The following is a 57,671-nucleotide window of genomic DNA, read 5'->3' as shown; positions in this document are numbered from 1 at the left end:
ACACATTTATCTTTATTCAAACTACCTACAAGGGACTTAGAAAATTTCATAATGGAAAATGATATTATTTATGTTGGCGGAGGAAATACAAAAAGCTTATTAGCCCTTTGGAAGGATTGGGGTTTAGATAAGATTTTAAAAAAAGCTTGGGAGGAAGGCAAAGTATTGGCGGGTATAAGTGCTGGCTCAATATGCTGGTTTGAGGAAGGAATTACAGATTCATTCGGTGATACGTTAGAGCCTATTAGCTGCTTAGGGTTTCTGAAAGGTAGTAATTGCCCGCATTATGATGAAGAATTGGAACGAAGACCGGCTTATCATAAAATGGTGAAGTCGGGCATAATTTCTGCGGGAATTGCGGCTGACGATGGAGTTGGTGTCCATTATATAGATGACACAGTTAATAATATAGTTAGCTCAAGGAAAGGCGCCAAGGCTTACCATGTTTTCAAGTTGGAAAATCAATTGATAGAAGAAACTGTACAAGCTAGATATTTAGGTTCTTAAGAAGAGTATAAAAACGTTCATAACAGATTGATTAAATATGATTAAGGGTTCGACTAATTCTATATGCCGCTGTTAGAAAAATATAAGGATTATAATACTAATTCTGCAAACGAAATCTTATAGAATATTTTTACAAAAGTAAATATTTTGGCAGAATCCGTTGGAGCGTAAGGCACGAAGACTCCTGCGGGATATACCTCACCGCTCGCCCCGCGGAAAGCGAAGTGCCTAGAGCGAAAATCAACAGTCAGAACCCGCCAATAACCTCTTAATAAGATCGCTCTTTTTTAGTAGTAAAAATTCCCTCTTTTAATTTTTAGAGAAATGAGTTAAAATGGAACTGTCTGATAATGGTAAGACAAATGGATAAAAATGTTTATTAAGGAGTTGTCCTACGGAAGAAGAAAATCGAACTCAACAAAATGGTTCACACATATCAGAAGCCGTCCGCAGCATCTGCCAAAGGAATTAAAGATGAGGGAGTGGTTTTTTGAAACCTACAACGGACAGAATGCTTACCCGAATCAAAGATATTTATATTTTTATTAAAGACAACGGCACCGTTACCACTCGGGAGCTCGTAGACGAATTCGGAAGCACACCTCGCACCATTCAAAGGGATTTGAATGTGTTAGAATACAATGACCTAATCAGCAGTCCCCGTCGCGGGAAATGGACAACAACGAAGAAAAAAGTCAAACTAACATCATAAATTATATGTTCAAAAGAACATCCTTGTAAATATGAAAGAGAGCTATCAACGAAATGTGGTAGCTCTCTTTTCTTATTCCATTTAGTTACTTGACACCGGCTTGATTTTCCATATTTCTGATGCGTATTCTTGAATTGTTCGATCACTCGAGAATTTTCCAGAGTAGGCAATATTGGTGACACTCTTATTCAGCCATGTTAAGCGATCCCGATACGCTTGCTCGACCAGTTCATGCGTTTCTATATATGGCTCAAAATCCTTCAAAACAAAATAAGGATCATTATGATAAAGGATATTGTAATAAATATCTTTAAACTCAATTTCTTGCGAGCCAAATTCTCCTTGATTCAGTTGATCTAAAATTCTTCGCACTCGGTCATCCGTATTGTAAATATCGGTTGCATTATAGCCACCATAGCGGTAATAATCCAATACTTCATCAGCGGTTAATCCGAATATAAAAATATTGTTTTCCCCGACTGAATCTTTAATTTCGACGTTTGCTCCGTCCAATGTTCCAACGGTTATCGCACCGTTCATCATCATTTTCATATTGCCTGTTCCTGATGCTTCTTTACTCGCAGTTGAAATTTGCTCACTAATATCGGCGGCTGGAATAATTTTTTCCGCAAGGCTCACATTGTAATTTTCTAAGAAAATCACTTTCAGTTTACCACCGATATCCGGATCATAGTTGACGACGGACGCAACTTTATTAATGAGCTTAATCACTTCTTTTGCCAAATGATAGCTTGGCGCCGCCTTCGCCCCAAAAATAAATGTGCGCGGGGTCATATCCAAATGTGGGTTCGCTTTTAGCTCATTATATAAATAAATAATGTGAAAAACGTTCAAAAGCTGGCGTTTATATTCGTGTAGTCTTTTTATTTGCACATCAAAAATCGATTGATCATCGACTAATATGCCCGTTCGATCATGGATGAGCTCAGCTAGGAGCTGCTTATTTTTTCGTTTCACTTGATCGAACTTTTCTAAGAAGGCACTGTCCTTCGTATATTTTAATAAACTGATAAGCTGTTTCGGACGCTGAATCCATTGCGGTCCGATAATATCAGTGATTAATTTTGCTAATTCTGGATTCGCCTGTAACAACCAGCGGCGATGGGTAATTCCATTCGTCTTATTATTAAATCGTTCAGGAAACAACGTATAGAAGTTTTTCATTTCCTTTTTCTTTAAAATATCCGTATGAATGCGTGCGACCCCATTTACACTAAAGCTTCCGACAATTGCCAATCGCGCCATATGAACACGCTCATCAGCGATAATCGCCATTTCAGGAATTTTATCGCGCAACTCCTCATGATCATACCAGATCCCTTTGCAAAATCGTTCATTGATTTCATCAATAATCATATAAATGCGCGGAAGCAAATGTTGCAGCATTCCTTTTGGCCATGTTTCTAATGCTTCACTTAGCGTCGTATGATTCGTGTAGGCAATGACATTCGTCGTAATATTCCATGCATTGTCCCAGCTAAAATTTTCCTCATCCATTAAAATCCGCATCATTTCAGGGATCGCCAAGCTTGGATGTGTGTCGTTAATTTGGATCACAACATGCTTTGGCAAATGTTTCAATGATTTACGCTGGTTGCGCTTGAAATTTTTTATAATGCTTTGAATGCTTGAAGACACGAGAAAATACTGTTGCCTTAGACGCAGCTCTTTTCCTTCATAACTTGAATCATCCGGATATAAAAATCCGGAAATTTGTTCGATCGAATGTTGATGATCAAGATCATGATAATAATGGGCGTCTTCTTTTTCTCCGTCCCTTTCCTGATCAACTGGTTCAGCGCTCCATAGTCGAAGCGTATTAACGACTTCGTTTTTGTATCCAATTACCGGGATATCGTATGGAATCGCCACTACTTTATCGGTATTTTCATATTTCACTTCAAGATTGCCATCGTTCTTTTGGAACATATGTACATCCCCATGAAATTGAATACTAACAGCCTCATCTTCCTTTCTCGTTTCCCAAGCATAAGGATCTTTTAACCAATAATCAGGGAGCTCAACTTGGTTGCCATGAATGATTCGTTGCTCAAATAAGCCATAACGATAGCGAATCCCGAAACCATGACCCGGGTAGTGAAGCGAGGCTAACGAATCTAAGAAGCAAGCAGCTAACCTTCCTAATCCTCCATTTCCTAATCCTGCATCATGTTCCTGAGCGTAAACCTTTTCTGGATTTAATCCTAGTTCCTTTAACGCTTGATTCGATGTATGAAGCAATCCATAGTTAAGCAAATTACTTTCAAGCAGACTGCCAACTAAAAATTCCATCGATAAATAATAGACTTGTTTGCAGTTTTTCTCTTTATACTTTTTTTCTGTTTCCGCCCATAACGGCTTAATTTCTTCATTTACAATTGAAGCAATCGCATAATAAATATCTTTTTCCGAAACATCTACAATCTCTTTCTCGTTCTGCAATGTTAGTTTATCAACTAATTTTTGTTTTAATTGTTTTACAGTGATTTGAGGCAAGGGCCCCTCACCTCCTTACACATATTGGGGTTTCAGACTTTCATACAGTCCTGCATATTCATGAGCTGATTCCTTCCAACTAAACTGGCTACGATTCACATTTTTAATGAGACTCGTCCATTGTTCTGGTTGGTGATAAACCAACAAAGAATAACGTAACACTGTTAGCAAGTCGTGAGCATTGTAGTTTGTAAAGCTAAAGCCATTTCCTTCACCTGTCACTTCGTTAAAAGCCTGAACCGTATCTTTTAAACCGCCTGTCTCCCGAACGATCGGAACAGTTTTATATTGTAAAGCAATTAACTGAGCCAATCCGCACGGTTCAAATTTTGATGGCATCACGAAAAAGTCAGCACTTGCATATAATTGGCGGGCCAAGCCCTCATCAAATGTTAATAACGTAACTAATTTATCCGGATAACGGTAGGCAGCATCCGAAAAATACGATTCAAATTCATGATCGCCCGTTCCTAAAATGATAAATTGAACATCTTCTTGAAGAAATTCATCAAGTATATGTTGAACGAGATGCAAGCCTTTTTGTTCAACCAGCCGGGTAATGATAATATAAAGCGGTTTTTCTCCATCGACCGGCAATCCTAGTTTTTGTTGAATCGCTACTTTGTTTTCCGTCTTCCGTGCTCGCGCTGAACGATATTTAACCGGAAGTGCCGGGTCCGTTAATGGATTATATTCTTTTGTATCAATTCCATTCAGTACTCCAACTACATCTTGCGCTCTTTCTAAAAGAATCGGATGGAGTCCCTCACTATAATAAGAGTCTTTAATTTCTTCCGCATAAGACGGACTGACTGTCGTAATTTTATCTGCGTGGAATAATGCACTTTTCAAACAATTAATCATTCCATTCCATTCAAAACCGCCAATATGATCTGCTGGCAGTTGGAAGAAATCATCAAAAGTTTCAAGTGGCATAATCCCCTGATATTTTATATTATGAATTGTGAATACCGTTTTCAATTGATCAAGTGGTTGTAATATTTTTGCAAGGGCGACGGACATTGCTGCTTGCCAATCATGGGCGTGAAGGACATCTGGCTTGAAATCGAGATGGCTTAATGCCTCGATTACGGCACGGCTAAAAAATACAAAGCGCTCGCCATCGTCATAATATCCGTATACACCTTTTCGGGTAAAATAATACGTATTCTCAATAAAATAGTACGTAATCTGGTTATGCTTTAACATATACAAGCTCGCTTCTTGATTACGCCAGCCAAGAGGAACGTCAAAAGAAGCGCAATGCTCCATTTGGCTGCGCCATTCTGGCGAAATCTCATCATAAAGTGGGAGAATTACCCGTACTTCCATTTTCTCATGCTCTCTCAATGCTTGTGGTAGAGAACCGATTACATCTGCTAGTCCCCCAGTTTTAATGAATGGAGTACATTCTGATGCAACAAATAATACGTTTCTCATGAAAAATTCCCCTTTCTAACTACGGATCAAGCTCAATGTTTATATGTCCCAAAAACATTTGCTATATAAAAGCTAAAATGGGACTTAAGAGATCGGCTTTTTCACCGAATCTCTTATTCCCTTACAAATTACATTACTTTTCTTTTCGCCACGACGTACGGTTTATCCTTTGAACCGATCAATCGTTGATGCCCTGTAACATGGACATCTTTATCTAAAATGACATTTTCTAAGTAAACACCCGGCTCGATCGTGCAGCGCTGCATAATGATTGAATTTTTCACGACCGCACCTGCCTTCACGTTGACGCCGCGGAAAAGAATGCTTCCTTCTACATCACCATCAATGACACAGCCATTAGCAAGAATTGATTTTTTCACATGAGCACCTTCACGATAGGCTACTGGCGGTTGATTGCTTACTTTCGTGCGTACGAATGGCTGCTTATAAAATAACGCTCGATAATTCTCTTCTGTTAATAGATTCATATTATGACGATAATAGCTTTCAATCGAGTTAATGAAAGCACTATATCCATCATATTGAAAGTGCTGAATTTTCAAGTCTGGCAAATTATGTTTAATACCATGGATAAATAAATAATCTTGATGACGAGCAATACATTGATCGACTAATGACATTAATAATTCTTTATTAATAATGTATACCCCTGTAAAGATTTGCGAATTTGTTTTATCATTCGTTATATCATGCACCCAACCAAACTCATCTGCTTCAATTCGGAAGTAAGGGTCATGCTCAGAGCGTAATGATTCGACATTGGTGGATATTAACGTGATATCGGCATTACGTTCAAGATGATATTGAAATGCAGCTTTATAGTCCATATTCGCTATAAACTGGCTACCACTTATTAATACATAGGATGATTTCCCTCGGTCAAAATAGTCACGATTATTATGGAAAAATTGTAGGTCCCCTTTCGAAATATCAGATGGGTCGTTCCAATCAGGAGGTAAAATAAACAAACCACCGTTGCGACGATCCAATTCCCAGTTTTCTCCTGTACCAAGATGATCCATTAAGGAACGATATTTTGCTCTAGTGAAAATCGCAACTTCCTCAATATTGGAATTAATCATATTTGAAAGAGCAAAGTCAATTAAACGATAACGACCGGCAAAAGGCACGGAAGCTCCGTTGCGAAAATACGTTAATTCGTGAAAGAAATGATGCTCATGCTCCAAATTGATAAGACCCATCATTGTATTCATTTGGCTACTCCTCCTACTGTTCCCGATAAAAGATCGTTTAATTTTTCTTCATCAATGACTAACGGCTCTTTATTCATAACGCTGCTGATTTTTACACCTTTAGGTATAATTGTATTTTCCATCACAATAACCCGTTCTAAAACGACATCTTCACCGACAACAACCCCGGGGTGTAAAATTGATTGACGCACTGTACTTCCTTTTTTTACTTCAACGTTATCGAATAATACCGTATTTTCAACCGTACCACTTACCCAGCATCCCGAATTAATAAGAGAATGTGTAACGATTGCATCTTCTTCAATATATTGTGGCGGGAAGTCCGAATCATTTGAATACATTCTCCAATTTTTATTATTGAGCGAGCCGCTCCAGTCTTCATCAAGCAAGTCCATATTTGCTTCCCAATAACTTTGGACCGTACCGACATCTTTCCAATATCCATCGAATTGATATGCATAAAGGTTGCGCTGGTCTCCAAGCATTGCTGGAATAATGTCCTTGCCGAAGTCATGGCTTGAGTAACCATTTTTTGCATCTTCCAATAAATAAGCTTTCAATGTTGCCCATGTAAACATGTAAATTCCCATCGATGCTAAATTGCTCTTCGGCTCCTTTGGCTTCTCGTCAAATTCATAAATACGAAGATCATCCGTCGTATTCAAAATGCCAAACCGTGGTGCCTCTTCCCAAGGTACCTCGATCACAGAAATCGTTACGTCTGCCTCAGAACGTTTATGCTGTTCTAATAGTTGACGATAATCCATCTGGTAAATATGATCTCCAGAAATAACGAGCACATATTCCGGATTATGCTGATCAATAAAATGAATGTTTTGATAAATCGCATCAGCCGTTCCTGAATACCAGCTGCCACCATTTTGAGCGGTATAAGGTGAAAGGATCGTTACACCCCCATCTTGACGGTGTAAGTCCCACGGCTTACCGTTCCCAATATGTTTATTTAATTCAAGTGGAGAATATTGTGTCATCACACCTAAAGTATGAATCCCAGAATTTGTGCAATTACTTAACGTGAAATCGATAATTCGATATTTCCCTCCAAAGTGAACTGCTGGTTTCGCAACCTGCTTCGTTAATGCCCCCAACCGTTTTCCTTCTCCACCAGCTAATAGCATGCCTACACACTCTTTCATTTTTCGTCCTCCTCATCAACAGTAGTTGTATCTTTCCGTTTAAAAACAGTGATGCCTAAAGGCGGTACTTTGATTTTTATATGTTGTGGTAATGTATGCCACTTTTCTGGAAAACTAAAATGCAAATCATCGTTTAACTGACCTGATCCACCAAATTCAAGCGCATCCGAGTTAAAGATTTCCTCATACGTTCCAGGGACAGGTACACCGATTTTATAATCGTAAGATATATTAGGTGTAAAATTACATACAATGATTAATTCCTCATTGGGACTCTTGCTGCGTCTGCGAAAAGCAATAATACTTTGGTCGATATTATGTGGATCAATCCACTCAAACCCTCGAGGTTTGTGATCCAATTCGTATAATTCTGGATTTTCTAAATAGAAATGATTTAGCGCCTTTACATAGTTGTACATCGCCTTATGGAGCGGATAGTCAAGCAAATGCCAATCTACTTGCTCTTTATCCTTCCACTCTGCATATTGTCCAAGCTCACCTCCCATGAATAATAGCTTTTTGCCGGGATGCGCCATCATATATCCATAAAGCAAACGTAAATTTGCAAATTGCTGCCATTGATCACCGGGCATTTTATCTAATAATGACTTTTTGCCATGAACGACTTCATCATGTGAGAGCGGAAGCAAAAAGTTTTCCGTATGAGTGTACATAAAGGAAAAAGTGAGCAAATTATGATGCCATTTCCGATATACGGGATCCTTTTTCATATATGTAAGCATGTCATTCATCCAGCCCATATTCCATTTAAAATTAAAGCCAAGACCACCAGCATATGTAGGTGCCGTAACGAGCGGCAAATCAGAGCTGTCCTCTGCCATCATTAATGCTTGCGGCTTATAAGAAAAAATAACCTCATTTAATTTCCGAATAAACGCATACGCTTCTAAATTTTCTTCTCCACCATACGAGTTATAAATTTTTTCTTCGTCATCATGTTTATCGAAATTAAGATAGAGCATACTGGCGACAGCATCGACACGAATGCCATCAATATGGTATTCCTCCATCCAAAATAAAGCATTTGAAATTAAAAAACTTTGCACTTCAGGGCGCCCAAAATCGAAAGTTAACGTCCCCCAAGAACGTTTCTCCGCTTTGCGGAGATCTACATATTCATATAATGGTTCTCCATCGAATTGGCGTAGACCAAAGTCATCTTTACAAAAATGCCCCGGCACCCAATCCATAATGACACCAATGTGATGCTGATGGCATTGGTCAATAAAATATTTAAAGTCATTGGGAGACCCGTATCTAGACGTTACTGAAAAGTATCCAGTAATTTGATAGCCCCATGATAAATCAAAAGGATGCTCGGCTAGCGGGAGCAATTCTATATGGGTATAGCCTAACGATTTGACATATGGAATCAATTCATCAGCAAGCTCCCGATATGTATAAAATTCACCATCTTCTTTTGTTTTCCAAGACCCTAGATGAACCTCATAAATTGAAATAGGTGATTCATACGCATTAAATAATTCTTTCGTTTCTTGCCAATCTTGATCATTCCAATCATAAGTGGAAAGTTCGGGGGTTAAAGATGCTGTTGCCGGTCGAAGCTCTGATTGAAGAGCATAAGGATCAGCTTTCAACAACACTTGACCAGTTGAAGAAACAATTTCATATTTATAAGGTACACCCGCTTCTATGCTTGGGAAAAATCCAACCCAAAGCCCCTCGTACGTCATTCGCTCTAATGAATAATGATCTCCCACCCAATCATTAAAGTCGCCGACGACCCGAATACTTTTGGCGTTCGGCGCCCATACTGCAAACCGAAAGCCTTCTCTTCCTTTCCATTCAATTTTGTGACATCCTAACAATTGTTGACTATGATAATTTGTACCTTGATGAAACAAAAAGATATCTTGTTCCGAAATGTTGTAATACAATATGTTAACTCCTTTCCCGAACGAAAACGCATGATGCCTTCCCAAATAAATGGGAAAACATGATATCAAACACTATTATAGGAGAAAACGAATAGAGTTTACCGAAGATTCCTTCGACATTTTCCTAGAGACTTTAGAGGTTTATGTAGGCGTTTGTCGAATTCATTATTCAAATATAACTATGTAAGATTATTCACATTCATTTGAAATTTCCGATATGATAAATGCATTAATGAAGCTTGAATGACCTTTGCTTTTATGAAATGGCGCGCGAAGATAACTTGGAAACATATACTATAAATGGGTATATAGGATGATGGATAGATTACTTCATTTAACCGTGCCAACCTTGCGCTTAGAAGATAGAGATAAAGGAGTTGCTTTTGTGAATACAAATATTGCTTGGCATGATGATGTGCATTTACTTACAGTGAAAACGGATAACATTTCTTTATCACTTCACAGTAATGAATCAATCATCGTTTATTGGGAGGATAAAAATAAGTCTTTTCAAGCAAAAATAGAAAATTTAATCGATGATCATACTTGTACAATGAGCGTTTTTGATGAGCTACCAATAGGTGAAAACCTCTTTCTTATATGGAATGAAAGAAGGATGCCGATCTACCCACGAGGGATCGTACGGACGAGTTGGTTTGATGATCAATACTTTGCCCACGATGCTATATTAGGTGCCACATGCACGAAAAAATCAACAAAATTTTCGATTTGGGCCCCAACAGCTACTGAAATAAAGCTATATTTAAATAGTAAAAACTTTTTGTTAAAAAAACAGACACATGGTGTTTGGGAAGTTGTTCTGTATGGAGATTGGCATGGTTTTGCCTATGATTATGAAATAACCGTCAATGGAAAAAAGGAACGTGTAAATGACCCTTATGCGAAAGCAATGCTTGCAAATAGTGAAAAGAGCGTTGTTGTTGATTTTTCAAGAACGGAACAAATGCAACAAAAACGACCAATGGTTCAACATTTACAAGATGCCATCATTTATGAGCTCCATGTTCGCGATGCAACGATTCATCCGCAAAGCGGAGTTATAAACAAAGGAACATTTCTAGGATTGACGGAAAAAGAAACGAAGACAGAACAAGGTTTTTCAACTGCTCTTGCCTATGTAAAGGAGCTCGGCTGCACACATGTTCAGCTCCTGCCAATTAATGATTTCGCTCGTGTCAATGAGCTTCTTCCAATGGAAAGCTATAATTGGGGCTATGATCCATTATATTTTCAAGTACCCGAAGGAAGTTATTCTCTATCCCCAAATGATCCAATTGCAAGAATTAATGAATGTAAAAAGATGATTGATTCCTTCCATCAAGAAGGTTTATCTGTCATTTTAGACGTTGTTTATAATCATGTTTTTATAATGAAAGAATCACCTTTTGAAAAACTCGTACCGGGATATTATTTTCGCTATCATGACGATGGAACAGTTAGTAATGGAACAGGGGTCGGAAATGATATTGCAACGGAGCGGAAAATGGTAAGAAAATTTATTTTGGATACGATCAATTTTTGGCTTGGCGAATATAAGGTAGATGGGTTTCGGTTTGATTTAATGGGAGTGATCGATGTTGAAACGATGAAATCGATTTATAATCGCTCTGTTCAAGAAGATGTGCCAATCATGCTTTTAGGTGAAGGGTGGGAGCTATCAACGGCCCTCGCAAGCGAGAAGAAAGCGACCTCTTCACAATCACATCAATTACCAGGAATCCGCTTTTTCAATGATCTTTTCCGCGATTCATTGAAAGGAAATCTATTTCATAACGATGATTTAGGCTTTGTGAATGGCAACGGTCGCTTTATAGAAAGGTTGCCGCATCTTGTTACCGGCTCTGCATTAGAGGAGTTCGGCATTCCATTTGCGGCAGACGTTGACCAAACAATAAATTATGTTGAGTGTCATGATAATCATACGCTTTGGGACCGCCTCCTTATTACGAATCGTCATGCAACGGAACGAGAACGAAAAAAAATGCATCAACTTGCGTCAGGACTTACATTGCTCAGCCAAGGAGTCCCGTTTATCCACGCGGGGCAGGAATGGTTTAGAACGAAGCAAGGAGATGAAAATAGCTATATTTCCAGCGATGAAATTAATCAATTAGATTGGGAGAAAAGAGAATTAGAAGATGAGTATATCAAATTCATAAAAACGTTAATTGCCATTCGCAAAAAACACTGGGTATTTCGTTTACGTTCAAAGCAAGAAATTAGGAGACGATTCCATCTGCTAGAAACACCATTCCCTGTATTTGCCTTTGCTCTTTTTGGTAATTTAGAAGATATATCTGTTTACGCTAACCCTTCAAACGATCATTATGATGTACGCCTGCCATCGTCAGCAACATGGCAAGTGATGGCAACAAATGATCGAGATCGAAATGTAATGCATGATATAAAGGGCGAGTTCACGTCGATTGGACCATATGAGTTCATCGTGTTGAAAAAAAGCCGGGAAAACAACTAAAGGTGCCATTGTTTGGCACCTTTACACTTTGTACGATTTTAATAACTCGACTTCCTCTTCCGTTAATTCACGATATTCTCCGAGCTCAAGGGTTGGATCCAATTCAAGCGGCCCCATCGAAATGCGCTTTAAATAGATAACTTTTTTTCCAACTGCTTCAAACATCCTTTTCACTTGGTGGAACTTCCCTTCCGTGATCGTTAATTCGATATCTGAATGCAAGCCCGTTTTAATAATCTTTAACTCCCCCGGCTTTGTATGATAGCCATCATCAAGTGTTACCCCTTGACGAAATGCCTCAACATCTTCCTCCGTTACTTCTTGGTTAATGACCGCAAAATATGTTTTCGGTACATTTTTTTTCGGAGATAATAGTTGATGTGAAAGCTGCCCATCATTCGTTAAAAGCAGAAAGCCCTCCGTATCTTTATCAAGACGGCCAACGGGAAAAGGAGCGTAAACACCATCCTCATATTCAAGTAAATCAACGACAGTTTCCTTGCGGCCATCTTCCGTTGCAGAAATAACACCAGATGGTTTATTCATCATTAAGTAAATAAATTCTTTATAATGTACTTCTTCTCCTAAAATGACGACGGAATCCTCATTCGGGTCAATATGTACTTTGCCATCTTTGACTGGATTTCCATTAACCGTTACACTGCCATTCCGCAACATTTTCTTCACTTCTTTTCTGCTGCCATACCCTAGGTTTGCTAGCAGCTTGTCAATCCTCATAAAATTTCACCTCTTTTCTTTTTTTAGGCATGTGCCCATACCATTTCTACAAAGCATCATAGGCTAATGATGCAGGACTTCAACGAAACGGAGTGAAAACATGATGAATTATCAATATTACCAACAACAAGTACCGACTACGAGTATGCATCCACAGCCTTCTGATCGACAAATGCCACCTCCACAGCAGCAATTTGGTGGGTTTCCTGGCATCCCAGGGTTTCCAGATTTCTCTCAAATGAACAGAAGAATCGAGCGGCTTGAAAGACAAGTGGAGCGACTAGACCGTCGAGTTGACAGGATTGAAAGGCGTTTAGGCATGACTGGTCGCCCAGAACACTTTACCCATCAAACCGATTACACTGATGGATATTATTAATTACATTGAAAAAGAGATGCGCGATTGTATCTCTTTTTCTTTCTATCACGACAGGCGCAAACGCTTTTTAAGCTTCTGAAGTCGAGCGCCGAACAAACGATCAGCAAGACCTGATCTAAGACCGAGATAGGCGTAAACAATTCCGCCAACGCCGGCACAAACGATAATGAGTACAAGCGATTGGAGTCGTGTTTCCGGTGTTAGAACAAGAAGCAAAGCTTTATATACAAAATAAACCGGAACTGCCATCATCACATTAAAAATAACAATTAAAAGCGTTCTTCGATAAACGAGTTTGAACGGATAGTAAGCGAATTTCTTGATGACGATTAAATTAATAATGATTGAAACAGTATAACCGAGTGCCGTTGCATATATCGCTCCTTCTACTTCAAACGCTTTGATAAGCGGAATATTACTGCTTAGCTTTACAAGCAAGCCGCATAGTAAGCTTAAGATCGTGTAGCGCTGTTCATCAATTCCTTGTAACACGGCCGCTGTAACTGCATATAGTGCAAAAAGGATCGCAACTGGCGCATACGTCTGAAGCACTTGTGCTCCATATTCATGATATCCAAAAAAAGCAGTATACATCGGTTCAGCAAGCAAAGCCAACCCGAGTGCAGCTGGCATTGTAATAAATAAAAGCACCTGAAAAGTCTGATCAAGCTGGCGAAACATCACACGTCGATCCCCTTTTGCATATGATTCTGTCACAAGTGGGACGAGTGTTAAAGCGAATGCCGTAGCAAGCGAAACTGGAATGATCACTAATTTATGGGTTGTAAAGTTTAAAAGACCAAGCCCACCCATAGCTTCTGCTGATCTCCCAGCCGCTGCCATCGCCCGGCTAAACGTATTTTGATCGATATATTGATAAAGCGGATTTGCAATTCCAACTAATATGAATGGAAAAGCGTAAACGATAATTTCCTTATACATGCTCATCATCGACACATTAAGCATTCCTTTATCATGCTGTAAAAGCTCATTCAGCCCTCGTTTACGTCTACTCCAATATAAAAGCAATACGATTAGGCTAGCAAGCCCACCGACGAAAGCGGCAAATGTTGCGACACTAGCAGCAGCAACGATATCTTTTTTCAATACATGAAGAACGACAAATGCCCCGCCCAATAGGAAGACGATGCGGACAAGCTGTTCAACAACCGTCGATACGGCAGATGGCCCCATCGATTGATGCCCTTGAAAAAAGCCTCTTATTAAGCTCATCACAGGGATAATGATTAAGGCAAAGCTAACGGCTCTCATAACACTTGTAACTTCGGCAACGGTAAATGCGGTTTCTTCATCCACACCTTCGATTGCCATTTGCGCAAGCCACGGTGCAAGCCCGTACATCGCAAGAAAGGCAATGATCCCTGTCCCAAGCATGACATAAATGCCCGAATGAAAAAGCTTGCGCCCAACAGCATACTCGCCAAGCGCATTATATTTTGCAATATATTTTGAAACAGCGAGCGGTACCCCCGCTGTGGCAATACTAATAAAAATCGTATATGGGACATAGCTCAATGAATATAGGGCTACTTGCTCCTCCCCGCCCATAATTGCATAAAAAGGAATAACATAAATGAGCCCTAGAACTTTCGATAAAATCGTTCCTAACGTTAAAATAAATGTGCCACGAATTAATTTAGAAGACATACACTCTCTAACTCTCCAATTCGTTATTGATATTTTACATCATTAATTTTTTCACACTACTTGATAGTTTACAGGTATCGACGTGATTTGACAATGAACAGTTATGTGTCCTTGCTTTTCCACACAAGGAAATTTACAATAAGAACATTATATAACAAGGTGATGAACGGAAAATGTATGATGTAATTGTCATAGGCGGTGGACCTTCAGGGTTGATGGCTTCCATTGCTGCGGCTGAAAAGAATGCAAAAGTACTATTGATTGATAAAGGGAATAAACTCGGGCGGAAGCTTGCTATTTCAGGGGGCGGACGCTGTAACGTGACGAATCGGCTCCCGATCGATGAAATCATTCGCCATATCCCTGGGAATGGACGGTTTCTCTATGGGGCATTCTCTGTCTTTAATAATGAAGACATTATTCGCTTTTTTGAAAACCTCGGCATTGAGCTAAAAGAAGAAGATCATGGGCGGATGTTTCCCGTTTCAGATCGCGCTCAATCTGTCGTTGATGCATTATTATCATTGATGAAGGAGCTAGATGTGGAAGTGCGAGTAAATACGCCAGTAAAAGATGTACTCTACACTGGCAGTAAAACTTCCGGTGTTCTGTTAGAGACAGGCGAAAAAATTTCAAGTTCTGCCGTCGTCATTGCGACTGGCGGGAAATCAGTGCCACATACTGGCTCAACCGGCGATGGCTTCCCATGGGCAGAAGCGGCAGGTCACACAATTGCCGAGCTTTTTCCAACAGAAGTTCCAGTCACATCTTCTGAACCTTTTATAAAAGAAAAAACATTGCAAGGTTTATCTTTGCGTGACATTGCACTAACTGTATTAAATCCGAAAGGAAAACCGCTCATTACTCATCGAATGGACATGATCTTTACTCATTTTGGCATATCTGGTCCTGCTGTATTGCGGTGCAGTCAATTTGTGGTGAAAGCGAAAAAAAGGTGGAAAATAAACGAAGTTGTCATGTCGATCGATGCTTTACCGGACATACACAAAGAAGAACTCTTTCAAACACTTTCAAAACAAATGAAGGACGAACCAAAGAAGACAATCAAAAATGTTTTAAAGGGACTCGTACCTGAACGCTATCTTTTATTTTTATTGGAGCGAGCAGAAATTGACCCAAGTACAGTATGTGCATCCATCTCAATGGAGAAGCTACGGAATTTTGCAGATGTATGTAAGCAATTTCGTTTCCATGTGAACGGGACATTGCCGCTTGAGAAAGCTTTTGTAACAGGGGGTGGCGTCTCTGTCAAAGAAATCGAACCTAAAACGATGGCATCAAAAATCATGCCGGGTCTCTTTTTCTGTGGAGAGGTATTGGATATTTACGGTTATACTGGCGGATACAACATCACATCCGCATTAGTAACTGGAAGATTAGCAGGTGTAAATGCAGCCAAATATAGTTTGATTTAAATAAGTAAAAGGTTGTCAAATGGGACAACCTTTTTTCCATTTGTTTGAAATGATTTCTTCATTTCAATGGTAAGTTGTTGAATTTTTTTGAACATCGGACTTCACAACTTGAAGTTTTGTCCTCATTTCATTTTGTCTTTGATGAGGCGTATCCAATTTTTGCAGAATATAGTTTAAAGCTTTTTCCATTAACAATTACCTCCCTTAAACTTATCTCGTACCACGAAAAGGCAGGCTGCATATACTTTTATTTTACATACAAAACCATTGCACTAAAACAGTAAATTTGTTCCGAGGCTGTTCCCTGAATGGCTGCTACATTGTATTTCACATCAACGATGTCTCTTTCTTCAATTTCACTGAGAAATGCATTCATTTCTTCCTCAAGATCTTGCTCATGCTCACAATCAAATAATTTCACTTGTACCATAGCAGTCCCCTCTCCCTTTATTAAGATTTTATCCAGCTTAAACTATATTCATACAATTCTGATTTTCACTAGTCATTTATTATTCACTTAGACTAATATGTATACTAGAGAACGTGGGAAATATGAATCAAATTGAGAGAAAGGTTACTAATATGTAGAGTAGACGAATAAGGCTTCACACTATATATTGAAACGATAAATACAGATTTGATGAATTCCTCCTATTATTCAGTAATGTACAGAAAATAATATAAGCCATTCTCACAGGAGAATGGCTTATTAGTTATTTACGCCTCCGCATAATTGCAGTCAGATTTTTTCGAGTTCGTACCCGTAGGAGGCGGCGAATTTGAGCTGCCGTCCCAAGCTCCTCTAAAAATCTGTCACTTCCATCGCAGGCTTGAATCTGCAAATCTTTTTGTACCGAAAGCGAAGCGTCAGGTACAGGTAGTTTGGAACTCCACTTATTTAAAGGGACATCCCGCTTTCATCAGGAAAGAAAACAGCTGCGAATCATCACAATTTCGGCTTCTGTTCTCCTGTCCATTCAAGCATGCCGCCTACCATATTTGTTACATTGTAGCCATACTCCATTAAGAATTCACATACACGGCCACTGCGTCCACCAGATCGGCAGACAAGAATATATTCCTTGTCTTTATCCAATTGATCCAAATGATCAGGAATCTCCCCCATTTTGATATGTACTGCTTGAGGGATCATTCCTTCAGCTACTTCATCATCTTCACGCACATCAATTAAATGAATGTTATTCCCTTCAATCAATTGATTTCTTACTTCTTCTGGTGTAATCGTTTTTATTTCTGACATATGCCACACCTTCCTGTTTAAAATTCACATCTCATTATAACAAAGTGCAACGCTGAATACACCGAGTCCGTATGATTACTTATACTTTAAATACATGAATTTCCTCAAGCAGTTTTTGTGAAATATCTTCTAATTCTTTGGAGTCAAGTGAAGCCTGATCAATAGAGGTTAATTGTTTTCCAACATCCTCCTGAATCTTAACAGCCATTTGATTACTATAATTTGTATGCTCATTCATGACATGAACCGTTGCTGATAGCTCCTCAGAATTGGCCGATATTTCATGAATAATCATATTCACATCTTTAATTTGCTCGGAAATATCTTGAATGGAAGTCATAATCGTTTGAAATTGAGTTCCCGCATCTTCAATCGCTTTACTGCTTTTTATAACTTCATCCTTCCCGTTCGTCACCTTAATTACTGTTGATTTTGTTGACTGTTGAATCTCAGATATTAGGGCACCTATTTCATTCGTGGCGTTTTGAGATTGCTGCGCCAACTTTCTTACTTCTTCCGCAACAACTGTAAAACCTAATCCATGCTCCCCTGCCCTAGCAGCTTCGATGGATGCATTAAGTGAAAGCAGATTTGTTTGTTCTGCAATGGAGCTAATAATTCCCGTGATTTGTGCGATTTGATTCGAACGTTCATCTAATTCTTTAATTAATTGGACAGATTCACTTACTGTTCGATTGACATTACCCATTTCATTAACAGCATGCGAAATAAATGTTTGACCTTTTTTCGCTTCTTCTGTCATAGCTGTTGAATTCGTTGATACTTTCGAGGATGCCTCAGCAATTTTTTGTATATCTGTGGCAATCGCTTCGAAAGCAACCGCACTTTCTTCCGTACTTGCCGCTGTTTCAAGTGATAAACGCGCGACATGTTGGATACTCTCATTCGTTTGATTCGCTAAATTTCGATTATACATCGCATTTTCAGAAAGTCGGATCGAAGCACTCGACATCATTTCTGCTGTATGTGAAGTATTTACAATCATTTTTCTAATTCCTTCAACCATGTTTTTAAGAGAGTGTGTGAGTTGCCCAATCTCATCCTGGCGATCAGGATGTTTCATATGTATTTGATCTGCAATTTGCAAATTACCAACTTCAATCTCATTCATCATATTCGTTACATTCCTAATCGGACTTGTCATCCTTTTTGCGATGAATAATGCAACAACCAGGGACAATAAGAAGGTAATCACACTTACAATGATTGTCACCTTTGCAATTTCTCGTGTTTCCGTCGTTAATTCAGCAATCGGAACACTTGAAAATAACAACCAATCCGTTCTGCCAATTTTTTTCGCTGTAACTAGATCTTTATTAGCTGAAACAAACGTTACCGCTGATTCATCTTCTATTTCTTTATTTTCGATTTCCTTTATAATTTGACTGCTATTATTTCCAGCTTCTTCATTACTTTGTGAGATGACTTCCCCTTGTTGATTAATAAGTGTAAAATAGCCCGATTCTCCTAAGCGTATCTCTTCAATACTTTTATTAAATACTTCATCATCTACCTCTATTAAAAGGATTGCATTTTGATTTAGGACCTCTCTACCTACAAATGTATGATGTTTTTGTTCATTTTCCTCACTTGGGATCGAATACCAAACAGAAGTACCATTTGCTTGATGAATCTGCTCTAATATTTCTTTCATTCCCGGTGCTTCGATATTAATATTTGTTCGGATTGCATCACCAATTAATTCATCATCATGTATGAGTAGAATCCCTTTCATATTATTGCTCGTATTCGTTTGATGAGATAAATAGTCTTCAATTCCACGCATTTGCAATACGTATTCAAATGAATCCTTATCCATGCCAGTCGTTTTCAAACCATTTTTCACATTTGAGGATGTTGAAATATTTAAAGAGGTTCGATCGACCTCAACAAGTCTTTGTTCATAATTTGTTACGACCTGTGTAATCAATTCTTCTGTCACATCACTTACTTTATCTCGAATAAGCGATGAGGCCATTTCATATGAGAAGTAACCTATGAAACTAACTGGAATCATTGAAAATAGGATTAAAATAACGAGTAACCGCTTACCAATTGATGGGCGTCTTAACGCATTTTGCATCTTTCTAAACAACTTTTTCATACAAACGTTCCTTCCATATATATTGTTCACCTACCAATGATAACGAATTAAAAACGTTATCATTTTCCTCCGTTTACCTTCCTTAAAATTCTGATACTTCCTTCAATCAAGAATTGTTCACCGAATTCTATTTTACTTGTCAGTTACAAAATTAACAAGGACTATTCTCATATTTATTCTTGTAAGCATAGGTCCAATGAATCATTTAAAGAATAGAGTGACTTTGAATAGTATATTAAATGAAAATTTATACGGTTGTTTATGCAAATTTCTAGAGATGCATTTTTAACATAGTGAATCCTTTTTGAAAAAGGGGAATAACGATTCCTTAATATTAAAAGAAACGCTTGGATGAATTAAATCCAAGCGTTTCCGGCATTTTCGGGTAATCAAAGCGAAGCTAGTATTTAATTTGCTACGATATTGACTAACTTCCCTGGTACAGCAATCACTTTACGAATCGTTTTTCCTTCAATTAACCCTTTAATTTTTTCGTCATTTTCAACAAGCTCTGCTAGTTGTTCACGTGTTGTATCACGAGCGACCATCATTTTGGCACGAACTTTTCCGTTAATTTGAACGACAACTTCCACTTCATCATCAACAAGCTTTGTTTCGTCGTAAACAGGCCATTGTTCATATGTTAATGATTGTGTATGACCCAATTTCTCCCAAAGCTCTTCTGCGATATGTGGGCATATCGGCGCCAACATTTTGACGAACCCTTCAATGTATTCTTTCGGAAGGACATCCGATTTATATCCTTCATTGATGAATACCATCAGCTGTGAAATTGCTGTGTTAAATCCTAATGTTTCATAGTCAGCTGTCACTTTTTTCACAGTCTGGTGATATACCTTCTCTAGCTCTGGGCCCGCACCTTCGCGAATTTTATCCGTTAAACTTCCATCTTCATTGACAAGTAAACGCCAAATCCGATCTAAGAAACGACGTGAACCATCAAGACCTGTCGTTGACCATGCAATCGATGCTTCCAATGGTCCCATAAACATTTCGTATAGGCGGAGTGTATCTGCACCGTGACTTTCGACAATATCATCCGGATTGACAACATTCCCTTTTGATTTACTCATCTTTTCATTATTTTCGCCAAGGATCATCCCTTGGTTAAATAATTTTTGGAACGGCTCTTTCGTTGGTACAACACCAATATCATATAAAAATTTATGCCAGAAGCGTGCATACAATAAGTGAAGAACAGCATGCTCTGCTCCACCAACATAAATATCAACTGGCAGCCATTTTTTTAATAACTCTGGGTCTGCTAGTGCTTCATCATTATGTGCATCGATGTAGCGTAAGTAATACCAGCAGCTTCCCGCCCATTGTGGCATCGTATTCGTTTCGCGACGACCTTTCTTCCCCGTTTCAGGGTCGACAACATTAAGCCAGTCTTCAATATTCGCAAGCGGTGACTCGCCTGTGCCTGACGGTTTAATTTCATCTGTGACAGGAAGTAAAACCGGAAGCTGATCTTCAGGAACACCTGTCATCGTACCATCTTCCCAATGAATGATCGGAATTGGTTCGCCCCAATAACGCTGGCGGCTAAATAACCAGTCACGAAGACGATACGTTACTTTCTTCGTACCTTTTCCTTCTTTTTCAAGCCAATTAATCATTGCAGAAATCGCGTCTTCTTTATTCTTCCCATCAAGGAAACCAGAATTTACATGTGCGCCATCGCCAGTATAGGCTGATTCCTCAACATTTCCGCCCGCAACGACTTCTACGATGTCCAAACCGAATTTCTTTGCGAACTCATAATCGCGCTCATCATGCGCCGGAACTGCCATGATTGCACCTGTTCCGTATGACATCAGCACATAATCAGCAATCCAAATCGGTATTTTTTTGCCATTTACAGGGTTTACTGCGTATGCGCCTGTAAATACTCCTGTTTTATCTTTCGCAAGATCCGTTCTTTCAAGATCACTTTTCGAAATCACATCAGCAAGATACGCTTCGACAGCTTCCTTCTGTTCAGACGTCGTAATTTCATCAACAAATGGATGTTCTGGAGCAAGCACCGCATATGTTGCACCAAATAATGTATCAGGGCGTGTCGTGAAAACAGTAAATGTTTCATCGTGTCCATCAATGCCAAATGTTACCTCTGCCCCTTCTGAACGGCCAATCCAATTGCGTTGCATATCTTTAATGCTTTCTGGCCAATCAAGCTCCTCTAAATCTTCAAGCAGACGGTCAGCATATTTCGTAATTCTTAAAATCCACTGTCTCATTGGACGGCGCTCAACTGGATGGCCACCGCGTTCACTTTTGCCGTCAATGACTTCTTCATTAGCAAGTACAGTTCCCAATGCAGGGCACCAGTTTACTGGTACTTCATCTACATAAGCAAGCCCTTTTTCATATAGCTTTAAAAAAATCCATTGTGTCCATTTATAATAATTTGGATCAGTTGTATTAATTTCCCGATCCCAATCATAAGAAAAGCCTAATGATTTGATCTGGCGCTTAAATGTTTCAATATTATGCTGGGTAAATTCAGCCGGATCATTCCCCGTATCAAGCGCATATTGCTCAGCTGGAAGACCGAAAGCATCCCAGCCCATCGGGTGGAGAACGTTATAGCCTTGCATCCGCTTCATGCGTGAAAGAATATCCGTTGCCGTATATCCTTCAGGATGGCCAACGTGAAGACCTGCACCAGATGGATATGGAAACATATCGAGTGCGTAAAACTTTTCGCCTTCACCATGTGCATCCGTTTTATACGTTTTATTTTCATCCCAATACTTTTGCCATTTTTGTTCAATTTCCTTATGCTTGAAACTCATGTACTTTCCTCCTAATCTTCATAAAAAAACAGAAAAACCCCTCATCCCGGAAAATTCCTGGGACGAGAGGTTTGGATTCTCCCGCGGTACCACCCATATTAGTGCATTTTGCACTCACTCATTTATCCTTAACGCGGAACACGGCACGAATTACAAGGATTTACTAAAAGTAAAAAATCCGTTCACACGCGCAACTCAAAAGGTGAGTTCATGATCTTCCAGATTGGCTTGCACCTTCCGCCAACTCTCTAAAACAGGAGCGAATCACTACTATTCCATTTTTTAACGTTTCATATATATCTAATATGTATATCCTATTGTAGTTAATTTTATACATATATTCAAGCCTCATTTCCAATCGGCGAACGAACGAATAAGTATAATATTCATTTTTCTCGGAAACATATACGTAGAGGTGATAATTGTGGGAAGAGACCGACAAGAGAAAAAATTAAAGAACATGAGGAAAGTGGAGTCTGATCGCGACCAAGCTTTGCATTATGGCGGTGCAACGAGGTATGAGAAACCCGGAGAAAAAGGAAAAAGCATAAACGAATCATAACAAAGCAATGGCCTAGCCATTGCTTTGTTTATATTTTAATGGCCAATCATAAAAATACGTAACGATTAATGCGATAATAAGCAAGACCATCAAAAAGCCAAATAGTATCGTCATTCCATACAGATCAACGAGCATCCCGCCAATGACGGGACCAATCATTCTTCCACCTGTCGCTGTACTGTTTACGATGCCTTGATAAAATCCTTTTCGATCTTTTGGTGCGAGCCGGTCAGCAACTGTTGGAACAATTGGCCAAACGAGCATTTCCCCAACGGTCAAAATGAGCATCGCGGCAAGGAATCCTTTGAAACTACCAGACATCCCCGCTACCCCAAATGAAAGAATAAAGATTAGAAATCCGGCAAACATCTGCCCTTTCATTTGCTCATTATATTTTTTCAGCATCCATTGTAAAAGTGGCTGTGCCAACACAATTAATGCACCATTTATCGTCCATAAGAAACTATATTGCTTTAATGAAATATGAATCTCTTGTGTATAAGCTGCGATCGTTGATAGCCATTGCACATAGGCAACCCAGCCAAGAAAATAGGCCACACATAAAATCATTAGTGCGTATAATTTATGCTTGTTGCGAATTGGCTTTTGTTGCTGGTTCGAATGAGCTTGGCCAATCCGCTCGCCTGTAATATTTTTATAGCCAAAGGCAATAAATAAAAAGATAACGTACATGAGTAAGTTGGCCATGAATATATAATTGAAAGAATATGAAGCAACAAATCCACCTAATGCGGAGCCAAGTGCTACACCAGCATTTTGTGCAACGTAAACCGCATTAAATGCTTTTCTTCCACCTTCTTTCCAAACATACCCTGCCATCGCATACATAGAAGGCATGATAATCCCGCTTCCAAAGCCAACAATGATCAAAAAAATGACATAATGAGGCCAACCATGCCAAATTGATAAACCTGTCAATGCTACAATCGATATAAAAATTCCAAGTAAAATCGAACGATATCCTCCAAGTTTATCGTATACGACTCCGCCTAATAAATTCCCGATCACACTTGCGCCTGAATTTAACATAAGAACGAAACCAGCAATTGATAATGATTTTCCTAAATGTTCATGAATATAAATGGCATTTAACGGCCATAAAAATGACGTTCCCGTTACATTTACAAGCATTCCAATCACTAATAGCCATAATGCTTTCGGCATGTGATTCACTACCCTTTCCACACTAACATTTCGATACCCTAAGCAATTCTAGTCTTTTTTCTATGGAAGGGCAAGATAATTATAACTGGAAAGAAGATTTTTTATCACGGCACTTTGGAAACCAAAGTGCCGTGATTCATTTACATACGTAGCATGTGCCAACGTATATCAATTACACCTCGGCGCAATGCACCACATTTTTTTCGAACTCATGCCCACAGGACACGACGAACTTAGGTTACTTCCTCAGCTCCTCGAAAAAATCTGTGATATCGCCGAAGGTTTCACTTGAATCAGCAAAGCTTTTTATACCGTAAGCGAAGCGTTAGGTATGGGGAGTCTGAACTCCCTCGGATTCAAGTTAAAGCGGATGATCATGATCTGTAAGAATCATTTTGTTTTGCAGTTGCTGAAGTTGTAGTCGCTTGCGGTAAAGCTGTTCTCTTTGCTGTGCATTCGAGCAATCGGAAAGCTTCTCCAACTCGATGACCGTATTTTCCAGTTCCTGCTGGGCTTCGCTGAATTCCACATCATAATAATGTTCTTGCCGATTTGCCGATTTATATTGCTCCTCGGCCGCAAGAATGGCTGATTCACAACGATTCAAAAAATGATCGATCGATTGACGTGTTGCCATGGATATCCACCTCACATCCGCATTTAAACATACTCATTAAAAAGTATGTTCCCCATTAGTTTGTTCTCAAAAGGTCATTGCTATGTTACAATTTTTCAAGTGAAAATAATAAGGAGAGTGCTGAATATGGCTTCGGCAAACCCGTTTTTATCTATAAATAACAATAAACGTTACCATACATGGAATACTCATTTAAGAAATCATTTTGGTCATAAAGTATTTAAAATCGCTTTAGATGGTGGATTCGACTGTCCCAATCGTGATGGGACCGTTGCATATGGAGGATGTACTTTTTGCAGCGCGGCAGGATCTGGAGATTTCGCTGGTGATCGTGCAGATGATCTCATCACCCAGTTTGACACGATTAAAGCGAAGATGCATCAAAAATGGAAAGACGGTAAATACATCGCTTATTTTCAAGCATATACAAACACGCATGCTCCAGTGGAAGAACTAAGAGAAAAATATGAAACCGTCTTACAACAAGAGGGTGTTGTCGGTCTTTCAATTGCGACTCGCCCAGATTGCCTGCCAGACGATGTCGTCGACTATTTGGCTGAATTGAATGAACGGACATACTTATGGGTCGAGCTTGGTCTACAAACCGTTCATGAACGAACAGCTTTGCTCATTAATCGTGCCCATGATTTCCCTTCCTACGTGGAAGGTGTCAATAAGTTACGAAAACACGGCATTCGCGTGTGTACACACATTATTAACGGACTCCCGCTTGAAACAAATCAAATGATGATGGAAACAGCAAGAGAAGTCGCCAAACTTGATGTGCAAGGAATAAAAATTCACCTTCTTCATCTTTTAAAAGGAACACCTATGGTAAAGCAATATGAAAAAGGTATGCTTGAATTTCTTTCGCTCGATGAATATGTCCAGCTTGTCTGCGATCAATTGGAAGTTCTTCCACAAGAGATGATAATCCACCGCATTACTGGGGATGGACCGATCGATTTAATGGTTGGACCGATGTGGAGCGTTAATAAATGGCAAGTAATGAACGCGATTGACGCCGAAATGAAGCGCCGAGATAGTTGGCAAGGAAAATTTGCCCATGCCGAAGAAAAGGAAGGATTTGTATGAACTTACAGCGCGTACTTGAATTTGCCAGAACCATTTTAAAAAACGCCGTAAAACCTGGTGACATTGCTGTTGATGCAACGACCGGAAACGGCAATGATACATTATTTTTAACTTCAATCGTAGGTCCAAGTGGTCATGTATACGGATTTGATATCCAAGAAGCCGCCATTTATAAAACGCAGCAGAAGCTTGATGGGGAAAATGTCTCTGATCGCGTCACTCTTTTTCAAACTGGACATGAGCATCTCCTTGAGGTCATTCCCACTCGTGATCATCCCAATATTACCGGAGCGATCTTTAATCTCGGCTATTTACCGCGAGGAGATAAATCGATCGTTACGAAGTCTGACACAACGATTGCCGCTGTTGATCAACTATTAAAGGTGATGCCTAGAGGAGGAACAATCGTCCTTGTCGTCTATCACGGACATCCCGAAGGTGAAATCGAACGTGATGGCTTGCTTAAATATGCCAAAGATTTGAATCAAGAACAAGCCCATGTTCTTCAATATGGATTTATCAATCAAAAAAACAATCCGCCATTTATTATTGCAATTGAAAAAAAGTAAACACGGCTTCATGAAAATGTAGAAATAAAGTGTCTTTCAAATGATGATCGACACTTTTTTCATTGGAATAAATTATCGGCGTTTCGTTATGGGACGGAATGTTTCTCACCCTCAAGCCGTAATTTTACTGTTGCAAGTGAAGTAAGTCCACCATCAAGATAAAGAAAACCGTTCTCGCGTTTTTTCTTGTATAAATCGTATAAAAGCGGATTGTCAGTTATCATATATAAAGTTACGACATCCATGCTTTCTTCCAACGAGTGCAAGCCAATGATCAATTCACTTTTTACCTTCTCCAAGGATCGTTTAATATGATTTGGAAGTGTAGTCGGCACTGCAATCCTTTGTAAATTAAGAGCGCTTTGTACGTATTCATCTCTCGCCGTTAGAAAATACATATATATATATTCCTCATTCAATGGAAGATCAGACTTGTCAAATCGCTCCATGCTTGAAGCAACTAAAGTATGGATATCTTTTTCAAAATTTAAAAATGCTTGCCTTTGCATATCCTCATTACTTTGCGCGTGACTAGCTGAAGGAAATAAATGAATAAAACAGCTTATTAGCAATATGGCCTTCCACATTCCGAGTACACGAATGATCATGATCTAAGTCCATCCTTCATAAGATGTATTTTTCTTATACCTTTAAATCATAGTATCGTCCTCATCACGGAAGATATGTACTTAGGCAAGCCTTCGATTCATAAACATGCTTTTTATCCAACGATATCCGCGGCCATTCCAATAAAAAAAATAACTAGTAACGCCGCCATGCTTCATTACTTTCCTAGCCAATATGCGAACCGACTTTTGTTTATTTACTTTTTGATCAGAAAAATACACACCGAGTAAACCACGATTAATTAATTGGTGAAATTTTTTATCTGGCAACTTACTCGTATGCCGATCTGCTTCTTGGAAAAAATGAACCAAGCGTGAAAATAATTCATCCTCGTTTTTATAGTAAAAACAGAAGTTCAAATCCCCGCCTTCGCGGTCCTCTTCTTGATCAATAAAGTAATCGAGCAAAATGTGCAAACCTTGGATATATGGAAAATAACCTGACAATATCGTTTGCGCATGCCGTTTCTCAAAATCATTGCGAAAGGCATAAGAAACGAGACAAAAAATCCCCAATGTCGAACCAGAACAGGCAGAAAATTCATACCAATCCATTTCTGGCAACATCTTTTTATTTTCACAAAACCAATTTTGCAATCGTTCTTCACGCTCTTCCACTGCTACATGCTTATGTATTTGCAAATCACAATAATAGCGACAAAGCTCAAGCAAATATGGCTTAATCTCCTCGTAATTTTTCACTTTTGCCAAAACCGATTGACATGTTTGCATCAATTCACTTAAATATCCCCCATCATTTTGATCGTCTCGATAGCGATAATAAGACCTTGGCAACTCACCTACTGATAATGCATCGATCATTGACTCATGCAATGCTGCAAAATCGTTCGGATCAAGTGATGTACTTCGGTCACATAAATTATCTAAATAATCGCTTATCGTCTGGTAGGCGACGATAAATTTAATCGCTTCTTCTCGATGCTCCAAAGCCGTTAAGGCCATAATTGATCCACCTTCACAGTGGAACGTCTTATGCTCAATACTTGCTAATGCCTGATTTCTCAATTCTTTATTCGGAATTTCTTCAGCCCGTTTTTTCCAATAATTTAGTTCTTCATGAACGACAGGCATAATTCTTCGATACACTTGATTCATTAATGTTAACGGTTGTGAAGGCAATGCCATTTGAAAAACACCTCATTTTCTCTTCGATACATACCCCATTACGCGTAGTCTCATTTCAACAAAACTTTTCGCGTATTCCAAAATCAAATCCCTCTCTGGCTCATTAAAAACTTCGTGATAGCATAATTCCCATTCTTTATACAGCTTTTCGCGAATATTAAGTTGATTAAACCATTTCTTAACGTCTTCCTTATTTACAATCTTATCATCCCCGCCTTGCATAACCAAAAGAGGGACATCGGAAAAGTTTGAAATATTTGTGAAGGCTGCTTTCATTGCCTTTAATAATTCACGATACCAGCGAACAGATACTTTCGTTACATATAAACTATCATTCAACGCACGTTCTTTCACATCTTCATTCCTTGTCGTTAAATCAATGGTTAAATTACTGCTCACTCTTAATTCAGGTACAATCCAATTCAATCCGACAGATATAGCATTGAGGGGCATCGACGGATATTCAACAAGCCCAAGACATGGAGATGATAATATGACACCGGCAATGTTTATCTCTTCGCTTTGCAATAGGCGAATAACCGTTAACCCCCCCATACTATGACCTAGCATGAACACAGGTAAAGCATAGCTATTTGCCTCCTCAACCCAGCTTTTCACTTCTTCAACATATTGGGCAAATGAGTCAACATGCCCCCGATGAGACCGTGTTGTTAAGCCCTGACCAGGCAAATCACCAGCAACGACATGAAAGCCGGCCAGTAACCACATATCAATTAACCAGCGATAACGCCCTTGATGTTCCATAGCTCCGTGCACAATGACAATCACCGCTTTTGCTCTTCCATTTGCTTCCCATTTTCTCATTGCACAGCGCCTTCTTTCCATTCATTTAATTTTATTCTACCCAGTTTTCAGCGCTTGAAAGACAAACCTCGCTTTTTTCGCTAAAATAAATATAACAACAAATAGGAGGTACAATTGGCAATGGCTATTTATCCTTACAATGGAAAAACACCGGATATTCATCCTTCTGTCTTTATTGCGGATTATGCAACCATTACCGGCGATGTCAAAATTGGCAAGCAATCAAGTGTCTGGTTTAACAGTGTGATTCGCGGTGACGTAGCAGCGACAATCATTGGAGAAAAAGTAAATATTCAAGATAACTCAGTATTACATCAAAGCCCGAATAATCCGTTGATTATTGAAGATGAGGTAACCGTTGGGCATAGCGTCATATTACATAGTGGCATCATTCGAAAAAGAGCTTTAATTGGAATGGGGTCAATTATTTTAGATGGAGCCGAGATTGGAGAAGGAGCATTTATTGGAGCAGGCAGCCTCGTTCCTCAAGGGAAAAAAATTCCGCCAAATACATTAGCTTTCGGGCGGCCTGCAAAAGTGATTCGTGAGTTGAATGAAGAAGATATAAAAGATATGGAAAGAATTGCATCTGAATATGCCGAAAAGGCAGAATATTATCAATCACTTCAAAAATGATCGATGTAAGCCGATATGAAAGATAAGAACTTATTATCTTTTAAGTAAGGTGATCGTATATGAACGCATTGCTTGTCGTCCTAATCGCGAGCGTCCTCGGCTTACTCATTCTTTGTTTCATAAAACATAAACGGCAGCCACTCCTTTCTACCATTTTATCTTTGATTGTTATGATTGCATTTTGCCTATTCGTCATATATATCGGGGAAGGTCATGGGGAAGCGAGCGAAGCAGAAGCTGTTAAGGCTACTCCTATTCAACTAGAGAAAGCGACGTTGATTAAAATAGAAGAATCTGTATTGATCGATGCTCCACATATTCAGCAATTGCCTGAATTACCGCGTGGCTGTGAAGTCACTTCACTCGCTATGTTACTTAGAAGTGCCGGGGTACAGGCAGATAAAATGACACTTGCTAAAGAAGTGAAAAAAGATCCGACAGACCGAACGATCGTCAATGGACAAATTCATTTTGGAAATCCGCATAAAGGGTTTGTTGGAAACATGTATACATTTAATGAACCTGGATTTGGTGTCTATCATAAACCAATTATGGAACTGGCAGAATCATATTTACCAGGACGAATCGTCAACTTATCAAACCAGTCATTCGAAGAATTAAAAATTCCTCTTTCTGATGGACGTCCTGTTTGGGTCATCATTAATTCACATTATAAAAAGTTGGACGATTCCTTCTTTGAAACATGGCACACAGCTGATGGCGAGATTCAGATAACGATGAAGGAACATTCTGTACTAATTACGGGCTATGACGAGCATTTTGTTTATTTTAATGACCCACTCAACTTACAAACAAAAGCTCCGATCGAAGATTTCAAACAATCTTGGGTACAAATGGGCAGCCATGCACTTACCTATTCTTATGAGGATTGATCAAGGCTTAGGTAATCGAGCTTTAGTAGTTCAGTCTTCATGGAAATAATCAAAAACAACAGTATAAACATCGTGCTAAATTACATTCGGCTAGCACGATGTTTTTTGTTGAGATTTAAACAATATGCATTTTAGCTGAAATCCACACTAAAATCACATTATTAGTGTTAAATACGATGGTATAAGAATAAAATCTGTTAGGTAAAAAAACAACGTGTAAAAAGGAGATGTACATATGAAAACCAATGGAAACTGAAAAAATGAGAAAATATTTAATCGAACGATAAAATCGAAGCAAATACATGATTGCGTTCTATTTATTGAAAACACGAATGGAGATTTTTCATACAACAATGAGTATGGGGACATGAATTTAGACTCACCCCTACTTATGGCAAGCATCACAAAGTTATTTACAACTACTTGTATTTTGATTTTACGGGAGCAAGGCCAGCTGTCACTAGATGATAAGGTAACAAGTTTTTTCGACAACAACACGCTGAGTGGGATTCATAAATATAAGGGGAAAGAGCATTCTTCAAAATTGACAATCTCTAGTTTATTGTTTCAAACAAGCGGACTGCCGGATGCTTTTACAGAAAGTAAAAATAGCCTTAAAAAACGTGTTCTCTGTGAAGATATTCATATCAATTTTGATGAAGTAATATCACTGACCAAACAAATGAAACCACACTTTGCACCTAACACAATGAAAAGAGCTCATTATGCAGATGTCAATTTTGATATCCTCGGAGAAATAATCGAAGCGATTACTAATTCCTCATTAGAAGATGTATATAAGTCTTTGATTTATGAACCTTTGGGACTTGTGAAAACATATTTACCTAAAAGCGAACATGATTTTGTTCCCGATATTTTTTATAAAGGAAACGTCATTTCCCGTCCAAACTTCATCAAAAGCTGTCGTGCTAGTGGTGGAGGTATTAGCACAGCACGTGAATTGATGATATTTATTAAAGCTTTCTTTGGTGGGAATTTATTTAAAAAAGACGTTTTTCATCAACTAGAAAAGTATAACAAGTTACAAACTTCCATGTATCCAATTCAATATGGTGGTGGCTACATGCGAATACCATTAAATGGTCTTTCATCTCTTTACATGGGTAAAGGAGAATTAATTGGGCATTCGGGCTCAACGGGTTCGTTTGCTTTTTATTTTCCTGATAGTGATTTGTTTTTAGTTGGTGATCTAAATCAGTTGGCAAATCCCGCATTGCCAATTCGATTGGCGATGCAGCTTGCTATATCAAATCAATTATCATAGCTTAATTACGCCCCATTTTTCGAGGACGCGGCGAACTTAGGTTGCCTTCTTAGTCTCCTCTAAAAATCTATAACATTTGCAGAAGCTCTTCATTTGAATCAGAGCATTGAAAGCGAAGCGTCAGGTACAGTAAGTTTGAGCTGCCCTGATTCGAGTTCAATAGAAATATTTTAAAACGCTTGGAAAATTTATCCAAGCGTTTTGTGTGTTAATAATATTGTTTTTGATAGGAAATTATAAGGATGATATTTAATATTTTCTCCATGTTATCTGAAGTACTTATACATGAAGCCTCTTACCCATTTTTCCTTTTCATTCAGTTTGTCGCAATCGCTTTTTCATGTTGAAAGTCGTATTGCTCTTCCAAATAAACAGCATGCCACACCATAAAGACAAGCGCCGTCCAGATTTTACGGCTATGATCTAATTTCCCTTGGCAATGGTCCTCAAGCAATTGTAAAATATAGCGCTTATTAAGAAGATGATCGGTTGCGCTGTTTTTAATAATATCTTTCGCCCAATCGTGCATTTCATCTTTTAACCAATGGCGAATCGGCACAGGGAAGCCAAGCTTTTTACGATTTAATACGTGATCAGGAACGATTCCTTCCGCCGCTTTCCGTAAAATATATTTGGTAGTTCCCTCAGCCGTTTTCAAGCTCGTCGGGATATTAGCCGCAATGTTGAATACTTCCTTATCAAGGAATGGAACACGCACTTCAAGCGAGTGTGCCATCGTCATCCGATCGGCTTTTAATAAAATATCACCGCGCATCCACGTATGAATGTCAATATATTGCATCCGTTCTACCGGGTCATAGCCGATGGTCTCTTCATAAAGCGGCTTCGTAATTTGGCGATAATCAATGCGATTATCATAACGGACGAGCAATTTCTGCTTCTCTTCTTCTGAGAACATTTTTGCATTACCGATATAACGATCTTCCATTGGTGTTACTCCGCGTTCAATAAAGCTTTTTCCTTTTACTCCTTCAGGAAGTGCAGCTGCAAGACCCCGCAACAATGATTTACCGATTTCAGGAATTTTATTAAAAACCTCCAATGATTGTGGCTCACGGTAAATATTATAACCGCCGAATAATTCATCCGCCCCTTCACCTGATAAAGCAACCGTTACATGCTTGCGCGCTTCACGAGCAACGAAATAAAGCGGAACACATGCAGGATCTGCAAGCGGATCATCCAAATACCACATAATTTTCGGCAATTCCTTCATATATTCTTCGGGAGTGATCACATAGCTAATATTTTCTAAACCTAATTTATCCGCTGTTTCCTTTGCTACATCAATTTCACTAAAGCCATTTCGCTCAAATCCGACGGAAAAAGTTTGGATGTTCGGATGGAATTGTTTCGCAATCGATGCAATAATCGATGAGTCGATTCCGCCAGATAAGAAAGAGCCGACAGGTACATCACTGCGCATATGCAGCTGTACAGAATCAATTAATACATCCCTAATTTTTTTCACATATACGTCTTCAGATTTTTGAATCGGCTGGAAATGCGCTTTCCAGTAGCGGGTAATTTCCATTTTTCCACCAAGCTGCTTAGTAAAATAATGGCCTGGTTCGAGCTTTTTAATGCCAGTAGTCATCGTATCTGGTTCTGGAACGAATTGATAGGTCATATATTGCTGCAACGCTTCAGCATGAATCGTTTGACCTTCGCTTGCAAGTACGATGCTCTTTTTCTCTGATGCGAATAATGTTCGCCCTGCTTCTTCTTTATAAAAGAAAGGCTTAATGCCAAATTGATCACGGCAACCGAATAATTGCTTTTCCTCTTTATCCCAAATGACAAAAGCAAACATGCCGCGCAGCTTGTCTACAACCTTCTCTTTCACTTTACTATACAAAGCAATAATCACTTCTGTGTCAGATGCCGTTTGAAATGCAACACCTTCCTGCTCAAGCTCTTCTCGTAACTCCACAAAATTATAAATTTCACCGTTGAAAATAATCCAATAACGTTCATTTTCATAAGCTAACGGTTGGTGACCACTTTCAATATCAATAATACTAAGTCGGCGAAAGCCGAATTGGACATACTCATCCTCAAAATACCCTTCGTCGTCTGGTCCACGATGGGTAATCAAATCATTCATTTGCTTAAAAACTTGTAGATCGGGCTTTTTCTGCTCCAATGCCTGATCATTAATACAACCGATAAAACCGCACATTTATGCCACCTACTCTATTAAGATTCGAGCGCAATCATTTCATTATCTATGCGTCACATACTTGATAATACTATCACTAATTTTCGTTGTTGAAAATTAAAAATTGGTAACTTCTTTGTTAAATATATGAGTAACAGTAAACATTCGTGTTTCAAAATGACATGGCAAACGATGTCGCTGCTCCGCCTTATAAAAGTCTGCACTTTAATCAATTACCCATCAGCGTTTTTTTTGAGCTCACTCTAAAAATCATCCGTCAGATTCATCCGGCCACTTATAGAATTGAAGGGATTTCGCTGATTAAAATAGACAAGCGATTACGCTTATATATATTTTACATGATTTTGAGTAAAAAAGAAAAACGAAGCTACATCTTTCCATGTAACTTCGTTTTTGATTAACGACTTTGTGCGAATTGTTGAATCGCTTCTGCCTTATCTGTTCTTTCCCAAGGTAAATCAATATCCGTACGACCAAAATGACCGTAAGCAGCAGTTTGTTTATAAATAGGGCGACGAAGGTCAAGCATACGAATAATGCCTGCTGGACGTAGATCAAAGTTTTCTCTGATCGCTTCTACTAATACTTCCTCCGCTACTTTTCCTGTTCCAAAAGTATCAACAGCAATCGATACAGGTTGGGCAACACCAATTGCGTAGGCCAATTGCACCTCACATTTAGCTGCTAAACCTGAAGCAACGATGTTTTTAGCAACATAGCGAGCAGCATAAGCAGCTGAGCGGTCCACTTTTGTTGGATCTTTCCCGGAAAATGCTCCGCCACCATGACGTGCATAACCGCCATACGTGTCAACAATGATCTTACGACCGGTTAATCCGGCATCCCCTTGAGGACCACCGATGACAAAGCGACCTGTTGGGTTAATGAAGTATTTCGTTTTTTCATCAAGCAGTTCAGCAGGTACAACTGGTTCAATCACATGTTTCTTTATATCTGCTTGAATTTGCTCAAGTGAGATTTCTGGATGATGTTGCGTAGAAAGGACGATTGTATCAATTCTAATTGGGTTATCATCCTGATCATACTCAACCGTTACTTGTGTTTTTCCATCCGGGCGCAAATAGGCCAATATTTCCTCTTTACGCACTTGGGAGAGTCGATATGAGAGCTTATGCGCAAGTGAAATTGGAAGCGGCATAAGCTCTTCTGTTTCATTACAAGCATAACCAAACATCAACCCTTGGTCTCCAGCTCCAATTGCTTCAATTTCTTCCTCAGACATAACTCCTTCTCGTGCTTCAAGCGCTTGATCAACCCCAGCTGCAATATCTGGTGATTGTTCATCAATCGATGTTAAAACAGCGCATGTTTCTGCGTCAAACCCGTATTTCGCACGATTATAACCAATTTCTTTGATGGTTTCGCGAACGATTTTTGGAATATCAACATATGTGCTCGTTGTAATTTCACCGGCGACTAAGACAAGTCCCGTCGTAACGGATGTTTCGCAAGCAACGCGCGCATTTGCATCCTCTTCTAAAATAGAGTCCAGTATTGCATCCGAAATTTGGTCACAAATTTTATCGGGATGTCCTTCTGTAACAGATTCTGACGTAAATAAGCGGCGATTTTGTGTCAACGGTGTTCCTCCTTTATATTTCTAGTTTCCTATTTTAACGGTACTCATTCCTTATTTATGCAAGCTGTTTAGAAAAGGCATTGGATTTTTGTATGTAAATGCAAAAACCTTTCCACTATGATGATGAGGAAAGGTTTTGATCATTTTTCCGAGCCTTTCACTCTTATCGTTCAAGGCTTCATTGCCTTGCAACAGGTTAAGCACCTTGCTTCCGAAAATAGGCAAGTAGGTTGCTGGGTTTCATCGGGCCTGTCCCCTTCACCGTCTCAGGATAAGAGTATCCGTTCAATTATGAATCATAACGCACATGATAAAACGATGTCAACTGAAATATTTTCCATGATAACATCGAATCCATTTTAATTGATGGAGTGTAATGATATCAATTGATACGTAAGGAGTGTTTTTTCATTTGCCCACTCAACCTTTTTAATGACGGCGTTTGCACGTTTTTCACTTTTTAAAGAATGGCGGACTTCAACTGGAATATCAATTGGGTATAAGCGATAACCCGATTTCTCGAGTGTAAAAAGATTTTCTTCTTGTCTTTTTTCGTTTCCTTTTGTCACGATTAACGTGTTCAACTCAAAAGGCATGCCCATATGAATTCCCCCTTTTCTTCAGCTATGTATTACACTGTTGTCTCTATTATACATGATTTTACTGGTCTTTCATCCATGCGCATACATCCTGAACAAGTTTTCTGTTACATTGAGGCGGAAAAAAATGGGTAAATGAGTCGAAATACCATGTATCAACTTTCTTCTTAAGGCTCTTCAAGTGTTTTTCCACTATCCTCGCATGCTCGATCGACACATGTTGATCTTGCTCTCCATGAATAATAAGAACAGGTATGTTAAGCTCTGCTAATAATCGTAAAGGTGTACGATATTCATACGCAGCACGATTTGTTTCAGGTGAGCCACCGATAACCCGCTTCATCATCCTCCTCATATCTTTCCTTTCCATATATGTAAGTGCAACATCGGACACTCCTGACCATGTAACAAGCGATGTCGCCTCTCGAAAATGAAGACCTGTGTGCAATGCCATAACGCCACCACGTGAAAACCCGAAAATATGTATACGATCCTTCTGAACGAATGGATGTGCTTTTAATAATTCAAATGCAGAAAATGCGTCATAACGATCAGCACCAGCAAAATCTTCATTCCCCTCACCACCCCGATTCCCTCGATAAAATGGGGCAAAAACAATGAAGCCTTCACAAGCAAATTGGGCAATTCGAGCTGGTCTCACCATTCCAACATTTTTGATTCCTCCACGTAAATATAAAAATCCATCATACACTCCTGCTTTCACAGGCTCCGCTAATAATCCCTTCACCTTTAATTTCCCCGAATAATACGTAATTAAATATAAGCGCACTAAAGGGTTGGGTGATGGAAATCGTTGTTTATCAATAACTAGCTGCTTCATATTTCTCCACCCTTTCTTTCGTTCTAGGCTATCACACATTTTTCCGCCCATCATAGACTAATGTATTCAACGTTCAATCAAATGAATGATGCTTTCAATAAAGGAGGATTTTTCAATGAAAAAATGGCTAAAAGCCAGTGCTTTACTAATGATTACTGTTTTTATCGTCGTTGCCACTGCCGCTTGTTCAACAAATGGCGGTACAACAAAAGTGAAAGTGGCCGAGGTAACCCGCTCAATTTTCTATGCTCCCCAGTACGTCGCAATTGAAAAGGGATTTTTTAAAGATGAAGGTCTCGATGTTGAACTGACAACAACTTGGGGCGGTGACAAGACGATGACAGCTCTTCTATCAGATGGCGCTGATATCGCCCTTGTTGGATCGGAAACCTCGATTTACGTGTATGCCCAAGGTGCAGCAGATAAAGTAATTAACTTTGCACAATTAACACAAACGGACGGCACCTTCCTCGTCGCCCGTGAAAATATCGAATCGTTCTCTTGGGATCAATTAAAAGACTCTACCTTCCTTGGTCAGCGTAAAGGCGGAATGCCGCAAATGGTCGGTGAATTCGTCTTAAAGAAAAATGGCATCGACCCACACTCAGACTTAAATTTAATCCAAAATATCGACTTTGCCAACATCCCGAATGCGTTTGCATCAGGGACAGGTGATTTTGTTCAATTATTTGAACCAACCGCTTCAATTTTTGAAAAAGAAGGAGTCGGTCATATCGTCGCTTCTTTTGGTGAAGAATCTGGTGAAGTACCATATACAACTTTCATGGCAAAAGAAAGCTATATGCAGAAAAATGAACAAACCGTTGAGAAGTTCGTACGCGCCCTCTACAAAGCCCAAAATTGGGTTGATGAGAATAGTCCCGAGGATGTGGCAAAGCTCGTCCAACCATATTTTGAAGACACAGATGCCGATACATTGGCGACCGTTGTTGAACGATATAAAAACCAAGGTTCCTTCGCTAAAGGAATGAAATTAACAGAAGCGGGCTGGGACCAACTTCAAGCGATTATGGATGAAGCAGGTGAACTTCCTGAAAAAGTCGATTATCAAACATTAGTCAATACGGAAATCGTAGATAAAGTACTTAACGAATAAAAAGGGAGGCCGAAACACATGAATTTTTTAGAAGTAGACGATGTCGGCCATCATTATTTTGCCCCTACTTCCATCACAACAGCTTTAGAAAATATTTCATTTACAATCAAAAAAGGCGAGTTCATTTCCTTGCTTGGACCAAGTGGTTGCGGAAAAACGACAATGCTCTCGATTTTATCCGGGTTAATTATGCCAACGACCGGGCGTGTCACTATTGAGGGAATTCCTCCTGATGCGAATCAAGCGTCAATCGGATATATGCTTCAGCAAGACTATTTATTTCCGTGGAAAACGATCGAAGAGAATGTTTTACTCGGTTTAAAATTGAATGGTCGATTAAATGAAACGACTCATAAGGAAGCACTCACTTTTTTGAAGCAAATCGGTTTATCTGGCGTGGAATCTCAATTTCCGCGCCAACTTTCCGGTGGAATGCGGCAACGGGCAGCACTTGCTAGAACGATGGCAGTCAATCCAAAATTATTACTCCTTGATGAACCGTTTTCTGCTCTCGATTATCAAACGAAATTAAAATTAGAAGATCTCGTATTCGAAACGTTAAGAGTTTACGAAAAGACAGCCGTACTCGTCACACATGATATTGGTGAAGCAATCTCGATGAGCGACCGAATATTATTATTTTCAGCGAAACCGGGACGCCTCTATCGGATCTTCGATGTTCCAGAAGAATTAAGAATCTTAAAACCTTTTGATGTTCGCAGCAAGCAAGCATACCACGATTTATTCCAAATTATTTGGAAGGAGCTGGAGTCTCTTGAATAATGAACAACATCCCAGCACCCTTCATAAACAATATAAGCAAAGATTAGCAACGGAAAATAAATGGGTGCTCTTTTATCAAATTCTCATTTTCATCGTGCTATTTTCCTTTTGGGAAATTGCCAGCCGCTCTAAATGGATCGACCCTTTAATTTTTAGCTATCCTTCAAAAGTAGCACATTTATTTATTGAAAAAATAACCGATGGATCATTGCTTACACATTTAAGTGTAACTGTGTTTGAAACAGTTTTAGGATTCGTTCTTGGCACTGCGCTTGGAACGCTCCTTGCCGCCATCCTTTGGTGGTCACCGTTTATTTCCAAAATTTTGGATCCATATCTCGTTATTCTAAATGCGATGCCGAAAATCGCTTTAGGTCCAATCTTAATCGTTGGCCTTGGTCCCGGATTTACTTCAATTATCGCAATGGGGGCAATTATTTCCATCATCATCACAACAATTGTCGTCTATACGTCATTTCGTAGCGTAGATGAAAATTATTTAAAGGTGTTAAGTACGTTCGGCTCTACACGACGACAAAAGTTTCAAGAAGCGATCTTGCCCGCTTCATTTCCAACGATTATTTCAACACTCAAAGTCAATGTCGGTTTATCGTGGGTAGGCGTCATCGTTGGAGAATTTCTCGTTTCCGCTAAAGGACTTGGCTATATGATTATTTATGGCTTCCAAGTGTTTAACTTCACCCTTGTTATGCTTTCGCTTCTCTTAATTGCGATCTTTGCCACCTTGATGTATCAAGCCGTAGAATGGTTAGAACGCAAGCTTATTAAGGATATTGATTGAAATTGAGGCTGGGACAAATGTTTATTATCAATCAAAATACGAACGCTAGCAACTGCAAATGACTCGCTCCGCAAATATAAATGTTCACCTTCGGAATTAATCACATTAGTTATGTCCCAGCCTATTTTGCTTAATGCCCGTATCATATGATCTCATCGATTTTGGCAAGTGCCATCGGAACAACCTCATCCTTCATGATAAAGCTAAATTCCTGATTTTTCAGTATCGAAACGAGATCACCCTCAATTAAAACAGGGCCCTTCGTTTCCATATAATCTCCCTTTGGCCTTATTTTTTCGATATCCGCAAAATAGATCTGTTTCACAAAAGGATTCACACGATCGTCGACAAAATATTCGCCAATAAAAATAAGCCGCCTTATCTTTCCTCCCGTTTCTTCATCGACTTCCCTTATTGCCGCTTCTTCTGCACTTTCGCCGTTTTCAATTTTACCTCCAGGAAATTCCCAGCCTCGTTGCGAATGATTCGTTAGCAGCCATTGATTTTCGAGACGGCAAATGATTAATACATGCTTCGCCTCTATTGGAAAAGTTGATTTCGTAAAGGCGAGTGTCACCATATTTCCCTTTTCATCCAAAAACTTTTTATGCATAATAATCTCCCTCTATACAATCATCCTATTTATTATAGCGGATGAGGGAAAATAAGACGTAAGTTTACTCCGATCGAAAATGGTTCAATATTCCCATGCTTTCTACATGTTGCTTCGCTTCTTGATCGCCGAGTGAGTAAATCATTCCATAAATCCGTAGTAAATTGTCATCATGGCGATCATTCGTTGGATCATGATGATATTCTAAAAACGGAATATGTGCCCGCAAAAAATCATCGATGCTATTATCGGCATTCGAATCAAATACCTTCCGAAGCATTTTGATTTCATCATCTGTCGCCTCGATTTTAAATTCCCAAGGCGAATCTGTCGCTGTACTCATAATTTGACCTGGTCCAACCGATATATAAAATGGCTTTTTTTCATTATCCAATATTTGCACCTACTTTTTTATTATCTAGCTCAAGGCGCTATCGGCTCGAGTTCACAAATCACAGGGAAATGAATATACTCCTGTTATCAGGAAGCTTTTGTTCACCTTGTTCTTTTCACCGATAAGTGGGCACCTTGCTCTTTTCTTAATTTCTTATGCATATTTTGCGATCAACTCACTTATTTTATTCTTAACAAGTATTTTTGAAATAGGGATTGTCCAGCTTTTAGTACGGGTATAGATAACAAATAAGTTGATTGCTGTTTGGAGTTATGGCATGATCATTTTATAGTAAAAGAGGTGAAAGATAATGAGGCTGGTTGATGAGCTATTCGCGATGTATCGTGATCGACTAACTGGTGATGAAGAAGATTTAGATATGATTACGTTTGCGGTGTTAGAACATTATAACCGCGACGAATTAATGGGTATCGTAAAAGATATGCAAGAGGATGAACTGCAATACTTTATTCGTTTATATTTATTGGAGACGTTAAAAGGTAAAATTGCCCAGCATGAAGGAAAAACTGGATATCCTCAATCATCGACTCATTTACATTAATACATATTGTAGAAATTATTCGCCCTTCTGTACGTAAGAAAGGTTTCCTAAAAACATTAGGAAACCTTTCTCTTGTTTTATTGACCTAGATAGGCTTTAAACATCCAGTTATGCTTTTCTAAGCTTTGATGAACAGCGAGCAGCATGTCCCCTGTCGTGTCATCGCCCATTTCTGTTGCGAGGTCCATGCTTGCTTTTAACTCTTCGATCATAATCGTAAAATCATCAACGATCGCACTTACCATCTGATCAGCACTCTCTCCACCTTTTGCCTCTTGTACACTTGCCATTTCAAGTGACTCCCTTAAGGTCGCGACTGGTTTGCCTTCTAATGCTAAAAGTCTTTCCGCCAGCTCATCAATATGAACACCTGCCTCCGTATACAACTGTTCAAACTTTTCGTGAAGCACAAAGAAATGGTGACCTGTTACATACCAATGAAAATTATGTAATTTTGTAAATAGTACTGTCCAGTTTGCCACCTGCTTATTGACGGCATCTACCAATTGTTTTTGCTCATTTTCTGTCATTTTAACCATCCTCCTCATTTGTATCATACCCTTTATCCTCAAGATCAAAACAAACTTTTGTCACTTTGCTCACTATGTTACAATGAATAGAACAATTAATTTCCCGAAAGAAGCGATCGGTATGCTTGCAAACATCTTTTTAAAAATCATTCGTTTTTATCAAATCATTATTTCACCATTAAAGCCTCCCACTTGTCGATTTTATCCAACCTGCTCTCAATATGGGCTTGAATCAATTCAGAGATTCGGAGCGATTCGCGGCGGATGGCTTACATGTAAACGAATTTTAAAATGTCACCCATTCCACCCAGGTGGATTCGACCCTGTACCAGAAAAGAAGCATTCCATAAAATAGATTTTTTTTCCACTTATTTTGATTCGTTCTTTTGACAAAACTAAATGTGTATCCATTAAGAAGGGGTGATACACATGGCTAAAGATGTATTATGTGAAGTACAAAACTGCCATTATTGGAAAAAGGGAAACCAATGTTCAGCTGATCAAATTTATGTTGTCAGCCATTCAGGATCCAAAGCAAAAAATGAACAAGAAACGGACTGCCAAACCTTTAAACATGAGTGAAGATCGTTTCTAAATGTGTGTCGAATCTCCAAAAAGACGATTACAATTATTTGCTGTAATCGTCTTTCTCATGCGCTTATTACTGATCTTCCTTAATGTATTGTAAAAGCTGCCTACGAACGATTTTATTTGCACCATTTCTCGGCAATGCTTCGATTTGATAGATCCGTTTTGGCATTTTGTATGAAGCTAATTTTCCCCGACAAAATTCAATGATATTTTGCTCTGATAACGGATTGCTTAAAACAACAAAGGCATATGGAACCTTGCCCCAAACAGCATCATTAACTCCTGTAACACCGGCTTCCATCACTTCAGGAATTTCCATCAATACCTCTTCAATTTCTGCTGGATAGATGTTTTCTCCGCCAGAAATGATTAAGTCTGACCTTCTGTCTAAAATATATAAAAATCCTTCCTCATCCAAATAACCGAGGTCTCCCGTTCGAAACCAGCCATTTTGAAAAGCTTCCTTATTGGCATCCTCTCTTTGTAAATAACCGCTTGTAACATTAGGTCCTTTTACAATAATTTCCCCGACTTCCCCATGCTCAGCCTGTTTTCCATTTTCAGTGACAATTTGTAGCTGAGCTGGAAACAGAGGCTTACCTGCCGAGCCAAGCTTTTCCAAGCTATCCTCGGGAGATAGTGTAACGATTTGCGAGGCTGTTTCCGTCATTCCATATGTTTGGATTACCGGGATCCCTTTTCGCTTGCACCATTCAAGCTGATGGCGCTGAGCTGCTCCACCACCAAGCAGCATGCAACGAAAACGTTCGTCGTATTTTTCGTCACCAAGCGCGAGCAGCATGCGATCAAGCATCGCCGAAACGACCGACATAATCGTAACTTTTCCAGATTTTAGTAATGTATTTGCATCATATTCATTGAACTGTTCCTGTAAATAAACGGGCATTCCATAAATCACACTACGCATTAAGATTGACATCCCACTAATATGGAACAATGGGACGGCGCAAAGCCATGCATCATCCTCACGTAGTCCTAGGTTTAAAGAAGAACCGATTGCACTCCACCAATGGTTGCCATACGTTTGTAAAACTCCTTTAGGCTTGCCAGTTGTTCCTGATGTATACATGATTGAACAGATATCATTTAAATGAAACTCAAGCTTTTCTTCAAAGCATTTCACCGGTCGACTTGCCAGTCTTTGCAAAGATAAGATGTATATATCTTTATTATTTTTTGCAATATCACTGGCAATGACGTTCATGCTATCATCAAAAATAAGTTTTTTTGCTTTGCTATCGATTAATTGAAACAATAATTCTGCACTTGTTAAACGATTATTAAGAAAAACAATTTCAGCTCCGCATTGTTGCAGTGCATGAATGAGCCAAACCGTAGTTGGATTATTTTTCACTAGCACAGCTACGCGCTCACCGCGCTGTACATGTAAACGGTTGGCAATCTTTCTTACTTCTTCCACCATTTCTGAAAACGTCCAAATTTGATTACCAAAAACAAGTGCCGTTCTATTCGGTGTCAAATAGGCACGCTGTAACAGCCAATTTGGAATCGCATTTTCCATACAAAAAACCCCTTACGAATTAATCAACAAAAAAGCTTGAACGGAACGCTCCATCAAGCTTTTTTTACCAATCTAATGATCTTCTAGCAGTCGAATTACATTACGGGAATCTTGGGAATTGATCAAAATTCGGTTTACGTTTTTCTTTAAAAGCGTCTCTTCCTTCTTTTGCCTCGTCAGATGTGTAATAAAGAAGCGTAGCATCTCCAGCAAGTTGCTGAATACCTGCTAGTCCATCTGTATCTGCATTGAATGCCGCTTTTAAGAAACGAAGGGCTGTTGGGCTCTTCTCCAACATTTCCTCACACCATTGTACTGTTTCATCTTCCAATTGCTCCAACGGTACAACTGTATTCACAAGCCCCATATCAAGTGCTTCCTGTGCATTGTATTGACGGCAAAGGAACCAAATTTCTTTTGCTTTTTTATGACCAACAATACGCGCTAAATAGCCCGAACCATATCCAGCATCAAAGCTGCCGACAACTGGACCTGTTTGTCCAAATTTCGCATTGTCTGCGGCAATCGTTAAATCGCATACGACATGAAGAACATGTCCTCCTCCAATTGCATAGCCAGCGACCATTGCTACGACCGGTTTAGGAATGACACGGATTAATCTTTGTAAGTCAAGTACGTTTAGACGCGGAATATTATCTTCACCAACGTACCCGCCATGTCCTCTTACTGACTGGTCTCCACCAGAACAAAATGCTAAATCGCCTGCTCCCGTAAGAATAATCACCCCAATTTTTGCGTCATCTCTTGCATAGGCAAACGCATCAATCAACTCCATTGTTGTTTTCGGTCTGAATGCGTTTCTCACTTCTGGTCGATTAATCGTAATTTTGGCAATTCCATTATAAGTTTCATATAAAATATCTTCGTATTCTCTTTCCTGAATCCATTCTCTAGCCACACCGTTTTCCTCCTTTATGTAAAAACTCTCTTACTATTGTACCAAACTTCTCCGGTTCTTCCACATGAACTGCATGCCCGACACCTACAAATGTTGATAACTCAGCATGCGGAAGCAATTTTTCCATCTCCATCGCAAGTGTGCAAAACTTCTCATCATCTTCACCACAAACAAGGAGAACGGGACAAACTATTTTATGTAAATCCTCCCAAAAGGAAGGCTGTTGCCCAGTTCCCATCCCACGTAAACTATTAGCCAGCCCTTCGGAAGAATTTTGCAATCGTTGACCTCTTATTTGCTCGCGAATTTTCTCCGGTAATTGCTGTTGGCTCGCAAATAAAGGAATCTGTTCCCAATATGCAACAAAATCCTCCATTCCGTTTTTTATAATCCGCCTCGCAAGCAGCTCATCTTTGTCCTTACGAGCTTCTCTCTCTTCCCGCGTTTTAAGACCTGGTGACGCACTTTCGAGAATAAGCCCCCTCACTTTTTCCGGAAAAAGCAAAGCGAAAGTAAGTGCAAGTCTGCCTCCCATTGAATATCCAAGAACTTGGACCTGCCCTGCGTCTAACTGATCGACGATACAGGACAGATCGTTGGCAACTTGACACATATCATATTTTTCCACATCATTGGGGGCAGTCGTTTGACCATGACCAATAATATCAATCGCAATTACTTTATAGTTAGCTACTAATATTTTCTTCAAATCATTCCATGTTGTAACGTCCCCAGTAAACCCATGCAAAAGCATGATTGAAGGACCCTCTCCAGAAACTTCGACATAATAATCTACTTCTCCGATGGAAAGCCTCATAAACGTGCACCTTGTAAAAATTTGTTTATTTCCCGGGAAACTTGCGACCAAATTCTCCGGTGACTTGCCGTATTTTTCTCACGATCTGTCGGAACTTCAATGACATTTAAGCCTTCATTGCTTCCAGCATCCATGATCGCCATTTGAAACGACAACCAATCATTGACTTTCGTATATTGACCATGGTACATCTTTACCGCATGCTCAAAATTTAGTCCGGTCGGTGTGCCATAAAGCAGTTCAAAATGCTTTGGCTCTTTCGCTTGCGGTAAATAAGAGAATATTCCACCACCATCATTATTGAGCACAATAATATTGATGTTCAGCTGATAAATTTTAGCAGCAAGTAAACCATTCATATCATGGAAAAAGGATAAATCGCCAATGACTAAATAAACAGGCCGTAAATGAACCGCCGCCCCAAGTGCAGTGGAGACTACTCCATCAATCCCATTTGCCCCACGATTTGCCATAATTCGCACATTCTTCTTTGTTTTATGTAAAAAAGTATCTACATCCCTTATCGGCATACTATTACCAACGAAAAGCGTGCTGTCTTCCGGAAGTAGTTCAGCGAGTTCCCTTATCGATTTTCCTTCATCCAATTCATCTAGCATCTGGAAATTCGTGTAAATGATGTTTTTTACTAAAAAATCCAATTTCTCCCACATCTTTAACCAGCGGGCATCTTTCTCATTATCAACCAACTGAGAAACCTTTTCGCAAAAAATAGCCTCGTCACAATAAAGGAGCTCCGCAGCAATATGTGACGGATCACGCCAGCCTCGGCCACCGTCAATAATTACTTGTTCAACCTCACTGCATTTTTCTAAAAATAGCGTGAGTGGCTTTGAAACAGGAATTCCACCAAAACGAATAATCAATTCTGGCTGTAACAGATCATTAGCTACGTCCGTTCTTAAAATCGCATCATAGCTATCGATCACATGATCTTCAACCGTACAATTGGATCTAAGTTGTGATAATGGATCAGCTAATATTGGAAAGCCAAGCTTTTCACTTAACGTTCTTACCACTACTGAGAACTCAGGATGATCGATTTGTCCACAAATGATGACTCCTTTTTCAATTCCTTGCCATTCTTTCGCCAATGCTTGGTAGAACTCATCAGCTAACTCAAGCTTTCCTATTTTGACTTCCGGCTTACTACCCTTTACCTCTTTTGAAAAAGGTGATGGGCTAAGCTGTGGGATCAGTGGCTCTCTAAATGGAAAGTTTAGATGGACAGGACCAGCTGGCAAACCTTTCGCCTCAGCAACAGATCGGATCGCCGTTTTCCGTGCATATCTGATAATCATATCTCCGCTTTCTGGGATGGCCATTTCTGAAAACCACTTCACATGGTTCCCGTACAAATGAATTTGATTCATCGCCTGCGGAGCACCGACATCCCGTAATTCATGCGGGCGGTCCGCGGTTAAAACGAGGAGCGGGACACGTGATAAGCTCGCTTCAATCACCGCTGGGTAAAAATTAGCTGCTGCCGTTCCAGACGTGCATAGCAAGGCGACAGGACTTCTTGATGCCTTCGCAAGACCAAGCGCAAAAAATGCAGCTGAGCGCTCGTCTATATTCACATATACATTCATATTTGGATGCTCAGCGAACAATAATGCGAGTGGTGTCGAACGTGAGCCCGGGCTAATGACCACATCGGTCACGCCCGCTTGCTCAAGCCCTTCGATAAAAGCAGATAAATAGTTTGTAAGCGTTTCTTGGCTCTTCATGACGATTTCCCTCCCACAGCTCGTAACATTGGCCGAAACTTTACACGTGTTTCAATCAATTCATCTTCTGAATTAGATCCTTTCACCAACCCACAACCTGCATATAAGTAAGCTTCATTTTCCTTAATTAGCCCCGAACGAATGGCAACGATAAATTCACCGTTCATACGGTAATCTGACCAGCCGATAGGCGCCGCATAGAAGCCTCGATCCATCCCTTCCATATCACGGATCATTTTCATCGCTGCTTTCGTTGGCACCCCTCCGAGCGCTGGCGTTGGATGAAGCCCCTTCACAACTTGAAAGATCGTATTTCCAGGTTTCATTTCTCCTGAAACAGGTGTATATAGATGCTGAATATCCGGTGTCTTCATAATCGCCGGCTGATCGGCAACTTTTACATCTTCACAATAAGGTCTAAGTGCCTTTTCGATCATTGAAACAACAAGCTGATGTTCAAATAGATTCTTCTCATCATTCAATAACCAATTCGCTAATTTTTCATCTTCTGCCGAGTACTCCGATCTTTCGATTGATCCAGCTAGACTTGTTGATAATACCTCTGTTCCATTTTTCTTTACAAGTCGTTCCGGTGATGCCCCTAAGAAATACGTATGTTTTGCTTGCAATGCGAAAACAAAACTATTTGGTTGCTGTCTAACTAATTGCTGAACAACATTGCCGACATTTACATTGCTGGCGAATTCGAGTTTCATTTTTCGTGCTAATACAACCTTTTGCAATTCCGTACCTTCTAATTTTTGTACAATGTCATCAACCGTTCGTGCCCATTCTTCAGCATTTAGCTCTTCCTGCATGACAAGTGCTGCACGATGCGGAATTTCTCTTTTGGCATTTTTAATTAATGTCGGAACAAATGCCTTAGCATCCTCATAGATTTCCGTTTCCCTAAGCACATTAATAGTTAAAAAGCATTGTTCATTCACAACAGTCAGCATATATTTTGGCAAATAAAAAAGGGTTTGTCCAAACGGCTCCCACTCCTTTTCTTTTGTACTGTCTGGATCAAATGAAAAGCCGCCAAACAATAATGGGCCCGTCCCAGAAACTTCAAATGGATTTATAATTTCAGCCTGATCACAAAGCTTCTTCCACTGATTTTCCAAATCGCATATTCGCTCTTCCTCGCCATTTGCTTTTAATACATAAGTAGCCCCAAGACCAACTAGGCTAAAGTTTTCATCCGGGCTTTGCCAAAAAAAGCTTTCTTCTTTATATAAATGTTGATTCCCACTATAAAACATAGTCGGATCAATAAAATCAATGTTCATTGTTTCACTAAACAATGTTGATTCTTCTTTAAAGTTCATCGATGCAGAATGCAAATTAGATCGCAATAATGACTTAATCAAAATCATCTCTCCTAAAACACAGGTCTTTTCTTTTTTTCCTACTTTCTTATTATATATGAAGAACGGAATGAAATGTAGCAATCAATCCGACTGGCAAAGAAAATAGATTGACACCCCACCATTCTTTACCTACACTTTAAGAAGTGGACATTTTTATTCAGTTGATTATTTTTAAGGGAGCGACATCGCAATGAATCTTCAAACTCAATTGATTGTACCAGCTGATAAAGGCTGGCGAATTTGGTGGCAACTAACGAGACCACATACACTTACTGCCGCATTTGTTCCCGTATTACTAGGAACAGTCATCGCAGGAAAATATACATCGATTCATTGGTTGCTGTTTTTAGCTATGCTAATCGCAAGCTTATTAATTCAAACAGCAACCAATATGTTTAACGAATACTTTGATTATGCAAGAGGGCTAGACAATGAAAACTCCGTCGGAATCGGTGGAGCAATTGTTCGAAATGGTGTAAAAGCACAAACAGTTCTAAGATTAGGCTTTGCACTTTTCGGTATTTCAATGCTGCTCGGGCTGTATATCTCCGTAACAACCAGTTGGTGGATCGCTGTTGTTGGGGTAATCTGTATGGCAATGGGATATTTTTATACAGGCGGGCCAAAGCCGATTGCATATACTCCTTTTGGGGAACTAACATCAGGCTTTCTCATGGGAGTCGTCATCATTCAAATTACGTTTTTTATTCAGACAGGCTATATTAGCAAGGAAAGCATCCTTGTCTCCATTCCAATTTCGCTTTTAATTGCTGCTCTTATGCTTTCCAATAATATTCGTGACCTCGATGGGGATAAAATAAACGGGCGTAAAACACTTGCGATTTTATTAGGTAAAACAAGAGCAATCCAATTATTAGCCGGCCATTTCATCCTTTCATATTTTTGGGTTGTCTTGCTCATCCTAACTATTGATGCATCTCCTTGGTTGCTGATTACGTTTGTAAGCATTCCAAAAGCATGGACAGCTGTAAAAGGATTCGTCGGTAAAACCGAGCCGCTAGAAATGATGCCTGCCATGAAAGCAACAGGACAAACGAATACGATATATGGACTACTGCTTTCAGTCGGTCTATTGATAAGCTATATTCTTTAAGAAACAGCACTTGCCTTTCGCAAGTGCTGTTTTTATATGTGTATTTTTATTAAGAATAGGGAAAGTGATACGATAGAAGGTAATTTCAAATGCAAATAAGTAATCGAGAAAACGCACATACTACGATTATTGCATAATGAAAAGGATGTGGCAGCATGCTTACAGAAGAACAAAAAACTTTTTTAGAAAATGAACTTTTAGAGCAGCGGAAACAATTATTGCAAACAATCCGACAAGATGAGGAAGTTTTTGAAAGTGCTAACGCCCGTGAAAGAGAATTATCAATGTACGATAATCATCCTGCCGATATGGGAACTGAACTTTTTGACCGTGAAAGAAACCTCGCCCTTTCTGTTCATGCCGAGGCAGAATTAAAAAAGGTCAATAATGCAATTGATGCATTACATGCTGGAAAATACGGAATTTGTCAAACTTGTGGAAAAGAAATTCCATATGAACGGCTCGAAGCAATTCCAAATACAACTTTTTGCGTAGAACATAGTCCCGAACAGACGTTATCACACGATCGCCCAGTTGAAGAAGAAGTGCTTCATCCAGCCGTCGATAATTCATTTGCAAGTCGCCATAAGGGGGATGGAGTTAGAGACTATGAGGACAGCTTTCAAGAAGTTGCTCAATACGGTACATCTGAAACACCATCTGATTTCGAAGGGGATTTCAACGACTACGACGACCTATACTCCGACGACTTAAAAGATGGGTTTACAGAACAATACGAAACATTCATAGGCAATGATATAGACGGTAAAACGACGGAAGTGATCACATCCGAAGAAAAAACAGCATATGAAGAAATGCTTGATGAAGAAGGAATTGAAGCTCCATTTGGCGATGTCCCCTATAAACAGACAGATGGTTATGTTGATAAATAAAAACATCCTCCTCTCATCAACTGTAGCTTAGAGAGGCACTTATTAATGAATGGCTCTCCCCATTCATTAATAAGCGATAAAAGCATCGTACATTGCCCTTGAGCGTTTAAAAAAAGGGAAAAGCCGTAAAACAAAAAATGCCACAGATTTAGGCAATTGCCTTAGACTGCTTTATGGCGATCAAATTGCTGATCACTATGCTGACCTTATTTAAGACCATTTGGTTATCGCTGTACAATTAGTAACAGCAGCTGTAAAAGGTGATGCGAAAACAGCTACGGAAAAAGAGAAACAATGGCGTCGGACCTAATTGCTGAAACGATCGTGATGCAATTTGCGCATCTGTTTGAATATTAATCATTGTTGATGAAAAGGGGCTGTCCTAGAAGTTAGAATAGCCCCCTTTTTATACACAGGTAGTAATTATTTCCTCCTGATAGAGACTATTTACATCATTTTAATCAATCGAACTTCATCCGATTGCCCTTCTCCCGCGGAAAATTTTCAATACGGTCAGTCGAGACACGTCCGATTTACCCTTTCCGGCAAAAATTCTCCAATATGGTAAATCGAAACACGCTCGATTTACCCTCAACAGCAAAAAATCCCAATAAGGGCATTCGAAGCATGCTCGATTTACCCTCAACAGCAAAAAATCCACAATAATGGCATTCGAAGCATGCTCGATTTACCCTCAACAGTAAAAAATCCGCAATAAGGGCATTCGAAACACGCTCGATTTACCCTCAACAGCAAAAAATCCACAATAAGGGCAATCGAAGCACGCTCGATTTACCCTCAACAGCAAAAAATCCATAAGAGGGGCATTCGAAGCATGCTCGATTTACCCTCAACAGCAAAAAATCCACAAGAGGGGCATTCGAAGCATGCTCGATTTACCCTCAACAGCAAAAAATCCACAATAAGGGCAATCGAAGCACGCTCGATTTACCCTCAACTGCAAAAAATCCACAAGAGGGGCATTCGAAGCACGCTCGATTTACCCTCAACTGCAAAAAATCCACAATAAGGGCAATCGAAGCATGCTCGATTTACCCTCAACAGCAAAAAATCCACAAGAGGGGCATTCGAAGCACGCTCGATTTACCCTCAACTGCAAAAAATCCATAAGAGGGGCATTCGAAGCACACTCGATTTACCCTCAACAGCAAAAAATCCCAATAAGGGCAATCGAGCGCCACAATCTTTACAAAAATCAATTAGTATTACCTTTTTATTTTGAAACATTGTTCTAGCATGACCGTTCGCAGCAATGAACAATTATCCATAAGGCTAGAATTTTATAATTTCCTAGACAACAAAAAAGCTATCCATTATTGGATAGCTTTTTCAAAGGATGACCCCTACGGGATTCGAACCCGTGTTACCGCCGTGAAAGGGCGGTGTCTTAACCGCTTGACCAAGGGGCCATAATGGATGATATGGCGGAGAAGGAGGGATTTGAACCCTCGCGCCGCTTACGCGACCTATGCCCTTAGCAGGGGCACCTCTTCAGCCTCTTGAGTACTTCCCCATATCCATTAACTCCGCAGGTAGGATTCGAACCTACGACCGATCGGTTAACAGCCGATAGCTCTACCACTGAGCTACTGCGGAATGGTGGGCCTGAGTGGACTCGAACCACCGACCTCACGCTTATCAGGCGTGTGCTCTAACCAGCTGAGCTACAGGCCCATATAAAAATATGGAGCGGGTGAAGGGAATCGAACCCTCATCATCAGCTTGGAAGGCTGAGGTTTTACCACTAAACTACACCCGCATAAATAATATTGTTGAATTGGGGCGACTGATGGGAATCGAACCCACGAATGTCGGAGCCACAATCCGATGCGTTAACCACTTCGCCACAATCGCCATGTTTCTTCTCGAAAATGGTGGCTCAGGACGGAATCGAACCGCCGACACAAGGATTTTCAGTCCTTTGCTCTACCGACTGAGCTACTGAGCCTTACTTTAGATAACATAGTTGCTACGCTATCGATTGTCCTTCGCCCTTATCTCAATAAGATGAAGGAAGTAGCGGATTATTGGATACAATTAATTATATAGAAAATATGGCGGTCCCGACGGGAATCGAACCCGCGATCTCCTGCGTGACAGGCAGGCATGTTAACCGCTACACCACGGGACCTTTTGGTTGCGGGGGCAGGATTTGAACCTGCGACCTTCGGGTTATGAGCCCGACGAGCTGCCAGACTGCTCCACCCCGCGATAATAATAATTATACTATTTTTCTGCATGCACAAAGCATATTAACTGTCCCGATCTCAGGAAGCTCATTCAAGCAGTATTTCGATCGGTACAACTCGCAGTTTATTCAGTGAAGTAACGCTCGTTGCTCCACCCAGCGATAATAATAAACAATATGAAATATGGAGGAGGTAGAGGGATTCGAACCCCCGCGCGGTTTGACCCGCCTGTCGGTTTTCAAGACCGATCCCTTCAGCCGGACTTGGGTATACCTCCAATATTGAAACAATGGTGGACCTTGTAGGACTCGAACCTACGACCGGACGGTTATGAGCCGTCTGCTCTAACCAGCTGAGCTAAAGGTCCTCTATATGGTAGCGGCGGAGGGGATCGAACCCACGACCTTACGGGTATGAACCGTACGCTCTAGCCAGCTGAGCTACGCCGCCAATATAGGATTTATTTTCTTAATGGTGGAGCCTAGCGGGATCGAACCGCTGACCTCCTGCGTGCAAGGCAGGCGCTCTCCCAGCTGAGCTAAGGCCCCATATAAAACTGGTCGGGAAGACAGGATTCGAACCTGCGACCCCTTGGTCCCAAACCAAGTGCTCTACCAAGCTGAGCTACTTCCCGTTTCAATATTAACAAACTAAAAATCTACATATTATGTTTCCATTTTATTTTAGAATTGGCGCGCCCGACAGGAGTCGAACCCATAGCCTTCTGATCCGTAGTCAGACGCTCTATCCAATTGAGCTACGGGCGCAAATAAAATGGTGCCGAGGACCGGAATCGAACCGGTACGGTAGTCACCTACCGCAGGATTTTAAGTCCTGTGCGTCTGCCAGTTCCGCCACCCCGGCAACAAATCAAAATAATTTTTGGAGCGGAAGACGGGGTTCGAACCCGCGACCCCCACCTTGGCAAGGTGGTGTTCTACCACTGAACTACTTCCGCGCTTGAATAGGTTGTTCTGACTTCTGTGTTTGCCACAGGATATGACAAATTTTAACAGAAGACCATTTATTTTTAAAGTGCGGGTGAAGGGAGTCGAACCCCCACGCCTTACGGCACTAGATCCTAAGTCTAGCGTGTCTGCCAGTTCCACCACACCCGCAAATATAAAATGGTGAGCCATGCAGGATTCGAACCTGCGACCCTCTGATTAAAAGTCAGATGCTCTACCGACTGAGCTAATGGCTCGTACAAGTGGTGCCGGCCAGAGGACTTGAACCCCCAACCTACTGATTACAAGTCAGTTGCTCTACCAATTGAGCTAGGCCGGCATATGGTGGAGGATGACGGGATCGAACCGCCGACCCTCTGCTTGTAAGGCAGATGCTCTCCCAGCTGAGCTAATCCTCCATTGTACAAAATCACAAAATATGTATGCCTGGCAGCGTCCTACTCTTGCAGGGGGAAACCCCCAACTACCATTGGCGCTGAAGAGCTTAACTACCGTGTTCGAGATGGGAACGGGTGTGACCTCTTCGCTATCGCCACCAGACAAATTTTTAAAGACATTTATAATTATAATGCCTTTTATTATTTTTTCAAGAGGAAATTTTCATTTTCTCAAAACTAGATAAATGAGAAGGTAAACCATGTAATAAATTGATTAAGTCCTCGATCGATTAGTATCCGTCAGCTCCATGTGTCACCACACTTCCACACCGGACCTATCAACCTGATCATCTTTCAGGGATCTTACTAGCTTGCGCTATGGGAAATCTCATCTTGAGGGGGGCTTCATGCTTAGATGCTTTCAGCACTTATCCCGTCCGCACATAGCTACCCAGCGATGCTCCTGGCGGAACAACTGGTACACCAGCGGTGCGTCCATCCCGGTCCTCTCGTACTAAGGACAGCTCCTCTCAAATTTCCTGCGCCCACGACGGATAGGGACCGAACTGTCTCACGACGTTCTGAACCCAGCTCGCGTACCGCTTTAATGGGCGAACAGCCCAACCCTTGGGACCGACTACAGCCCCAGGATGCGATGAGCCGACATCGAGGTGCCAAACCTCCCCGTCGATGTGAACTCTTGGGGGAGATAAGCCTGTTATCCCCGGGGTAGCTTTTATCCGTTGAGCGATGGCCCTTCCATGCGGAACCACCGGATCACTAAGCCCGACTTTCGTCCCTGCTCGACTTGTAGGTCTCGCAGTCAAGCTCCCTTGTGCCTTTACACTCTGCGAATGATTTCCAACCATTCTGAGGGAACCTTTGGGCGCCTCCGTTACATTTTAGGAGGCGACCGCCCCAGTCAAACTGCCTGCCAGACACTGTCTCCCAGCCGGATCACGGCTGCGGGTTAGAATGTCAATACAGCAAGGGTAGTATCCCACCAATGCCTCCACCGAAGCTGGCGCTCCGGTTTCCAAGGCTCCTACCTATCCTGTACAAGCTGCACCAACATTCAATATCAGGCTGCAGTAAAGCTCCACGGGGTCTTTCCGTCCTGTCGCGGGTAACCTGCATCTTCACAGGTACTATAATTTCACCGAGTCTCTCGTTGAGACAGTGCCCAGATCGTTGCGCCTTTCGTGCGGGTCGGAACTTACCCGACAAGGAATTTCGCTACCTTAGGACCGTTATAGTTACGGCCGCCGTTTACTGGGGCTTCAATTCGCACCTTCGACCGAAGTCTAAGCGCTCCTCTTAACCTTCCAGCACCGGGCAGGCGTCAGCCCCTATACTTCGCCTTACGGCTTCGCAGAGACCTGTGTTTTTGCTAAACAGTCGCCTGGGCCTATTCACTGCGGCTTCCGCAAGCTTTCACTCGCGGGAGCACCCCTTCTCCCGAAGTTACGGGGTCATTTTGCCGAGTTCCTTAACGAGAGTTCTCTCGATCACCTTAGGATTCTCTCCTCGCCTACCTGTGTCGGTTTGCGGTACGGGCACCCATTTCCTCGCTAGAGGCTTTTCTTGGCAGTGTGGAATCAGGAACTTCGGTACTATATTTCCCTCGCCATCACAGTTCAGCCTTAGGAGTAAGGATTTGCCTCACTCCCAGCCTACCTGCTTGGACGCGCTAATCCAGCAGCGCGCTTACCCTATCCTCCTGCGTCCCCCCATTACTCAAACGGAAATTAGGTGGTACAGGAATATCAACCTGTTGTCCATCGCCTACGCCTTTCGGCCTCGGCTTAGGCCCCGACTAACCCTGAGCGGACGAGCCTTCCTCAGGAAACCTTAGGCATTCGGTGGAAGGGATTCTCACCCTTCTTTCGCTACTCATACCGGCATTCTCACTTCTAAGCGCTCCACCAGTCCTTACGATCTGGCTTCACAGCCCTTAGAACGCTCTCCTACCATTGACACCAGAAGGTGTCAATCCGCAGCTTCGGTGATACGTTTAGCCCCGGTACATTTTCGGCGCAGAGTCACTCGACCAGTGAGCTATTACGCACTCTTTAAATGGTGGCTGCTTCTAAGCCAACATCCTGGTTGTCTAAGCAACTCCACATCCTTTTCCACTTAACGTATACTTTGGGACCTTAGCTGGCGGTCTGGGTTGTTTCCCTCTCGACTACGGATCTTATCACTCGCAGTCTGACTCCCAAGGACAAGTAATTGGCATTCGGAGTTTGTCTGAATTCGGTAACCCGATGAGGGCCCCTAGTCCAAACAGTGCTCTACCTCCAACACTCTTACCTTGAGGCTAGCCCTAAAGCTATTTCGGAGAGAACCAGCTATCTCCAGGTTCGATTGGAATTTCACCGCTACCCACACCTCATCCCCGCACTTTTCAACGTACGTGGGTTCGGGCCTCCAGTAAGTGTTACCTTACCTTCACCCTGGACATGGGTAGATCACCTGGTTTCGGGTCTGCGACCTCATACTTATTCGCCCTATTCAGACTCGCTTTCGCTGCGGCTCCGTCTCTTCAACTTAACCTTGCATGAAATCGCAACTCGCCGGTTCATTCTACAAAAGGCACGCCATCACACATGAATGTGCTCTGACTACTTGTAGGCACACGGTTTCAGGATCTTTTTCACTCCCCTTCCGGGGTGCTTTTCACCTTTCCCTCACGGTACTGGTTCACTATCGGTCACTAGGGAGTATTTAGCCTTGGGAGATGGTCCTCCCTGCTTCCGACGGGATTTCACGTGTCCCGCCGTACTCAGGATCCACTCTGGAGGGAACGAAGTTTCGAATACAGGGCTGTTACCTTCTCTGGCGGGTCTTTCCAGACCGCTTCATCTACTTCGTTCCTTTGTAACTCCGTGTAGAGTGTCCTACAACCCCAAGAGGCAAGCCTCTTGGTTTGGGCTCTTCCCGTTTCGCTCGCCGCTACTTAGGGAATCGATGTTTCTTTCTCTTCCTCCGGGTACTTAGATGTTTCAGTTCCCCGGGTCTGCCTTCCATTTCCTATGTATTCAGAAATGGATACTACTCCATTACGAGCAGTGGGTTTCCCCATTCGGAAATCTCCGGATCAACGCTTGCTTACAGCTCCCCGAAGCATATCGGTGTTAGTCCCGTCCTTCATCGGCTCCTAGTGCCAAGGCATCCGCCGTGCGCCCTTATTAACTTAATC

48 protein-coding genes, 21 tRNA genes, 2 rRNA genes, 1 pseudogene, 1 riboswitch and 1 other annotated feature (1 of these 74 running past the window's edge) are annotated in these 57,671 nt (G+C 40.5%); of the genes and pseudogenes, 19 read left to right on the top strand and 53 right to left on the bottom strand.

Annotation, left to right across the window (positions count from 1 at the left end; genetic code table 11):
- Positions 1-507 carry the 3' portion of a Type 1 glutamine amidotransferase-like domain-containing protein gene (locus KHA95_RS11235; RefSeq protein WP_213137602.1) on the top strand. It extends 192 nt beyond the left edge of the window, so 507 of the gene's 699 nt are visible here — the last part of the coding sequence; its start codon lies off the left edge, out of view; its stop codon occupies positions 505-507.
- A gap of 490 nt (positions 508-997) precedes the next feature.
- On the top strand, positions 998-1,219 hold the full coding sequence (locus KHA95_RS11230; RefSeq protein ID WP_213137601.1) for a DeoR family transcriptional regulator: 222 nt from the start codon (positions 998-1,000) through the stop codon (positions 1,217-1,219).
- An 81-nt stretch (positions 1,220-1,300) separates the two neighbouring features.
- Here KHA95_RS11230 and KHA95_RS11225 read toward each other — a convergent pair whose 3' ends face one another.
- From KHA95_RS11225 to glgB, 5 genes are all read right to left on the bottom strand, one after another.
- Positions 1,301-3,736: a glycogen/starch/alpha-glucan phosphorylase gene (locus KHA95_RS11225; protein WP_213137600.1), complete on the bottom strand. Its 2,436-nt coding sequence runs from the start codon at positions 3,734-3,736 to the stop codon at positions 1,301-1,303.
- Between the two features lie 15 nt (positions 3,737-3,751).
- Positions 3,752-5,176 (bottom strand): glycogen synthase GlgA, encoded by a 1,425-nt coding sequence (gene glgA, locus KHA95_RS11220; RefSeq protein ID WP_213137599.1) that lies wholly within the window; start codon positions 5,174-5,176, stop codon positions 3,752-3,754.
- Between the two features lie 128 nt (positions 5,177-5,304).
- Complete coding sequence (gene glgD, locus KHA95_RS11215) at positions 5,305-6,411, bottom strand: glucose-1-phosphate adenylyltransferase subunit GlgD (protein WP_213137598.1); 1,107 nt, start codon at positions 6,409-6,411, stop codon at positions 5,305-5,307.
- A complete protein-coding gene (locus KHA95_RS11210; RefSeq protein ID WP_213137597.1) occupies positions 6,408-7,568 on the bottom strand; it encodes a glucose-1-phosphate adenylyltransferase in 1,161 nt (386 codons plus the stop codon). Before KHA95_RS11210 ends, glgD begins: the two co-directional genes overlap by 4 nt.
- A complete protein-coding gene (gene glgB / locus KHA95_RS11205; protein WP_213137596.1) occupies positions 7,565-9,487 on the bottom strand; it encodes a 1,4-alpha-glucan branching protein GlgB in 1,923 nt (640 codons plus the stop codon). The genes KHA95_RS11210 and glgB overlap by 4 nt, the downstream gene beginning before the upstream one ends.
- Positions 9,488-9,800: 313 nt before the next feature.
- Between glgB and pulA the strand changes: the two genes are divergently transcribed.
- On the top strand, positions 9,801-11,984 hold the full coding sequence (gene pulA, locus KHA95_RS11200) for a type I pullulanase (RefSeq protein WP_249316838.1): 2,184 nt from the start codon (positions 9,801-9,803) through the stop codon (positions 11,982-11,984).
- A gap of 21 nt (positions 11,985-12,005) precedes the next feature.
- Here pulA and KHA95_RS11195 read toward each other — a convergent pair whose 3' ends face one another.
- Positions 12,006-12,722 carry a pseudouridine synthase gene (locus tag KHA95_RS11195; protein WP_213137595.1) on the bottom strand — a complete coding sequence of 239 codons (717 nt, stop codon included), beginning with the start codon at positions 12,720-12,722 and terminating at the stop codon, positions 12,006-12,008.
- Positions 12,723-12,822: 100 nt separating this feature from the next.
- On the opposite strand from KHA95_RS11195, the gene KHA95_RS11190 reads away from it, so the two are divergent.
- Complete coding sequence (locus KHA95_RS11190; RefSeq protein WP_249316837.1) at positions 12,823-13,101, top strand: hypothetical protein; 279 nt, start codon at positions 12,823-12,825, stop codon at positions 13,099-13,101.
- A gap of 45 nt (positions 13,102-13,146) precedes the next feature.
- Here the strand turns inward: KHA95_RS11190 and KHA95_RS11185 are convergent, their stop codons facing one another.
- On the bottom strand, positions 13,147-14,769 hold the full coding sequence (locus KHA95_RS11185) for a putative polysaccharide biosynthesis protein (protein ID WP_213137594.1): 1,623 nt from the start codon (positions 14,767-14,769) through the stop codon (positions 13,147-13,149).
- A 173-nt stretch (positions 14,770-14,942) separates the two neighbouring features.
- On the opposite strand from KHA95_RS11185, the gene KHA95_RS11180 reads away from it, so the two are divergent.
- On the top strand, positions 14,943-16,205 hold the full coding sequence (locus tag KHA95_RS11180; RefSeq protein ID WP_213137593.1) for a BaiN/RdsA family NAD(P)/FAD-dependent oxidoreductase: 1,263 nt from the start codon (positions 14,943-14,945) through the stop codon (positions 16,203-16,205).
- 63 nt (positions 16,206-16,268) lie between these two features.
- Here KHA95_RS11180 and KHA95_RS23170 read toward each other — a convergent pair whose 3' ends face one another.
- The 6 genes and pseudogenes from KHA95_RS23170 to leuS all read right to left on the bottom strand — a co-directional run bounded on the left by KHA95_RS23170 (position 16,269) and on the right by leuS (position 22,413).
- Positions 16,269-16,394 (bottom strand): hypothetical protein, encoded by a 126-nt coding sequence (locus KHA95_RS23170; RefSeq protein ID WP_283248166.1) that lies wholly within the window; start codon positions 16,392-16,394, stop codon positions 16,269-16,271.
- A gap of 58 nt (positions 16,395-16,452) precedes the next feature.
- Positions 16,453-16,635, bottom strand: coding sequence for a sporulation protein Cse60 (locus KHA95_RS11175; RefSeq protein ID WP_213137592.1), 183 nt, complete (start codon positions 16,633-16,635; stop codon positions 16,453-16,455).
- Between the two features lie 516 nt (positions 16,636-17,151).
- Positions 17,152-17,466 carry a rhodanese-like domain-containing protein gene (locus KHA95_RS11170; protein ID WP_213137591.1) on the bottom strand — a complete coding sequence of 105 codons (315 nt, stop codon included), beginning with the start codon at positions 17,464-17,466 and terminating at the stop codon, positions 17,152-17,154.
- A 79-nt stretch (positions 17,467-17,545) separates the two neighbouring features.
- The gene (locus tag KHA95_RS23365) at positions 17,546-18,403 is read right to left on the bottom strand and encodes a methyl-accepting chemotaxis protein (RefSeq protein WP_481748441.1); all 858 of its coding nucleotides are present in this window, start codon (positions 18,401-18,403) and stop codon (positions 17,546-17,548) included.
- Between the two features lie 84 nt (positions 18,404-18,487).
- A pseudogene (locus KHA95_RS23360) lies at positions 18,488-19,141 on the bottom strand (sensor histidine kinase); the annotation flags it as partial.
- An 857-nt stretch (positions 19,142-19,998) separates the two neighbouring features.
- Positions 19,999-22,413, bottom strand: a complete 2,415-nt coding sequence (gene leuS / locus KHA95_RS11160; protein WP_213137589.1) for a leucine--tRNA ligase — start codon at positions 22,411-22,413, stop codon at positions 19,999-20,001.
- Between the two features lie 55 nt (positions 22,414-22,468).
- Positions 22,469-22,708: a binding site (T-box leader), on the bottom strand.
- 129 nt (positions 22,709-22,837) lie between these two features.
- Here leuS and KHA95_RS11155 point away from each other — a divergent pair.
- The gene (locus KHA95_RS11155) at positions 22,838-22,975 is read left to right on the top strand and encodes a YpzI family protein (RefSeq protein ID WP_213137588.1); all 138 of its coding nucleotides are present in this window, start codon (positions 22,838-22,840) and stop codon (positions 22,973-22,975) included.
- Between the two features lie 12 nt (positions 22,976-22,987).
- Here KHA95_RS11155 and KHA95_RS11150 read toward each other — a convergent pair whose 3' ends face one another.
- Together KHA95_RS11150 and KHA95_RS11145 are read right to left on the bottom strand one after the other, a co-directional pair.
- Complete coding sequence (locus KHA95_RS11150) at positions 22,988-24,160, bottom strand: MDR family MFS transporter (protein WP_213137587.1); 1,173 nt, start codon at positions 24,158-24,160, stop codon at positions 22,988-22,990.
- Between the two features lie 361 nt (positions 24,161-24,521).
- Positions 24,522-24,797 (bottom strand): YtzC family protein, encoded by a 276-nt coding sequence (locus KHA95_RS11145; protein WP_213137586.1) that lies wholly within the window; start codon positions 24,795-24,797, stop codon positions 24,522-24,524.
- Between the two features lie 126 nt (positions 24,798-24,923).
- Here KHA95_RS11145 and mnmL point away from each other — a divergent pair, with 126 nt between their 5' ends.
- The gene (mnmL, locus tag KHA95_RS11140) at positions 24,924-25,892 is read left to right on the top strand and encodes a tRNA modification radical SAM protein MnmL/YtqA (protein WP_213137585.1); all 969 of its coding nucleotides are present in this window, start codon (positions 24,924-24,926) and stop codon (positions 25,890-25,892) included.
- Positions 25,889-26,461, top strand: a complete 573-nt coding sequence (gene mnmM, locus KHA95_RS11135) for a tRNA 5-(aminomethyl)-2-thiouridylate-methyltransferase MnmM (protein WP_213137584.1) — start codon at positions 25,889-25,891, stop codon at positions 26,459-26,461. The genes mnmL and mnmM overlap by 4 nt, the downstream gene beginning before the upstream one ends.
- A gap of 86 nt (positions 26,462-26,547) precedes the next feature.
- Here mnmM and KHA95_RS11130 read toward each other — a convergent pair whose 3' ends face one another.
- The 3 genes from KHA95_RS11130 to KHA95_RS11120 form a co-directional block, all read right to left on the bottom strand.
- Entirely contained in the window at positions 26,548-27,069 is a 522-nt protein-coding gene (locus tag KHA95_RS11130) for a hypothetical protein (protein WP_213137583.1), read from the bottom strand.
- A gap of 81 nt (positions 27,070-27,150) precedes the next feature.
- Positions 27,151-28,233 (bottom strand): tetraprenyl-beta-curcumene synthase family protein, encoded by a 1,083-nt coding sequence (locus tag KHA95_RS11125; protein ID WP_213137582.1) that lies wholly within the window; start codon positions 28,231-28,233, stop codon positions 27,151-27,153.
- A 12-nt stretch (positions 28,234-28,245) separates the two neighbouring features.
- On the bottom strand, positions 28,246-29,058 hold the full coding sequence (locus KHA95_RS11120) for an alpha/beta hydrolase (protein WP_213137581.1): 813 nt from the start codon (positions 29,056-29,058) through the stop codon (positions 28,246-28,248).
- Between the two features lie 120 nt (positions 29,059-29,178).
- Here KHA95_RS11120 and KHA95_RS11115 point away from each other — a divergent pair, with 120 nt between their 5' ends.
- The 3 genes from KHA95_RS11115 (at position 29,179) to KHA95_RS11105 (ending at position 31,872) form a co-directional block, all read left to right on the top strand.
- On the top strand, positions 29,179-29,694 hold the full coding sequence (locus tag KHA95_RS11115) for a gamma carbonic anhydrase (protein ID WP_213138065.1): 516 nt from the start codon (positions 29,179-29,181) through the stop codon (positions 29,692-29,694).
- A 59-nt stretch (positions 29,695-29,753) separates the two neighbouring features.
- Entirely contained in the window at positions 29,754-30,587 is an 834-nt protein-coding gene (locus KHA95_RS11110) for a C39 family peptidase (RefSeq protein WP_213137580.1), read from the top strand.
- 268 nt (positions 30,588-30,855) lie between these two features.
- Positions 30,856-31,872, top strand: a complete 1,017-nt coding sequence (locus tag KHA95_RS11105) for a serine hydrolase domain-containing protein (RefSeq protein WP_213138064.1) — start codon at positions 30,856-30,858, stop codon at positions 31,870-31,872.
- 316 nt (positions 31,873-32,188) lie between these two features.
- Here the strand turns inward: KHA95_RS11105 and asnB are convergent, their stop codons facing one another.
- From asnB to KHA95_RS11085, 4 genes are all read right to left on the bottom strand, one after another.
- Complete coding sequence (gene asnB, locus KHA95_RS11100; protein ID WP_213137579.1) at positions 32,189-34,075, bottom strand: asparagine synthase (glutamine-hydrolyzing); 1,887 nt, start codon at positions 34,073-34,075, stop codon at positions 32,189-32,191.
- 397 nt (positions 34,076-34,472) lie between these two features.
- Positions 34,473-35,675: a methionine adenosyltransferase gene (metK, locus tag KHA95_RS11095; RefSeq protein WP_213137578.1), complete on the bottom strand. Its 1,203-nt coding sequence runs from the start codon at positions 35,673-35,675 to the stop codon at positions 34,473-34,475.
- Positions 35,676-35,835: 160 nt separating this feature from the next.
- Positions 35,836-35,953, bottom strand: a riboswitch (SAM riboswitch).
- Positions 35,954-36,034: 81 nt separating this feature from the next.
- Complete coding sequence (locus KHA95_RS11090; RefSeq protein WP_213137577.1) at positions 36,035-36,277, bottom strand: DUF2584 domain-containing protein; 243 nt, start codon at positions 36,275-36,277, stop codon at positions 36,035-36,037.
- Between the two features lie 58 nt (positions 36,278-36,335).
- Positions 36,336-37,115, bottom strand: coding sequence for an alpha/beta hydrolase family protein (locus KHA95_RS11085; RefSeq protein ID WP_213137576.1), 780 nt, complete (start codon positions 37,113-37,115; stop codon positions 36,336-36,338).
- Positions 37,116-37,230: 115 nt separating this feature from the next.
- On the opposite strand from KHA95_RS11085, the gene KHA95_RS11080 reads away from it, so the two are divergent.
- The 3 genes from KHA95_RS11080 to KHA95_RS11070 are packed head-to-tail and all read left to right on the top strand — an operon-like array spanning position 37,231 to position 39,817.
- Complete coding sequence (locus tag KHA95_RS11080; protein WP_213137575.1) at positions 37,231-38,232, top strand: ABC transporter substrate-binding protein; 1,002 nt, start codon at positions 37,231-37,233, stop codon at positions 38,230-38,232.
- A gap of 18 nt (positions 38,233-38,250) precedes the next feature.
- Positions 38,251-39,015 carry an ABC transporter ATP-binding protein gene (locus tag KHA95_RS11075; RefSeq protein WP_213137574.1) on the top strand — a complete coding sequence of 255 codons (765 nt, stop codon included), beginning with the start codon at positions 38,251-38,253 and terminating at the stop codon, positions 39,013-39,015.
- Positions 39,008-39,817, top strand: coding sequence for an ABC transporter permease (locus tag KHA95_RS11070; protein ID WP_249316835.1), 810 nt, complete (start codon positions 39,008-39,010; stop codon positions 39,815-39,817). Before KHA95_RS11075 ends, KHA95_RS11070 begins: the two co-directional genes overlap by 8 nt.
- Positions 39,818-39,959: 142 nt before the next feature.
- On the opposite strand, the gene ytkD is transcribed toward KHA95_RS11070, so the two are convergent.
- Together ytkD and KHA95_RS11060 are read right to left on the bottom strand one after the other, a co-directional pair.
- Positions 39,960-40,430: an RNA deprotection pyrophosphohydrolase gene (gene ytkD, locus KHA95_RS11065; RefSeq protein WP_213137573.1), complete on the bottom strand. Its 471-nt coding sequence runs from the start codon at positions 40,428-40,430 to the stop codon at positions 39,960-39,962.
- A gap of 64 nt (positions 40,431-40,494) precedes the next feature.
- Complete coding sequence (locus KHA95_RS11060; RefSeq protein ID WP_349305468.1) at positions 40,495-40,833, bottom strand: hydrolase; 339 nt, start codon at positions 40,831-40,833, stop codon at positions 40,495-40,497.
- A 301-nt stretch (positions 40,834-41,134) separates the two neighbouring features.
- On the opposite strand from KHA95_RS11060, the gene KHA95_RS11055 reads away from it, so the two are divergent.
- Complete coding sequence (locus KHA95_RS11055) at positions 41,135-41,386, top strand: DUF6154 family protein (RefSeq protein WP_213137571.1); 252 nt, start codon at positions 41,135-41,137, stop codon at positions 41,384-41,386.
- A gap of 77 nt (positions 41,387-41,463) precedes the next feature.
- Here the strand turns inward: KHA95_RS11055 and KHA95_RS11050 are convergent, their stop codons facing one another.
- Positions 41,464-41,916 carry a Dps family protein gene (locus KHA95_RS11050; RefSeq protein ID WP_213137570.1) on the bottom strand — a complete coding sequence of 151 codons (453 nt, stop codon included), beginning with the start codon at positions 41,914-41,916 and terminating at the stop codon, positions 41,464-41,466.
- A 121-nt stretch (positions 41,917-42,037) separates the two neighbouring features.
- Here KHA95_RS11050 and yidD point away from each other — a divergent pair, with 121 nt between their 5' ends.
- Entirely contained in the window at positions 42,038-42,271 is a 234-nt protein-coding gene (yidD, locus tag KHA95_RS11045) for a membrane protein insertion efficiency factor YidD (protein ID WP_213137569.1), read from the top strand.
- Between the two features lie 74 nt (positions 42,272-42,345).
- Complete coding sequence (locus tag KHA95_RS11040; RefSeq protein ID WP_213137568.1) at positions 42,346-42,498, top strand: DUF1540 domain-containing protein; 153 nt, start codon at positions 42,346-42,348, stop codon at positions 42,496-42,498.
- A 79-nt stretch (positions 42,499-42,577) separates the two neighbouring features.
- Here the strand turns inward: KHA95_RS11040 and KHA95_RS11035 are convergent, their stop codons facing one another.
- From KHA95_RS11035 to KHA95_RS11015, 5 genes are all read right to left on the bottom strand, one after another.
- Positions 42,578-44,050: an o-succinylbenzoate--CoA ligase gene (locus KHA95_RS11035; protein WP_213137567.1), complete on the bottom strand. Its 1,473-nt coding sequence runs from the start codon at positions 44,048-44,050 to the stop codon at positions 42,578-42,580.
- Between the two features lie 100 nt (positions 44,051-44,150).
- Positions 44,151-44,969 (bottom strand): 1,4-dihydroxy-2-naphthoyl-CoA synthase, encoded by an 819-nt coding sequence (gene menB, locus KHA95_RS11030; protein WP_213137566.1) that lies wholly within the window; start codon positions 44,967-44,969, stop codon positions 44,151-44,153.
- Positions 44,962-45,786 carry a 2-succinyl-6-hydroxy-2,4-cyclohexadiene-1-carboxylate synthase gene (gene menH, locus KHA95_RS11025; RefSeq protein ID WP_213137565.1) on the bottom strand — a complete coding sequence of 275 codons (825 nt, stop codon included), beginning with the start codon at positions 45,784-45,786 and terminating at the stop codon, positions 44,962-44,964. Before menH ends, menB begins: the two co-directional genes overlap by 8 nt.
- The gene (menD, locus tag KHA95_RS11020) at positions 45,783-47,534 is read right to left on the bottom strand and encodes a 2-succinyl-5-enolpyruvyl-6-hydroxy-3-cyclohexene-1-carboxylic-acid synthase (protein ID WP_213137564.1); all 1,752 of its coding nucleotides are present in this window, start codon (positions 47,532-47,534) and stop codon (positions 45,783-45,785) included. The genes menH and menD overlap by 4 nt, the downstream gene beginning before the upstream one ends.
- Positions 47,531-48,907 (bottom strand): isochorismate synthase, encoded by a 1,377-nt coding sequence (locus KHA95_RS11015; RefSeq protein WP_213137563.1) that lies wholly within the window; start codon positions 48,905-48,907, stop codon positions 47,531-47,533. The genes menD and KHA95_RS11015 overlap by 4 nt, the downstream gene beginning before the upstream one ends.
- A gap of 190 nt (positions 48,908-49,097) precedes the next feature.
- On the opposite strand from KHA95_RS11015, the gene KHA95_RS11010 reads away from it, so the two are divergent.
- Entirely contained in the window at positions 49,098-50,021 is a 924-nt protein-coding gene (locus KHA95_RS11010) for a 1,4-dihydroxy-2-naphthoate polyprenyltransferase (protein WP_213137562.1), read from the top strand.
- A gap of 155 nt (positions 50,022-50,176) precedes the next feature.
- Entirely contained in the window at positions 50,177-50,914 is a 738-nt protein-coding gene (locus tag KHA95_RS11005) for a TraR/DksA C4-type zinc finger protein (RefSeq protein ID WP_213137561.1), read from the top strand.
- Positions 50,915-52,272: 1,358 nt separating this feature from the next.
- Here the strand turns inward: KHA95_RS11005 and KHA95_RS11000 are convergent.
- The 23 genes from KHA95_RS11000 to KHA95_RS10890 form a co-directional block, all read right to left on the bottom strand.
- Positions 52,273-52,344: transfer RNA gene (locus KHA95_RS11000), tRNA-Glu, on the bottom strand.
- Between the two features lie 13 nt (positions 52,345-52,357).
- Positions 52,358-52,448 (bottom strand) — tRNA-Ser (locus KHA95_RS10995).
- A gap of 11 nt (positions 52,449-52,459) precedes the next feature.
- A tRNA-Asn gene (locus KHA95_RS10990) sits at positions 52,460-52,531 on the bottom strand.
- Between the two features lies 1 nt (position 52,532).
- Positions 52,533-52,609, bottom strand: a tRNA-Ile gene (locus KHA95_RS10985).
- An 11-nt stretch (positions 52,610-52,620) separates the two neighbouring features.
- Positions 52,621-52,694, bottom strand: a tRNA-Gly gene (locus tag KHA95_RS10980).
- Between the two features lie 19 nt (positions 52,695-52,713).
- Positions 52,714-52,789, bottom strand: a tRNA-His gene (locus KHA95_RS10975).
- Between the two features lie 18 nt (positions 52,790-52,807).
- Positions 52,808-52,883 (bottom strand) — tRNA-Phe (locus KHA95_RS10970).
- Positions 52,884-52,990: 107 nt separating this feature from the next.
- Positions 52,991-53,066: transfer RNA gene (locus tag KHA95_RS10965), tRNA-Asp, on the bottom strand.
- A gap of 3 nt (positions 53,067-53,069) precedes the next feature.
- A tRNA-Met gene (locus KHA95_RS10960) sits at positions 53,070-53,146 on the bottom strand.
- Positions 53,147-53,308: 162 nt separating this feature from the next.
- Positions 53,309-53,401: transfer RNA gene (locus KHA95_RS10955), tRNA-Ser, on the bottom strand.
- 13 nt (positions 53,402-53,414) lie between these two features.
- A tRNA-Ile gene (locus KHA95_RS10950) sits at positions 53,415-53,491 on the bottom strand.
- A 6-nt stretch (positions 53,492-53,497) separates the two neighbouring features.
- Positions 53,498-53,574, bottom strand: a tRNA-Met gene (locus KHA95_RS10945).
- 22 nt (positions 53,575-53,596) lie between these two features.
- Positions 53,597-53,672: transfer RNA gene (locus KHA95_RS10940), tRNA-Ala, on the bottom strand.
- A gap of 9 nt (positions 53,673-53,681) precedes the next feature.
- Positions 53,682-53,758: transfer RNA gene (locus KHA95_RS10935), tRNA-Pro, on the bottom strand.
- Positions 53,759-53,814: 56 nt separating this feature from the next.
- A tRNA-Arg gene (locus tag KHA95_RS10930) sits at positions 53,815-53,891 on the bottom strand.
- A gap of 8 nt (positions 53,892-53,899) precedes the next feature.
- A tRNA-Leu gene (locus KHA95_RS10925) sits at positions 53,900-53,988 on the bottom strand.
- A 19-nt stretch (positions 53,989-54,007) separates the two neighbouring features.
- A tRNA-Gly gene (locus tag KHA95_RS10920) sits at positions 54,008-54,082 on the bottom strand.
- Positions 54,083-54,160: 78 nt separating this feature from the next.
- Positions 54,161-54,242: transfer RNA gene (locus tag KHA95_RS10915), tRNA-Leu, on the bottom strand.
- Positions 54,243-54,252: 10 nt separating this feature from the next.
- A tRNA-Lys gene (locus KHA95_RS10910) sits at positions 54,253-54,328 on the bottom strand.
- Positions 54,329-54,335: 7 nt separating this feature from the next.
- Positions 54,336-54,411: transfer RNA gene (locus tag KHA95_RS10905), tRNA-Thr, on the bottom strand.
- A 3-nt stretch (positions 54,412-54,414) separates the two neighbouring features.
- Positions 54,415-54,490 (bottom strand) — tRNA-Val (locus KHA95_RS10900).
- Between the two features lie 26 nt (positions 54,491-54,516).
- A 5S ribosomal RNA gene (rrf, locus tag KHA95_RS10895) occupies positions 54,517-54,632 on the bottom strand.
- 107 nt (positions 54,633-54,739) lie between these two features.
- A 23S ribosomal RNA gene (locus KHA95_RS10890) occupies positions 54,740-57,671 on the bottom strand.

Origin of the sequence: Bacillus sp. FJAT-50079 (assembly GCF_018343515.1) — a bacterium.
Taxonomy (GTDB): domain Bacteria; phylum Bacillota; class Bacilli; order Bacillales; family Bacillaceae_C; genus Lederbergia.
The sequence above is the reverse complement of the archived record's forward strand: the minus strand, read 5'-3'. Positions and strand labels throughout refer to the sequence as shown.

Excerpts from the sequence above, each read along its gene's own strand:
- glgA (WP_213137599.1), bottom strand. The coding sequence starts at position 5,176 with ATGAGAAACGTATTATTTGTTGCATCAGAATGTACTCCATTCATTAAA.
- glgD (WP_213137598.1), bottom strand. The coding sequence starts at position 6,411 with ATGAATACAATGATGGGTCTTATCAATTTGGAGCATGAGCATCATTTC.
- KHA95_RS11210 (WP_213137597.1), bottom strand. The coding sequence starts at position 7,568 with ATGAAAGAGTGTGTAGGCATGCTATTAGCTGGTGGAGAAGGAAAACGG.
- pulA (WP_249316838.1), top strand. The coding sequence starts at position 9,801 with ATGATGGATAGATTACTTCATTTAACCGTGCCAACCTTGCGCTTAGAA.
- KHA95_RS11195 (WP_213137595.1), bottom strand. The coding sequence starts at position 12,722 with ATGAGGATTGACAAGCTGCTAGCAAACCTAGGGTATGGCAGCAGAAAA.
- KHA95_RS11190 (WP_249316837.1), top strand. The coding sequence starts at position 12,823 with ATGATGAATTATCAATATTACCAACAACAAGTACCGACTACGAGTATG.
- KHA95_RS11185 (WP_213137594.1), bottom strand. The coding sequence starts at position 14,769 with ATGTCTTCTAAATTAATTCGTGGCACATTTATTTTAACGTTAGGAACG.
- KHA95_RS11180 (WP_213137593.1), top strand. The coding sequence starts at position 14,943 with ATGTATGATGTAATTGTCATAGGCGGTGGACCTTCAGGGTTGATGGCT.
- KHA95_RS23170 (WP_283248166.1), bottom strand. The coding sequence starts at position 16,394 with ATGGAAAAAGCTTTAAACTATATTCTGCAAAAATTGGATACGCCTCAT.
- KHA95_RS11175 (WP_213137592.1), bottom strand. The coding sequence starts at position 16,635 with ATGGTACAAGTGAAATTATTTGATTGTGAGCATGAGCAAGATCTTGAG.
- KHA95_RS11170 (WP_213137591.1), bottom strand. The coding sequence starts at position 17,466 with ATGTCAGAAATAAAAACGATTACACCAGAAGAAGTAAGAAATCAATTG.
- KHA95_RS23365 (WP_481748441.1), bottom strand. The coding sequence starts at position 18,403 with ATGTATAATCGAAATTTAGCGAATCAAACGAATGAGAGTATCCAACAT.
- leuS (WP_213137589.1), bottom strand. The coding sequence starts at position 22,413 with ATGAGTTTCAAGCATAAGGAAATTGAACAAAAATGGCAAAAGTATTGG.
- KHA95_RS11150 (WP_213137587.1), bottom strand. The coding sequence starts at position 24,160 with ATGCCGAAAGCATTATGGCTATTAGTGATTGGAATGCTTGTAAATGTA.
- KHA95_RS11145 (WP_213137586.1), bottom strand. The coding sequence starts at position 24,797 with ATGGCAACACGTCAATCGATCGATCATTTTTTGAATCGTTGTGAATCA.
- mnmL (WP_213137585.1), top strand. The coding sequence starts at position 24,924 with ATGGCTTCGGCAAACCCGTTTTTATCTATAAATAACAATAAACGTTAC.
- mnmM (WP_213137584.1), top strand. The coding sequence starts at position 25,889 with ATGAACTTACAGCGCGTACTTGAATTTGCCAGAACCATTTTAAAAAAC.
- KHA95_RS11130 (WP_213137583.1), bottom strand. The coding sequence starts at position 27,069 with ATGATCATTCGTGTACTCGGAATGTGGAAGGCCATATTGCTAATAAGC.
- KHA95_RS11125 (WP_213137582.1), bottom strand. The coding sequence starts at position 28,233 with ATGGCATTGCCTTCACAACCGTTAACATTAATGAATCAAGTGTATCGA.
- KHA95_RS11120 (WP_213137581.1), bottom strand. The coding sequence starts at position 29,058 with ATGAGAAAATGGGAAGCAAATGGAAGAGCAAAAGCGGTGATTGTCATT.
- KHA95_RS11115 (WP_213138065.1), top strand. The coding sequence starts at position 29,179 with ATGGCTATTTATCCTTACAATGGAAAAACACCGGATATTCATCCTTCT.
- KHA95_RS11110 (WP_213137580.1), top strand. The coding sequence starts at position 29,754 with ATGAACGCATTGCTTGTCGTCCTAATCGCGAGCGTCCTCGGCTTACTC.
- asnB (WP_213137579.1), bottom strand. The coding sequence starts at position 34,075 with ATGTGCGGTTTTATCGGTTGTATTAATGATCAGGCATTGGAGCAGAAA.
- KHA95_RS11090 (WP_213137577.1), bottom strand. The coding sequence starts at position 36,277 with ATGGGCATGCCTTTTGAGTTGAACACGTTAATCGTGACAAAAGGAAAC.
- KHA95_RS11085 (WP_213137576.1), bottom strand. The coding sequence starts at position 37,115 with ATGAAGCAGCTAGTTATTGATAAACAACGATTTCCATCACCCAACCCT.
- KHA95_RS11080 (WP_213137575.1), top strand. The coding sequence starts at position 37,231 with ATGAAAAAATGGCTAAAAGCCAGTGCTTTACTAATGATTACTGTTTTT.
- KHA95_RS11075 (WP_213137574.1), top strand. The coding sequence starts at position 38,251 with ATGAATTTTTTAGAAGTAGACGATGTCGGCCATCATTATTTTGCCCCT.
- ytkD (WP_213137573.1), bottom strand. The coding sequence starts at position 40,430 with ATGCATAAAAAGTTTTTGGATGAAAAGGGAAATATGGTGACACTCGCC.
- KHA95_RS11055 (WP_213137571.1), top strand. The coding sequence starts at position 41,135 with ATGAGGCTGGTTGATGAGCTATTCGCGATGTATCGTGATCGACTAACT.
- KHA95_RS11050 (WP_213137570.1), bottom strand. The coding sequence starts at position 41,916 with ATGACAGAAAATGAGCAAAAACAATTGGTAGATGCCGTCAATAAGCAG.
- yidD (WP_213137569.1), top strand. The coding sequence starts at position 42,038 with ATGCTTGCAAACATCTTTTTAAAAATCATTCGTTTTTATCAAATCATT.
- KHA95_RS11040 (WP_213137568.1), top strand. The coding sequence starts at position 42,346 with ATGGCTAAAGATGTATTATGTGAAGTACAAAACTGCCATTATTGGAAA.
- KHA95_RS11035 (WP_213137567.1), bottom strand. The coding sequence starts at position 44,050 with ATGGAAAATGCGATTCCAAATTGGCTGTTACAGCGTGCCTATTTGACA.
- menH (WP_213137565.1), bottom strand. The coding sequence starts at position 45,786 with ATGAGGCTTTCCATCGGAGAAGTAGATTATTATGTCGAAGTTTCTGGA.
- menD (WP_213137564.1), bottom strand. The coding sequence starts at position 47,534 with ATGAAGAGCCAAGAAACGCTTACAAACTATTTATCTGCTTTTATCGAA.
- KHA95_RS11010 (WP_213137562.1), top strand. The coding sequence starts at position 49,098 with ATGAATCTTCAAACTCAATTGATTGTACCAGCTGATAAAGGCTGGCGA.
- KHA95_RS11005 (WP_213137561.1), top strand. The coding sequence starts at position 50,177 with ATGCTTACAGAAGAACAAAAAACTTTTTTAGAAAATGAACTTTTAGAG.